The sequence below is a fragment of the Pseudomonas sp. Y5-11 genome (assembly GCF_022368695.1).
GTDB classification, from domain to species: Bacteria; Pseudomonadota; Gammaproteobacteria; order Pseudomonadales; family Pseudomonadaceae; genus Aquipseudomonas; species Aquipseudomonas parakoreensis.
Genome location: NZ_CP058974.1, coordinates 5,910,925 through 5,968,314 on the forward strand (window position 1 = coordinate 5,910,925; position 57,390 = coordinate 5,968,314).

Consider the following 57,390-nt stretch of genomic DNA (forward strand, 5'->3'; position numbering starts at 1 on the left):
TTGATCTTGATCCACGGGCGACATCGGAAGGCTGAGCGGAGGGATTGATCCGGGCGTGGGAGCGCAGCGACCGTTTGGCGCAGCCAAACACAGCGAGAGGAGGTGCAGCGAAGCAAACCGTAGGCGCTGCGCCCGGATCAATCCCGCAGCGAAGGGACCCCGAGCCCCAGCGAGCGGGCCGAACGCAGGAGCAAGCCTTTTCGGTTACCTTTTCGGCGTTTGGAAAAGGTGACTCGCCGTAAGGGCGAAACCGCCAGCCGCCACACCCCAAAAAACGGATATACCCCCAAAACCCCAAGAACCTGGTCGGCCCAAAGGCCGCCAAGCCCAAAGCGTGACGCCTGTCAAAACCCTGAACACACAAGCAGAAACACCGCCCCCCATTGAAACCACCCCAAGCCTGCCCCATCTAAGACCCATACCCCATTGCGCAGGTGCCCCATGAGCGACCAGCAAGAATTCCCGGACAACCCCGACGACTACACCGAAGCCGAACACATCGAACACACCTCCTCCGGCAAAGGCCTGGCCCTGCCCGGCCAGAACCTGCCGGACAAGGTCTACGTCATCCCGATCCACAACCGCCCGTTCTTCCCGGCCCAAGTGCTGCCGGTCATCGTCAACGAAGAACCCTGGGCCGAAACCCTCGATCTGGTCAGCAAATCCGAACACCATTCCCTGGCCCTGTTCTTCATGGACACGCCCCAGGAAGACCCGCGCCACTTCAACACCGGCGCACTCCCCGAATACGGCACGCTGGTCAAGGTCCATCACGCCAGCCGTGAAAACGGCAAGCTGCAATTCGTCGCCCAGGGCCTGAGCCGCGTGCGCATCAAGACCTGGCTCAAGCACCACCGCCCGCCGTATCTCGTTGAAGTTGAATACCCGCACCAGCCCACCGAGCCGACCGACGAGGTCAAGGCCTACGGCATGGCGCTGATCAACGCGATCAAGGAGCTGCTGCCGCTCAACCCGCTGTACAGCGAAGAGCTGAAGAACTACCTCAATCGCTTCAGCCCCAACGATCCGTCGCCGCTGACCGACTTCGCCGCCGCCCTCACGTCGGCGACAGGCAATGAGCTGCAGGAAGTGCTCGACTGCGTGCCGATGCTCAAGCGCATGGAAAAAGTCCTGCCGATGCTGCGCAAGGAAGTCGAAGTCGCGCGCCTGCAGAAAGAGATCTCGGCGGAAGTTAACCGCAAGATCGGCGAGCACCAGCGCGAGTTTTTCCTCAAAGAACAACTCAAGGTGATCCAGCAGGAACTCGGCCTGACCAAGGACGACCGCAGCGCCGACCTTGAACAGTTCGAACAACGCCTGGAAGGCAAAGTCCTGCCGGCGCAGGTGCAAAAGCGCCTTGAAGAAGAAATGAACAAACTGTCGATCCTCGAAACCGGATCGCCGGAATACGCGGTCACCCGCAACTACCTCGACTGGGCGACGTCGGTGCCGTGGGGCGTGTACGGCGAGGACAAACTCGACCTCAAACACGCGCGCAAGGTGCTCGATAAACACCACGCCGGCCTCGACGACATCAAGGACCGCATCCTCGAATTCCTCGCCGTCGGTGCGTACAAGGGCGAAATCAGTGGCTCGATCGTGCTGCTGGTCGGCCCGCCGGGCGTGGGTAAAACCAGCGTCGGCAAATCCATCGCCGAATCCCTCGGCCGACCGTTCTACCGCTTCAGCCTCGGCGGCATGCGTGACGAAGCCGAGATCAAGGGCCACCGCCGCACCTACATCGGCGCGCAGCCGGGCAAACTGGTGCAGGCGCTGAAAGACGTCGAAGTGATGAACCCGGTGATCATGCTCGACGAGATCGACAAGATGGGCCAGAGCTACCAGGGCGACCCGGCCTCGGCGCTGCTGGAAACCCTCGACCCGGAACAGAACGTCGAATTCCTCGACCACTACCTTGACCTGCGCATGGACCTGTCGAAAGTCCTGTTCGTGTGCACCGCCAACACCCTGGATTCGATCCCCGGCCCGTTGCTGGACCGCATGGAAGTGATTCGCCTGTCGGGCTACATCACCGAAGAAAAAGTCGCCATCGCCAAGCGCCACCTGTGGCCGAAGCTGCTGGAAAAGGCCGGCGTGTCCAAAGGCAGCCTGAGCATCAGCGACAGCGCGCTCAAAGCCTTGATCGACGGTTACGCCCGGGAGGCCGGGGTGCGCCAACTGGAAAAACAGATGGGCAAACTGGTACGCAAAGCGGTGATGAAGCTGATTGAGGACCCGAAAGCGGTGATCAAGCTCGGGCCGAAAGACCTCGAAGCCTCGCTGGGTCATCCCGTGTTCCGCAACGAACAAGTGCTGTCCGGCACCGGTGTGATCACCGGTCTGGCCTGGACCAGCATGGGCGGCGCCACCCTGCCGATCGAAGCCACACGCATTCACACGCTCAATCGCGGTTTCAAACTCACCGGGCAATTGGGCGATGTAATGAAAGAGTCGGCGGAGATCGCCTACAGCTACGTCAGCTCGCACCTGAAGTCGTTCGGCGGCGATCCGAAATTCTTCGACGAAGCCTTCGTCCACCTGCATGTGCCGGAAGGCGCCACACCCAAGGACGGCCCGAGCGCCGGCGTGACCATGGCCAGCGCCCTGCTCTCGCTCGCCCGCAATCAGCCGCCGAAAAAAGGCGTGGCGATGACCGGTGAACTGACGCTCACCGGGCACGTGCTGCCGATTGGCGGGGTGCGTGAAAAGGTCATCGCGGCGCGGCGGCAGAAGATCTTCGAACTGATCCTGCCGGAGCCGAACCGGGGCAACTTCGAGGAATTGCCGGATTACCTGAAGGAAGGGCTTACCGTGCACTTCGCCAAGCGCTTTGCAGATGTGGCGAAAGTGCTGTTCTGATCATCATGTAGTGCCCTGATATACCGCTTTCGCGAGCAAGCTCGCTCCCACAGGGTTTAGGGTGGACACAGGATTTGTGGACACTCCCGGCCACTGTGGGAGCGAGCTTGCTCGCGAAGGCATCCGTCCAGACACTCCACTCCTGACTGTCACACTTTGTCTCATCTTCAGTTATGCTCGCCGTTCGTCGTCAACGCCGGAGCCACTGAGCCTATGTCCCCCACTCGCCTGTTTGTCCCCCTCGCCCTCTCTTTACTGGCCGCCTGCGCCACGCAGCCAAAACAGAACGTGACCGTGGAAAAACAGAGCGAATGCCCCGTGCGCCTCACCAACGGACAACACCTGATTGTGATGCTGCCGAGCAATCCCACCACCGGTTACCGCTGGGCGATTCAGGACTCGGCCGGTGGTGTGCTGCGCGCGCTCAGCCCCGAGGTCTACAGCAGTCCGAAAGACTCGGGGATGGTCGGTGCGGGCGGATTCTCCACCTGGCGCTTTCAGGCCTTCGCCACCGGCACCGGACGCCTGCGCCTGACCTCGCAGCAACCTTGGGAACCAGAAGTTGAACCGGCAGAAACCTTCGACTGCGCGATTTCGGTGAACTGATCGTGGGCTGGCTGATTCTGGCGCTGATGGGCGCGGCGACATTTCTCTACGGCGTCAGCACCCATGCGGCGCTGCTGTGCCTGTTGGTCAAACCGTTGCCGGTGCTGGCGCTGCTCGGCTGGCTGCACGATGCGCCACCCAGCGACTATCGGCGCTGGATCAGTCTCGGGCTGATTCTTTCTGTGCTCGGTGACGTGTTGCTGGCGTGGCCGGGGGATCTGTTTGTGTTTGGCCTGGGTGCGTTTCTGGTGGCGCATCTGGCGTACCTCAAGGCTTACCTCAGCGATTGCAAACGGCTGGCGCTGCTGCCACTGGTGCTGGCGCTCGGCGTGGGCGCAGTGCTGCTGGGGATGCTGATTTCCAGCGGTCTTGGGCCATTGCTGGTGCCGGTGGTCGTCTATGGCACCGCGATCAGCACCATGCTCTGGCGCGCCCTTGCCCGCCTCGGCACCGACGTGCCCAAGCGCTCGGCGCTGCTGGCGGCGGCGGGTGCGCTGGCGTTCGTGTTTTCGGACAGTGTGATTGGTATTGATCGTTTCGTATCGCCATTCCACGCGGCGCCGTACGTGATCATCCTCAGTTACTGGCTGGGGCAGTGGGGGATCGCCGCTTCGGCGTTTTCCGTGAAACACCGCTAATTTTGTAGTGAGGGGATTTATCCCCGATGGGCTGCGCAGCGGCCCCGAAAGTGTCATTGAGTTATGTCAGACAGACCGCAGCCACAGGTTTTGGGGCTGCTTCGCAGCCCATCGGGGATAAATCCCCTCGCCACGTCGGACAACCCAAGCATCCCAGCGCCACTTTGGCTAAAATGCCGGCCTTTTCATCGACACCGCCGGAACCGCCGTGAGCAAAGAACCCGATCGCATTTTCGCCCAGCCGATGGCCCAGGTGCCTGACTTCGCCTTCAACGAGGACGTGGTGCGGGTGTTCCCGGACATGATCAAGCGCTCGGTACCAGGTTACCCGACCATCGTCGAAAACCTCGGCGTGCTCGCGGCGCAATTCGCCCAACCAAACAGCGTGCTGTATGACCTGGGAGCCTCGCTCGGCGCTGTCACTCAAGCGCTGCGCCGTCACGTGCGCACCGACGGTTGCCGGGTGATCGCGGTGGATAACTCGGCAGCGATGGTCGAGCGTTGCCGCGAATACCTCAATGGTCAGGATTCGATGTTCCAGGAATTGCTGCCGGTCGAGGTGATCGAAGGCGACATTCTCGCCCTCGAATTCAAACCGGCTTCGGTGGTGGCGCTGAACTTCACCCTTCAATTCATTGCGCCCGAGCAGCGTACCGCGTTGCTGTCGCGCATCCGTCAATCGCTGCTGCCCGGCGGCGCGTTGATTCTGTCGGAAAAACTGCGCTTCAACGATGCCGAAGAACACGCGCTGCTGACCGACCTGCACGTCGCGTTCAAACGCGCCAACGGCTACAGCGAACTGGAAATTGCCCAGAAGCGCAGCGCCATCGAAAACGTCATGAAGCCCGACAGCCTCGAAGAACACCGCGAACGCCTGCTGGCCGCCGGGTTCTCGAAAGTCGTGCCGTGGTTCCAGTGTCTTAACTTTGCCTCGTTGATTGCCTTGCCATGATTGATCTGTCCCCCCTCGCCCGCCGTTTGGCCGGCACACCGCTGGCCGACTGGGCCAACACCCTGCAAGTGCAACTCGACAAGAAAATGGAGAAAGGTCACGGCGATCTGGAGCGCTGGCAGAGTGCGCTGGACGCGTTGCCGAAACTGGAGCCGACTGAAGTCGATCTGCTCAACGGCCTGAAACTCGACACCGATTGCGACGCCGAAACCCGCGCCCGGATGCGCACCGCGCTGATGGGCCTGTCGCCGTGGCGCAAGGGGCCGTTCGACCTGTTCGGCGTGCACGTCGACACCGAATGGCGCTCGGACTGGAAGTGGTCGCGGGTCGCCCCGCATCTGGACCTGAAAGGCAAACGCATCCTCGACGTCGGTTGCGGCAACGGCTATTACATGTGGCGCATGCTCGGCGCCGGTGCCGACAGCGTGATCGGCGTCGACCCGAACTGGTTGTTCTTCTGCCAGTTCCAGGCCGTGCAACGCTACCTGTCGGAACCGAATGCCTGGCACCTGCCGTTTCCGTTCGAAGACCTGCCGGCGAACCTGGAAGGCTTCGACACGGTGTTCTCCATGGGCGTGTTCTACCATCGCCGTTCGCCGATCGAGCATTTGCTGGCGCTGAAGGATTGCCTGGTCAAGGGCGGTGAACTGGTGCTGGAAACCCTGGTGGTCGAAGGCGACAAGCATCAGGTGCTGGTGCCGGAAGATCGCTACGCACAGATGCGCAACGTGTGGTTCCTGCCGTCGGTGCCGGCGCTGGAATTGTGGTTGCGCCGGGCAGGCTTCACCGACATCCGCTGCGTGGACGTCAGCACCACGACGGTTGAAGAACAGCGCGGCACAGAGTGGATGAAGTACCAGTCGCTGAGCGACTTCCTCGATCCCGAAGATCACAGCAAGACCATCGAAGGCTTGCCGGCACCGATGCGGGCGGTGATTGTCGCTCGCAAATAAAGCAGAATCTAAAGATCGCAGCCTTCGGCAGCTCCTACATCAATCCCTGTAGGAGCTGCCGAAGGCTGCGATCTTTTGATCTTAATCCCGGTTTGCCCGCCGCGCCCTGAAGAATTCGGTCAACACCGCCCCACACTCCTCCGCCAGCACCCCGCCTTCATACAGCACCCGGTGATTCAAAAAGCCCTGGGTGAAGAACTGCCCCTGACTCTGCACAATCCCGGCCTTGGGCTCCAGTGCGCCATACACCACACGAGCAACCCGCGAATGCACGATCAACCCGGCGCACATGCTGCACGGTTCCAGCGTCACGTACAGCGTGCTGCCCGGCAGACGATAGTTATCCACTGCTTGCGCGGCGGCACGGATCGCGACCATTTCCGCGTGGGCACTCGGATCGCTGGTGGTGATCGGGCAGTTGTAGCCGCGACCGATGATTTCACCGTCCTGCACCAGCACCGCACCCACCGGCACTTCGCCGAGGGCGGCGCCTTGGGCGGCGAGTTCCAGGGCTTCGCGCATGAAATCGCGGTCACGGCTGCGGTCGATGATCGCGGCGGGGCGAATCTGACGCATCACTTCACCTCGATGGCGGCCATCAGGCCGGTTTCCATGTGGTCGATCACGTGGCAATGGAACATCCACACCCCCGGGTTATCCGCCACCAGCGCCACTTGCGCACGCTCGTTCTTGCCCAACAGATAGGTGTCGGTGAAGTACGGAGTGATTTTGTGCCGGTTCGACGCAATCACCTTGAAGCTCATGCCGTGCAGGTGAATCGGGTGCTGATACTGGGTCATGTTCTTCAATTCGAAGATGTAACTCTGGCCCAGCTTCAGGCTGGCAATCGGCCGATCGGCGCAGGTCTTGTCCGTGATGTCCCAGGCCTTGCCGTTGATCTGCCACAGGCTCGGCGGCTTGCCGTTGTCGACATTCACCGACACCGAACCGACCCATTCGAAATTGAAGTTGAGTTTCTCGGCATTCGCCAGATCCGGCTCGGCCACCGGGTTGGCGGGCAAGGCTTTCGGCCACGCGGTCGGCGCATCGTTATTGGCCACCGAGCGCAAGGTTCCCAGACGCACCGGGCCGTTGCGCAGCGACAACTCTTCACCGGCCGGCGGCGCCTTGATCGCCAGGCAGATACGCATGCCCGGCCCCAGCCAGTATTCCTTGCCCAACGGCCGCGGCTCGATCGGGTTGCCGTCCAGCGCATAAATCTGCGCTTCGACGCCGGGGATGTTGATGCGATACGTCAGGGTGTTGTCGAGGTTGAGCAAGCGCACCCGGGTGATCTGCCCGGCCGGCAACTCGATCACCGGCGTTGGCACGCCGTTGATGGTCGACAAGCGTCCCGCCGTACCGCCACGCGCCGCTTCCCGGGGGATGCTGAATTCGACGAAATTGCCTTGCTCGTCGATGTGCCAGTTCTTCAGGCTCAGGGTCTTTTCGTACTTGAAACCGGTCGGCTCGCGCTCTTCGACGATCAACGGCCCGACCAGCCCGCGCCCCAGCTCTTCGCTGCTGCTGACATGCGGGTGATACCAGTAGCTGCCGGCATCCGGCACGCGGAATTTGTAATCGAAGTATTCACCGGGCAGCACCGGCAATTGCGAGACGTACGGCACACCGTCCATCTCCAGCGGCAGGCGGATGCCGTGCCAGTGAATGGTGGTCGCCACCGGCAGGTGGTTGATGAACCGTACCCGCAGCCACTCGCCCTGACGCACGCGCAACTCGGTGCCCGGTGCCGACGGGCCGAACGCCCACGCCTCGGTCTTGTGCCCCGGCACCAGCTCAACGTCCAGCGGCGCCGCGATCAGCTCGTAGTCATGCCCCGCGTCGGCGTCGGCCCTCTTGCCCAACCAGTAACGCGACGCGCCTCCCGCTCCGACACCAACGACAACAAGACCGGCCAGGCCACCGAGGATTTGGCGACGGGTAAAGGACATGAACTCAACTACCTCACGTATCTGCGGCGGGCCCGCAGGCCCGTAAAGGGCGAATACGATACACCTGCAATTGAGAAAGATTAAGTGAAGTGTTGTCGCATTGAATCCGGTATTGACGACAAAAAGAAACTCACTTTGCTCTTGAGCCTCAAGCAGGGGCGGCGTTTACTCCAATGGTTGTATTGGCCCACTGTGCCATAAACGCGGCTACCCGCTCCTCGATGCGACTCTCGACGGTGCGTAGACGCAATAGAGCAACACCCGCCTTTTGCAAGATGCTGTCTTTCAAGGCATCCCGTTCGATTTGCATCGGTGTCGCGTGACTCCCCCCGTCGACCTCTATTACTCCGAGTGGTCTTTTGCCGACTTTGAAATAGATAACGAAATCACAACTGGCGCGGTTGTCCATGAACTCCCTCTCTCTCGGGGTAAGCCACTCGTTGGTCATCGAGACCAACTGGTTCAACTCGACCTGGCCGTGGGCTGCAATGCCCCGGTAGACCTCCTGATCAAGGGTCTCTCGCAGTATCTGCGCCATGATCTGCTCGGACTTGTAGTCGGAATCGCTCCTTCGCAACTTGCTATTGAGCCGCTCCAGAGACTTGTCGTATTCCTTGTAGAGCAGATCGAAAGCCGATATCACTGGGGCGCGATAAAGTTGCGCTTCATCAGCGTAGTACTCCATGTAGCGCACCAGCGCTGCGATGTGCCCATTGTTGGCCGTGAAAACGTCTTCACCGGTGACCAGGGTGAAGCGCTTCTTGGCCCGCGATACCGCCACATTGATCATCCGAGGGTCGTCCACGAACGACAGAAGTTTCGGTGTCGTGCTCTTTTTATCCAGCACAGTGGAAAAGACAATCTCGTCGCACTCCCGCCCCTGGAATTTGTGAACGGTGTCTTTGACGAAATACTTTGGCAAAAGCGTGCCAGATAACCTGGCTTGGTTCCTGAACGGGGCGATGAAGCCTCTGCCGTCTTCGTCCTCCCAAGCACTTTTGCCCTCACCATCAAGCACTGCCAACAGTGAATCCAGTTCCCGGAGATTGGTTTTGCGCCGCGTGTGATTACCCTTCGCGGTGATCAGCAATGACAACGGCTTTTCCCCATGATCTTCAGTCATCGGAACCAGTTGATTGTCGTAGAACTGCTGATTGCAGAACTTGATGATCTGCGGATGACAGCGATAGTGTTCCTTCAATAGGGTCATTGGGATGGCACCTTCGAACACGCTGATACACGAATCAAGCAAACTGTACTTCTCGCAGTCGTAATGAACCGCTGGCGCGGCCATGCACAGCGTCGCCGGAATGTGTGCCAACTGCTTTCTGTCACCGACAACGATCAGATTCTTCGCACAGCCCAGAGCCAATATTCCAGGAACGATGTCCTGCTGCGAAGCCTCGTCAATGATGACATAGTCGAGCACTGTGCCGGTTTTCAAGGAATTGACGATGGAATGCGTACCGCTTGAAATGATCGGATAGCGCATGATGAACTCATCGAATCTGGCTTTCCGATAACTATTGCCATCGAAGGGCTCAGTTTGCGGAACATGCCGGTGGAGATGCTGCTTCAAGTACTTCATAGAGGTACTCGTAAGTTCTTCAAGCAACACCTGATAATTACCCAGCCGCAGTTTTTCCTGAACCCCTGCCAGCGCCGCTTTTCTTTCCTGAAGCGCTTTGTCGTAGTAGTGAAGCTGCAGACCGTAGAAGACCGACTTACGCTTGGCCCAGTCATCGAATGGTTTCATGCGCAGGATCTTGAAGTTGAACAGCATTTCTATCCTGTCCTTGATCCGCACGCGGTTGCCAGCAAGGTGCGTCAGGAATGCCATCAGATCGGTGGCCTTTTGCGGGGTCAGGTTGTATTTGCCCAAGGGAATGGGATCCAGCACGCCACTTTCTTGCTGCCACTGCCGCAAATAACTGCGTTCAATCTCCAGTTCACTGACTTCAGTCTGCAGCCTGGCCATCGTGTTGCGGTCAGACAGGTAGCATTTTAGCTGCTGAAAGACACTTTGAATGGTCGCCATCTCAGGCGCCGCCTCAGGAGCCATTGAGGGTCGGGGACGAGGATTGGTAAAAAACGCTTCACGGTTTTCGTTGCTGCCCAGCTCGGCAACCAGATAATCGAGGCCTGACTTACCCAGCTTTTCACATACGTTGGAAACGGCCGCATTATTGTTCGATACCACCGCCACGGTTTCTCCACGCAACAGAATGTTGGCGATGATGTTCAGGATGGTTTGTGTCTTGCCGGTGCCGGGAGGGCCTTCTATCAAACTGATTTGAGAAGTGAAAGCCTGCTCTACCGCTTCAAGCTGACTCTCATTGAGACCAAATGGAAAAATAAGGTCTGCTACCAGCTTCTGATTTCCATTACGACCGGTGCAATAGGCGTGCAATGCTGTGCTCGAGCATGCAGGTATTAACTCGAGTTGGCGCCGCACATTCTCGGCGATAACTTTATCCTTCTCCGATTCTGCCTGAATGACTCTCGCATCAGCTACAGAGCGGAAATACCGGAAAACCGAATCATCTTTTATCTTCGTCGGTGTGGCGAATTCGATATCGGCGAGCTTGTAAGCGTACTTTTTACCACCTGCGAAATACTGAACGACGGCATATTTCTCGCCGTAAATCACTGCGCTCTCGATAGCACTTATCACTGAGCTGGATTTTTTCCTCATAAGCTGGTTTTTCAGATCTCGAGTCGGAACAACCTCGCAGTCGGCAAGCGGACTGGGCCAACTCTTGCCAGATGGATAGTGACAAGTCAGCGAAACTCCACCGCGCCCATCACCTTTTATCGTCCAGTCGCTAATCTGAGGGGTCTTGTCTATTCCGTTCACATAGATGGAAACCATATATCCCTTACGCAAGCTGCGCTCACAGCCCACTCACATCCCTGTCGTTGAAATCCGAAACCAGTGTTCCGGAGCAATTGACACTATTTTGCCACTATCGTTCTTCCGTATACCAGCTTCTCGCCGGCATACGCAGCAAACAGAAAAAAGCGTGTAGCGCCCCATCACTCATAAACATCCTAGTTTTTCCAGTGAAGCAGCTTGTTACTGTTGAAATGCGAGGCAGCCTGACAACCGGAGAAAACTTTCCGTAGAATGCCAACGTGGCTATGGAACACCTTCCTTCTAAACCCTATGAACTAGGGGTTCCGCTCTCCACACCGCGCCTGCTCCCAGCAGGCGTTTTCATTTTGGCTGTAGATACGATGCTGCAGCTCGCTCACAACGGCGACTCAGGGAGAAAATCAAGCATGAATCAGGAGCTGTTCCTGCGTCGCCGCAGTAAAGTTCACGTCCCGATGGGCACTGGGGGTGCCACGCACGCTCAGGTCGCGTCGGCTGTCCGGGAAATCGCGGCGTTCCGGTGCGTACTGTCAGAGCCTCTGATTGAACAAATCGGCCTGTTGTCGGCGACAGAACTCAAGTACTGGTTGCGTGACATTATCGAAGTTCTTCGGCGCAGGAGTGGCGCTCATGTGCACCACCGGCCGTTTTACCCTGACTTTCCTGAACAGGTTCTGACGGCCTCGGAGGCCGAGCTCTACCTCAACGCCGTCATGCATTACCTCACGCTTCGACGTTTACCCGCGACTGAAGAATCTCGACCGCCACTGCTTGAAGGCAACTTCACGCCCTGGGTGATCGAACCAGGAAGCATCCCTGAGTTCGAGTCACTGCTCGAGCCACTGGTTTCATCACGCACCTCGCTCTCCGAAGAGGAAGCGGCCGATGTCATGTGGTTTATCCGCGAGTACAAAAGTGATGTGTTCCGTCTGCTGCCTGAGGTCGTCCCGTTCCGGGAGATCCGGGCACAGGTTGGCGGCGCACTGATCCTGCATGTACCTGGCGATGCCCGAGTAGATGCATTCCTGGAGCAAAACGTCGAAACGGCGACTGACGTGCTACGACTGGCGATCGCGCTGAATGGAGGAGACGTGTCACTGGCGACCGCTACGACACGTTTCAAAGCGATGAAGCGCTCGATGCGCCGTCGGTTGTTGAGTCTACTCGATCAAATACCCAACGCTACAGAAGACGTGATGCGGCAAGCCGAGCGATGGAAACGCCTGGCTGAAGTACTCCATCCGGGCGATTACCCCGATAAATACCCACGAGCGTTGGCCGCCATCACCGCAGCGCGTCGCAACGAAGCGCCCGCCTCATTTGGTTCACGTGTCGAAACACTGTTCGCCCAGCGTGATATTGCCGAGCTTGTGTCCGTGCTACAGAGTCGTCCCGGTGAGTTCGCCCGACGGCTGGACGCGACACTGCGGCGGGCGACGGAACCTGAGCCGGTTCTCGATGCGTTCGAGGCTGTTGCACCACAAGTGTCCACGCCTGTCCTGCTGCAGCTACTGGCTCAGTCACGTGCGCCGCGCCCTTTGCCTCTTCGGGCATTCACACCCAAAGGTTCATTCGCCAAAGTGTATGGCATCAAGGATGACCGAGAGCTTCTCGCACCCGAGGTGTTGGCCCGCGCAGCCCGAATCTGCGAGGACGCTCTGGTAACTCGGTTTGCGACACTCTCGCCATTGGGTCGCTGTTACATCGATCCACAATTACGCGAATACAGGGTACCGCTAGCACAACGCGCTTCTTCGAAGTCGCTACGTACACTGGTGCGGGGCAGCCGATTGCCAATGCCTGACACACGTTTCATTCGTCTGTTCCTGTGGTGGAAAAACGGTCGCTCACGTACGGATATCGATTTGTCCGCCGCTTTTTTCGATGCCAACTTCGTGTTCAGAGAGACGGTTGCGTACTACAACCTGAGAGATTACGGCGGCTGCCACAGCGGCGACATCGTCGACGCACCCGAAGGGGCTTCGGAGTTCATCGACCTCGACCTTGACGTCCTCGTCGAGAAGGGAATCCGTTATGTCGTCACGTCCATCAACTCGTACACCCAACAGCCGTACTGCGATCTTCCAGAGTGCTTCGCTGGCTGGATGGCCCGCACCGATACGGCATCGGGAGAAATATTCGAGCCGCGAACCGTGTTCGATCGTATCGATATTGCATCCGACACACAGATCTGCCTGCCATTCGTGATGGACTTGCAGGAGCGGCGCGTGATCTGGGCCGACCTGGGACTGACCTCAGCTCCCCGGTGGAACAATGTCGGGAACAACCTCAGCGGAATATCCTTGATGCTGCGAGCCTTGGTACATACACCACGGCCTGATCTGGAGACATTGTTCGATTTGCATGTACGATCACGAGGCGAACGAGTGGCTTCGGCGCAGCATGCACAAGCGGTGTTCGCACCTGATCAAGGGGTAACGCCGTTCGATACGGACTTGATTCGGTCACTGTTCCTTTAGTATCTGCGCCTGCCCTCCGCACTTTCCGCCCAAAAACAAAAATGCCAGTCAGATTAACTGACTGGCATTTTCTATAACCCCTTTTGCGCCTCTGCGAATCCAATATTGAATTCTAGAGGGCGCGACGCAGGATCACTCCCACTCAATGGTCGCCGGCGGCTTGCTCGACACGTCGTAGGTAACGCGCGAAATGCCTTCGATTTCATTGATGATGCGGCCGGAGACGGTTTCCAGCAGTTCGTAAGGCAGGTGTGCCCAACGTGCGGTCATGAAGTCGATGGTTTCCACGGCACGAAGGGCCACGACCCAGGCGTAACGACGGCCATCGCCGACCACGCCAACCGATTTCACTGGCTGGAACACCACGAAAGCCTGGCTGACCTTGTGGTACCAGTCGGCCTTGCGCAGTTCTTCGATGAAGATGTGGTCGGCACGACGCAGCAGGTCGGCGTATTCCTTCTTCACTTCACCGAGGATGCGTACGCCCAGGCCCGGGCCCGGGAACGGGTGACGGTAGACCATGTCGTACGGCAGGCCCAGTTCCAGACCCAGACGACGGACTTCGTCCTTGAACAGTTCGCGCAGTGGCTCGACCAGTTTCAGGTTCATCTCTTCCGGCAGGCCGCCCACGTTGTGGTGCGACTTGATCACGTGGGCCTTGCCGCTTTTCGCGCCAGCCGACTCGATCACGTCCGGGTAGATGGTGCCCTGCGCCAGGTACTTGATGTTGTCCAGCTTGCAGGATTCGGCATCGAACACGTCGATGAAGGTACGGCCGATGATCTTGCGCTTCTTCTCCGGATCGGCTTCGCCGGCCAGGTTGTTCAGGAACTGGTCTTCAGCGTTGGCGCGGATCACCTTGACGCCCATGTTTTCGGCGAACATGGCCATAACCTGCTCACCTTCGTGCAGGCGCAGCAGGCCGTTGTCGACGAAGACGCAGGTCAACTGGTCGCCGATGGCTTTGTGCAGCAGCGCCGCAACCACCGAGGAGTCAACGCCGCCGGACAGACCCAGCAGCACGTTGTCGGTGCCGACTTGCGCGCGGATGTTGGCGATGGCGTCTTCAGCGATCTTCGACGGCGTCCACAGGGCTTCACAGCCGCAGATGTCCAGTACGAAGCGCGACAGGATGCGGCCGCCCTGCTTGGTGTGGGTCACTTCCGGATGGAACTGCACGCCGTAGTAAGCGCGCTCGTCGTTGAACATGCCAGCGATCGGGCAGCTCGGGGTGCTGGCCAGGATGTGGAAGTCTTCCGGCATCTTGGTGACCTTGTCACCGTGGCTCATCCATACGTCGAGGCCGAACAGGCCGTCGGCGTCGATGTGGTCTTCGATGCCGTCGAGCAGGCGGCTCTTGCCGACCACGTCAACGCGGGCGTAACCGAACTCACGCAGTTCGGAACCTTCAACCTTGCCGCCCAGTTGCTCGGCCATGGTCTGCATGCCGTAGCAGATACCGAAGACCGGCACGCCCAGGTCAAACACCGCCTGCGGGCAGCGCGGGCTGTTGGCTTCGTGTACGGACTCGGGGCCGCCGGCGAGGATGACGCCTTTAGGCGCGAATTCGCGGATCGCATCTTCGTCCATGTCGAACGGGTGCAGCTCGCAGTACACGCCGATCTCGCGCACGCGGCGGGCGATCAGTTGGGTGTATTGCGAACCGAAGTCGAGGATCAGGATGCGGTGAGCGTGAATGTCGAGGGCCATGATTCAGTCTCGTCTTAAGTAATTCAGAAACAGTCGTGATTCAGAAACAACTCGGGGCTGAATAAAACAGCCCCGGTTGCTTGATGATTTGCTTGAAGCCTCAACCTACGCGGTAGTTTGGCGCTTCTTTGGTGATCTGCACGTCGTGAACGTGGGATTCGGCCATGCCGGCACCGGTGATCCGCACAAACTCAGGCTTGGTGCGCATTTCTTCGATGTTGGCGCTGCCGGTGTAACCCATCGAGGAACGCAGACCGCCCATCAACTGGTGGATGATCGCCGTCAGAGTACCTTTGTACGGCACGCGGCCTTCGATCCCTTCTGGAACGAGCTTCTCGGCGCCTGCCGAGGAGTCCTGGAAGTAACGGTCGGAAGAACCTTGCGCCTGGGACATGGCGCCCAGCGAACCCATGCCGCGATAAGCCTTGTACGAACGGCCCTGGAACAGTTCGATCTCGCCCGGGGCTTCTTCAGTACCGGCAAACATCGAACCCATCATCACGCAGGACGCACCAGCGACGATGGCCTTGGACAGGTCACCGGAGAAACGGATGCCGCCGTCGGCGATCAACGGCACGCCAGTACCTTCAAGGGCAGCGGCGACATTGGCGATGGCACTGATTTGCGGCACGCCGACACCGGCGACGATACGGGTGGTGCAGATCGAGCCAGGGCCGATACCGACCTTGACCGCATCGGCGCCCGCTTCGGCCAAGGCCTTGGCAGCGGCGCCGGTGGCGATGTTGCCGCCGATCACCTGCACTTCAGGGAAATTCTCTTTGACCCAGCGTACGCGGTCGATCACGCCCTTGGAGTGACCGTGCGCGGTGTCGACTACCACCACGTCCACACCGGCGTTGACCAGCGCAGCAACGCGGTCACCGGTATCTTTACCGGTACCGACGGCAGCGCCCACGCGCAGACGACCTTGATCGTCCTTGCTGGCCAGCGGGTAAGCCTTGGCTTTTTCGATGTCTTTGACGGTCATCATGCCTTTGAGGGCAAACTTGTCGTCGACGATCAGGACTTTTTCCAGGCGGTGCTTGTGCAGCAGCTCGCGGACTTCGTTCTTGTCAGCGCCTTCACGCACGGTGACCAGACGCTCTTTAGGCGTCATCACTTCGCGGACGGTGGCTTCCAGACGGGTTTCGAAGCGTACGTCACGGGACGTGACGATGCCGACCAGGTCGCCATCGTGCAGCACCGGAACGCCGGAAATGTTGTGCAGACGGGTCAGTTCGAACAGGTCACGCACCGTGGCATCAGCCTCGATGGTGATCGGATCTTTCACGACGCCGGCTTCGAACTTCTTGACCTTGCGCACTTCGGCAGCTTGCTGCTCGATGGTCATGTTCTTGTGGATGATACCGATACCACCTTCCTGAGCCATGGCGATTGCCAGACGGGCTTCAGTGACGGTGTCCATGGCGGCAGAAACCAGAGGAATATTCAGCTCGATGCCACGGGTAAGGCGGGTCTTGAGACTGACTTCGTTAGGAAGCACCTCGGAATAACCGGGCACTAGGAGAATGTCGTCGAATGTCAGAGCTTCTTGGCTGATACGCAGCATCGCGGGGGCTCCCGAGCGGGAAAATGGAAGCGCGCCATTATAGTCAGACACCCCCTGCTGTTCAATGTAAAACTCAGCTTAATATCAATGTTGCTGATATACGGAGACCCCCGCCGCTACAGCTCCACCTTGACCCAAGAGACAGGTTGATCGAGCCAATCGGCGAACTCATCGATAAAGCTCTGCTTGAACCCCGCTTCCAGCCAGTTGTTGAAGATGAACCCCAGGTTGGAAAACGCGCATTCCTGCAAGTACAGAAAGCCGTTGATGTCGTCTTCATGCCCGCATTCCGGGCAGGTGAAGTTGTCGGTGCGGCCTGGAAACCAGTCTTCGAGGCTTTCGAACAGCGCTTCGCCGACTTCGCGGCGGCATTCGGCGCAACCGGCCTCCTCGAGAAAGCCTTTGGCCGGCGTGTAGATGCAGCGTTTGACGATGATCTCCAGACCATTGATCGGCTCGCCAAAAGGCAATGCCTCGGGGTGCAGCACCACCGCACGTGCGCCGTCGGCAATCGCGTACGCCATGCGGTTGCCGGTGCGACCGCAGGTGCTCAGCTCTTCCTTGACAATATTCTTGCGTACCAGCCAGCGCAGAATCGCCCGGGCCCGGGGTTCGTGAACCGGCAGGGTGGAGATTTTCGGGACGATGATGCTTTGCGAATTCATGGAAAGTCCTGCGGTATGGCTTCTGACGCCTTCGCGGGCAAGCCCGCTCCCACAGGGTTCTCTGTCGATCACAAATCCTCTGTGCGCTCGAGAAACCTGTGGGAGCGGGCTTGCCCGCGAAGGGGCCCTAAAGGCCGGCAGCTTAATCCCTGAAAAAATCCGGTCAAGTACCGAAATAGCGCCCGATCAACGCAATACCGCTGGCCAGCACCAGCCAGGTCACCAATCGTACAAACGCTTCACGCGACAAACGCATGGTCAAGCGCCGCCCGATCCACAGGCCCAGCGCCATGGCCGGCAACAGACAGACCGCCAACATCAACAAGGGTAGTTCGGCATACACCCCGGCGAGGGCAAACAGGCTCAAACGCACCACAGTGCTGCAACTGATCAGCGCACTTTGCGTGGCCCGCGCTGCGTCCTTGGGCAGGCGGCTGTTGAGATAGATCGCATATAGAAAGCCGCCACTGCCAAACAGCGCACCAAACAGGCCGCCTACCGTGCCCATCGGCAACGCCCATGCGGCGGACAACTGCGTCGGCCGGGTTTTCACCCACAGGCTGTAAACCGCATAAGTGCTGATGAACAACCCCATCAACAGCAACAACAGATCGGATTTGAGGTTGAGCAGGAAAATCACCCCCAACGTACACCCCACCGCCATGCACGGCAGCAGCCGCAACAATTCGGGCTTGGCCACGTCCCGGCGCGAGGGCAGCAGATTGCCGAACGCCGCGACAAAATCCAGCAGCACCAGCAGCGGCACGATTTTCGACAACGGCATGAACAGAATCAGAATCGGCCCCGCGACCAGCGCCGTACCGAACCCGGCAATCCCGAACACGATATAGGCCAGCGCGATCCCCAAACCGATCACCACCCAGCCGTCTGCGCCCCATGTCCATTCGCTCAACAACCCAACCACACTCATTGATCCACTTCCTTTATAAGCCTGAGATGACTTTAGCCAGCGCCAAGTCTTGCGACTAATATGATCAAAGTCGCTCACCCATCTCGAAAAGGCATACCTGGTGCTTTCAACCCGTCAACTGCGCTACTTCGTGGAAATCGCCGACTGTGGCAGCTTCAGTGCAGCGGCTGAACGCTTGTTCGTTGCGCAATCGGCGCTGAGCCGGCAAATCAAGGACATGGAAAGCCGCCTGCAAACGCCGCTGTTCGAACGCACCGCGCGTCAGCCAAGACTCACCGCGGCGGGCGAGGCGTTTCTGCCACGGGCGAGAAATCTGCTCAATGAGCTGAGCAAAGCCAGCGCAATGGCAACCGAAGTCGGCAACGGGCAAGTGGGCACTGTGCGCCTGAGTCATTCCAGCACGGTGTCGATCAGCGGACATTTATTACGTCGGATCAGCACTTATCTCGATCAGCAGAATGGCGTGTCGCTGGACATCGGCAAGCTGTCCTCCGAGGCGCAGCTTGAGGAACTCGCTGAAGGACGTCTGGACATTGGTTTGTTGCGCTTGCCGGTGTTGCGTCAGCGTGAGGGCATTCACATGCTGCCTTTATTCACCGAACGCCTGCTATTGGCGGTACCGAATGAACATCGATTGACTGACTCACCCGCTGTTGAACTGGCGCAACTGAAAGACGAGCCGTTTATCTCGATCCCGCATCCGCAACGTGGCGGACTCAGTTATCTATGCGCCGACCTGTGCATGCGTCAGGGCTTTTTTCCCAAAGCGGCGCGGGTGATGTCACGCAAGACGACGCAGTTGCAGTTGATTCAGGCTGGATTCGGCGTCGCCCTGCTGCCCGAATCGATGCAGGACATTGCTCCAGTTGGCGTACGATTTCTGCCGCTGAGCGATCCCGATTGCCAGACCACCGTCGCCCTCGCCTATCGCCAGAACCCTGCGCCGCTGGTCCAACACTTCATCCAGACCTTCACAAATCCCCTGTAGGAGCTGACGAGTGAAACGAGGCTGCGATCTTTTGATCTTGCCCTCCAAAAAAGATCAAAAGATCGTAGCCTTCGGCAGCTCCTACAGGGATTCGTGTATTGCGTCGGAAATTAGCTTTAAACTGCGGCCCATGATTAAAGATCCCTTTGCAAGACTTGGCCTGGACCGTGAAGTCCTGACCGTCAGCCAGCTCAACGGCCGCGCGCGGGTGTTGCTCGAAGACGTGTTCAGCAACATCTGGGTCGAAGGCGAAATCTCCAACCTCGCCCGCCCGGCGTCCGGCCACGTGTACTTCACCCTCAAGGACAGCGGTGCGCAGGTGCGTTGCGCGCTGTTTCGCAATAACGCGGCGCGGGTGCGTCAGGCGCTCAAGGACGGCCTGGCCGTGAAGGTGCGCGGCAAGGTCTCGCTGTTCGAAGGCCGTGGCGACTATCAACTGATTCTCGACACCGTGGAGCCGGCCGGTGACGGCGCGCTGCGCCTGGCCTTCGATGCACTCAAGGAAAAGCTCAGCGCCGAAGGCCTGTTCAGTGCCGAACGCAAAGTGCCGCTGCCGGCACATCCGCAACGCATCGGCATCATCAGTTCGCCGACCGGCGCGGTGATTCGCGACATCATCAGCGTATTCCGCCGCCGGGCGCCGCAGGTGCAACTGACGTTGATCCCGACTGCCGTGCAGGGCCGCGAAGCCACCGCGCAAATCGTCCGCGCGCTGAAAATGGCCGATGCCCGTGGTTTCGACGCGCTGATCCTCGCCCGTGGCGGCGGTTCGCTGGAAGACCTCTGGTGCTTCAACGAAGAAGCCGTGGCCCGCGCGGTCGATGCCTGCGTGACGCCGATTGTCAGCGCCGTCGGGCATGAAACCGACGTGTCGATCAGTGACTTCGTGGCCGATGTGCGCGCTCCAACGCCCTCCGCTGCCGCCGAGCTGCTGGCCCCGGATTCGAGTCACCTGATCCGTCAGGTCGAAAGCCTGCACCGGCGTCTGGTGATGCGCATGCGCGACCGTTTGATGCGCGATCGCCTGCGCCTGGAAGGCATGGCCCGTCGCTTGCGTCATCCCGGCGAACGTCTGCGTCAGCAAGCGCAACGCCTGGATGACCTGGACATGCGCATGCGCCGCGCCTTCGAGCGCCAGCTCAATACTCGCCGCGAACGCCTGATCCGTCTGGAAACCCGCCTCGCCGGGCAACATCCGGGACGCCAACTGGCAATGCTGCGCCAGCGCCTCGACAGCCTCGCCGAACGCCTGCCGCGAGCCATGCGCGAAGGTCTGAAAAACCGTCGCCTGCAACTGCACAGTCAGATGCAGACGCTGCACGTGGTCAGTCCGCTGGCGACTCTGGGCCGTGGCTACAGCATTCTGCTGGATGAACGCGGCCACGCGATTCGCAACGCCGCGCAAACCCACACCGGCCAGCGTCTGAAAGCCAGACTGGGCGAAGGCGAACTGCAAGTGCGCGTCGAGGACAATCACCTGACGCCTGTCACCCTCTCTTTACTGGACTGATCCATGCCGCGTTTTTTCGCTCCGTTATTGCTGCTGTGCCTGACCGCCTTCAACGCCCACGCTGACAGCTACATCACCCGCCTGCTGAACAAACCGGTGCCGGGCGGCGTGGCGGTGGTTGATCTGGGCAGCGCCGCGCAGGCGCCGAAAGCCACCTATCAAGGCAAACCGGTGCTGGTGGTGAAAGAACAGAACAACTGGCTGGCGATTGTCGGCGTGCCGCTGACGGTCAAACCCGGCAGCCAGCAGATCAGCAGTGGCGGGCGCAATCTGCCGTTTACGGTCGGCAACAAGAAATACCCGGAACAGCACATCACCCTGAAGAACACTCAGCAGGTCAATCCGAATCCGGCCAACCTCAAGCGCATCGAGGGTGAGCTGGCCGAGCAGATCAAGGCTTACCGCAGTTTCAGCCCGAACACCCCGAGCAACCTGCTGCTGGACAAACCGGTCAACGGGCCGCTCTCGAGCAAGTTCGGCGTGCGCCGCTTCTTCAATGGCGAAGAGCGCAACCCGCATGCGGGCCTCGACTTTGCGGTGCCGGCAGGCACGCCGATCAAGACTCCGGCGGCGGGCAAAGTGATCCTCACCGGCAACTACTTTTTCAACGGCAACACGGTGTTTGTCGATCACGGGCAGGGCTTTATCAGCATGTTCTGCCACATGTCGAAAATCGATGTGAAGGTCGGCGATCAACTGGCCCGTGGCGCCGTGGTTGGCAAGGTCGGCTCGACCGGGCGGGCGACCGGGCCGCACATGCACTGGAACATCAGCCTGAACGATGCGCGGGTGGATCCGGCGATTTTCATTGGTGCATTTCAACCCTGAATTATGTATTGAGGCCAATGGCCTCTTCGCGGGCAAGCCCGCTCCCACAGGTTTCTCGGGTGTACATAATATTCGTGTACGACACGGACACTGTGGGAGCGGGCTTGCCCGCGAATGCGGTCTATCCAATCCGAAAATATTGATGACACCCAACCAACATCAATTGCGCCCCAATCTAACCTCACGCAAACATCAACAAGAAACGCCGACTTACAAGCAATAAAATTCTGCAAAATCCAGTATTTCGAGTATTCCTCTCAATTTTTTTCGACTGCTTGCCATCCTCTCCCCTCGCGGTTAGGGTTGAAGGCATGAAAACCTCTCACACCCTTATTCAGCTTCGCCAGCACCGCAGTCTGTGCCTCGTCAGCGCACGACTGCCGGGCTGAATCGCTGCGCCTCGTCCCAAGCGTTTTCCCGAACATTCGTTCCACCGGCAGGCCGCCTCTTTTCGGCCCAGACAATAAGGAATTTCCCGATGAGCATGCTCAAAGACCCGTCTTCGAAATACCGCGCGTTTCCCGTCATCAATTTGCCGGATCGCACCTGGCCGTCGAAAACCATCGACGCCGCGCCGATCTGGTGCAGCTCCGACCTGCGTGACGGCAACCAGTCGTTGATCGAGCCAATGGACGCGGTGAAAAAGCTGCGCTTCTGGAAAACCCTCGTGCAGGTCGGCGTGAAGGAAATCGAAGCCTCGTTCCCGGCCGCTTCGCAGACCGACTTCGACTTCGTGCGTACCCTGATCGAAGAAGGCCACATCCCGGACGACACCACCATTCAGGTGCTGACCCAGGGCCGTGAAGACTTGATCGAGCGCACCTTCGAATCCCTGCGCGGGGCGAAGAAAGCCATCGTTCACCTGTACAACGCCACCTCGCCGTCTTTCCGTCGCATCGTCTTCAATCAGGACAAGGACGGCATCAAGGCCATCGCAGTGAACGCCGCCAAGCTGTTCGTCAAATACGCGGCGATGCAGCCGGACACCGAATGGACCTTCGAATACTCGCCGGAAACCTTTAGCGCCACCGAGCTGGAGTTTGCCAAGGAAGTCTGTGACGCGGTGATCGAGGTCTGGAACCCGACACCTGAGCACAAGATGATTCTCAACCTGCCAGCCACCGTTGAATGCGCGACGCCGAACGTCTACGCCGACCAGATCGAATGGTTCGGCCGCAACATCAACCGTCGTGACAGCGTGATCATCAGCCTGCACACCCACAACGACCGTGGCACCGGCGTCGCCGCCACCGAGCTGGGCCTGATGGCCGGCGCGGATCGCGTCGAAGGCTGCCTGTTCGGCAACGGCGAGCGCACCGGTAACGTCGACCTCGTTACTGTCGCACTGAACATGTACACCCAGGGCGTTGACCCTGAGCTGGACTTCTCCGACATCGACGGCGTGCGCAAAGTCGTCGAAGAGTGCAACCAGATTCAGGTGCACCCGCGTCACCCGTACGTCGGCGACCTGGTCCACACCGCATTCTCCGGCTCGCACCAGGACGCGATCCGCAAGGGCTTCGCCCAGCAGAAACCGGATACCCTGTGGGAAGTTCCGTACCTGCCGATCGACCCGGCCGACATCGGTCGCAGCTACGAAGCGGTGATCCGCGTCAACAGCCAGTCGGGCAAGGGCGGCATCGCCTACTTGCTGGAGCAGGAATACGGCATCAGCCTGCCACGTCGCATGCAGATCGAGTTCAGCCAGGTGGTGCAGCGTGAAACCGACCGCCTCGGCCTGGAGATGACCGCCAAGCAGATCCACTCGCTGTTGATCAGCGAATACCTGCAAGCCAACACGCCTTACGCGCTGGTCAGCCATCGCCTGCAGGAAGAAAACGGCAACAGCGCCGTCGAAGTGGAAGTGGCGAGCAAGGGTCAGGGCGAAACCAACCTGCACTGGCGCGGCAAGGGCAACGGTGCGCTGGAAGCTCTGGTGGCCGGTCTGCCAATCCCGGTGGAAATCATGGACTACAACGAACACGCGATCGGCGCGGGCACCAACGCCAAGGCAGCGGCTTACATCGAGCTGCGTGTGAACGGTGAACGTGCGGTGCACGGCGTGGGTATCGATGAAAACATCACCACCGCCAGCTTCAAGGCGCTGTTCAGTGCCCTGAACCGCTCGCTGAGCCAGCCTGAGGCGAAAGCAGCTTAAGCCTTTGCTGACATGCAAAAGGCCCCGGAGTGTGAACGCCGGGGCCTTTTTTTGCCTGAAGCTTTTTTACTGACTTTTATGGTCCCTTCGCGAGCAGGCTCGCTCCCACATTTGGAATGCATTTCCCTGTGGGAGCGAGCCTGCTCGCGAAGGCGTCCTGACAGGCGCTGCGAGTATCAAGTGAACTCGAAGGTATCCGCATCCAGATTCGCCGGAAAGCGCTCGCGATACGCCGCCAGTGGCGCCGCTTCCAGCACCGCTTTGAACACGCCGTCTGCCTCCCCCGCAGCCAGCAAGGTCTCGCCCTGGAAATCCAGCACCTGACTGTCGCCGGTATAGGCAAAGCCCTTGCCGTCGGTGCCGATCCGGTTCACCGCCGCCACGTAGCACAGGTTTTCAATCGCCCGCGCCGGCAGCAAGCGGTTCCAGTGCAGACGCCGTGCGCCCGGCCAATTGGCAGTGTACAGCAGCAGATCGGTGTCCTGCGCATCGCGACTCCACACCGGGAAACGCAGGTCGTAGCAAATCAGCGGCCGAATCCGCCAGCCCTTGAGTTCGAACTGCACCTGACGCTCGCCGGGCGTGTAGTGATTGTGCTCACCCGCCATACGGAACAGGTGGCGCTTGTCGTAATGCCAGACTTCACCGTCCGGGCGTGCCCACAGCAGGCGATTGCGATGGCTGCCGTCCGCCGCCTGAATGATCACGCTGCCGGTAATCACTGCATTGAGCTTCGCGGCCTGCGCCTTCATCCATTTGCGGGTCGGGCCATGCTCGGCTTCGGCGAGGGTTTCCGAAGCCATGGAGAAACCGGTGGTGAACATCTCCGGCAGGATGATCAAATCCGCGCCTCGGGCCTGCTCCAGCAGCACGTCGAAGTGCTCAAGGTTGGCCTGACGGTCATGCCAGGCGAGGCTGGTCTGGATCAGCGCCAGATTGAGATCGGGCAACGCACTCAGATCACGCATAGTTTTGCCGCTGCCTCGCGCAGCGTCTCCTCGCGTTTGGCAAAGCACAGGCGCACCAGACGCTGGCCCTGCGGTGGATTCTGATAGAACACCGACACCGGAATGCTCGCCACGCCATGTTCGCGGGTCATCCAGATCGCCATGTCGACGTCGTTCAAATCAGGGCGAATCTGCGAGTAGTCGACCAGCTGGAAATACGTGCCGGTAACGCGGGTGAAGGTGAAGCGCGACGGCGCCAGCAAATCGCAGAACAGGTCGCGTTTGGCCTGATAGAAACCCGGCAGCTCTTCGACGTGTTCCGGGTGCTCGGCCATGTAATCGGCCAAGGCGTATTGCAGCGGCGTCACGCCGCAGAAACTGACGTACTGGTGCACCTTGCGCAGCTCGGCGGTCAGCGCCGGGGGCGCAACCACGTGGCCGGTTTTCCAGCCGGTGACGTGGTAGGTCTTGCCGAACGAACTGACCACAAACGCACGCTGATACAGCTCTTCGTGGGCCAACACGCTGACATGCGGCACGCCGTCGAACACCAGGTGTTCGTAGACTTCATCGCTGATCAGGTAGATGTCGCGCCCACGGATCAACGCTGCCAGTTGATCCAGTTCGGCACGGCTGATCAGCGCTCCGCTCGGGTTGTGCGGGGTATTGATGACGATCATTTTCGTGCGCGGGCTGAGGGCCGCAGCGAGCTTGTCGAAATCGATGGAAAAGTCGGCCGGGTTCAGTTGCACATGCACGCAGCGACCACCCGCCAACTGCGTCGCCGGTTCGTAGCTGTCGTAGCACGGGTCGAACACGATGACTTCGTCGCCGCTGTGGATAACCGCCTGAATCGCACAGAAGATCGCCTGGGTTGCGCCCGGCGTGACGGTCACTTCGCTGTCGGCATCGACTTTCACGCCGTAACTGCGCGCGATCTTCGCCGCGATCTGCTCGCGCAGCGCCGGCAGGCCGGTCATCGGTGAATACTGGTTGTGGCCGCTGGCGATATGCCGACCGACCGCGTCACGCAGGGATTGCGGGCCGTCGAAGTCAGGGAAACCCTGGGACAGGTTGATCGCTCCGGTCTGCGCCGCGAGCTGAGACATCTGCGTGAAAATAGTGATGCCGACGTTCGGCAACTTACTGGTGATCATCGAGGGGTTCCCTGCTCTACACCCGGCTCTGACGGCGGCGCGGGAGAGCCCGAGAATAGCCCATCCGGCGCCCATAAAAAAAGGGCGCTCAACTGAGCACCCTCTTTATCGCCGGACCTGTAGGAGCAGCCGCAGGCTGCGATCTTTTGATCTTGCCTTCAAAGCAAAGCCAAAAGATCGCAGGCTTCGCCAGCGCCTACAGAAGCGGTTGAGCATTCCCACGAAATTGTGGGAACAATCAAATTGATCACTTCTTGTCGCGACGTTTCTTGCTGGCTTTCTTGTTGTGCGACATCAAGCGGCGCTTCTTGTTGACCTGGCGGTCGGTCAGCGTGTTCTTGTTGCCTTCGTACGGGTTCTCGCCGCCCTTGAACTCGATGCGGATCGGCGTACCGACCAGCTTCAGCACTCGGCGGTAAGTGTTTTCCAGATAGCGCACATACGACTTCGGCACTTTCTCGATCTGGTTACCGTGGATCACGATGATCGGCGGGTTCGCACCACCCAGGTGAGCGTAACGCAGCTTGATCCGGCGGCTGTTGACCATCGGCGGCTGATGCTCGCTGACCGCGTCTTCGAGAATCTGCGTGAGGCGGCTGGTCGGCCAGCGGGTCACCGCGGACTTGAACGAGTTCTGCACCGAGGCGTAGAGGTTGCCCACGCCTGTACCGTGCAATGCCGAAATGAAGTGGATGTCGGCGAAGTCGACGAAGAACAGACGACGTTGCAGCTCGACCTTGACGAAGTCGCGCTCGCTCGGGGTCATGCCGTCCCATTTGTTGATCGCGATCACCAGCGCACGACCGGCTTCAAGGGCAAAGCCCAGCAGGTTGAGGTCGTGATCGACCACACCTTCGCGGGCGTCCATCACGAAGATCACCACGTTGGCGTCTTTGATCGCCTGCAGGGTTTTGACCACGGAGAATTTTTCGACTTCTTCGTGGATCTTGCCGCGCTTGCGCACACCGGCGGTGTCGATCAGCGTGTACTTCTCGTCGTTACGCTCGAACGGGATGTAGATACTGTCGCGGGTAGTGCCGGGCTGGTCGTAGACGATGACCCGGTCTTCACCGAGCATGCGGTTGACCAGCGTCGACTTGCCGACGTTCGGACGGCCGATGATGGCGATCTTGATCCCGTCTTTTTCGCTCGGGCCAGGAATGCGCTTGGCTTCCTCGCCTTCGGCGACGATCTCTTCTTCTTCGCCTTCCTGCGGCTCGTCTTCATCACGCGGGAAATCGCTCAGTGCCGCTTCCAGCAGTTGAGTGATACCACGGCCATGAGCACCGGCGATCGGGATCGCGTGGCCCATGCCCAGTGGGGCGAATTCAGCGCGGGCCATTTCCGGGTCGATGTTGTCGACCTTGTTGGCGACCACGTGGGAACGCTTGTTACGCTTGCGCAAGTGTTCGGCGATCATCTGGTCGGCGGCGGTAAAACCGGCCTTGGCATCTACCAGGAACAGCACAACATCCGCTTCTTCAATGGCCAGCAGCGACTGCTCGGCCATTTTTTCGTCCATACCATGTTCGTCACCGGAGATACCGCCGGTGTCGATCAGAATGTAGGAACGCCCTTGCCACTTGGCCTCACCGTACTGGCGATCACGGGTCAGACCGGACAAGTCGCCGACGATGGCGTCGCGAGTCCTGGTCAGGCGGTTGAACAAGGTGGATTTGCCGACGTTCGGTCGGCCCACCAGGGCGATTACGGGAACCATGCGGCTCTCCACTTCGTTATTTCAGAAAATACAAAAGCCGCTGCGAGGCAGCGGCTGGTGCTCGGGGCAACGCCGGTTAGCGCTGCAAGCCCCGGAAATCCGGGGCCGCTTGGGGGTTAACCCCAAGCATAGTTGTTACTTGATGGTCAGGGCTTCCAGTTTGCCGCTGTTGCCATACACATAGATCGTGTTGCCCACCACCAGCGGACGGGCACGCAGGCCGTCACTGTCGATACGCTCACGACCCACAAAACGACCGTCCACCTGGCTCAACAGGTGCAGGTAACCTTCCAGGTCACCGACGGCTACGTAACTGGAGAACACTTCCGGCGCCGACAGCTGGCGGCGAGCCAGCGAGTCGTTGCTCCACAGCGCAGTGGTCGAACGCTCGTCAACGCCTTCAACGGTGCCCGAAGACAGGCTCACGTAAACGTTGCCGAAACCCTGGGCAACACCGGCATAGCTCGATGCATCGCGCTGCCAGAGTTGACGGCCGCTTTGCAGATCGAGTGCTGCGACGCGGCCCTGATAGCTGGCGACGTAAAGGGTTTCACCGGACAGCAGCAGACCGCCGTCGATGTCGACCACGCGCTCCAGTTCGGAACGACCGGTTGGAATCGCAACGCGCTGCTCCCAGACCGGCACGCCGTTGGAAATGTCCAGGGCAACCACTTTACCAGTCGACAGGCCAGCCACCGCGAGGCGGTTGGTCACGACGGGTGCGCTGGTGCCACGCAGGGTCAGGACCGCAGGGGTACTGTCGTAAGTCCAGCGACGGTCGCCAGTGGCAGCGTCCAGACCGATCAGACGATCGTCCTGAGTCTGCACCACGACAACGTCACCGTTGTTGGCCGGCGGCGCGAGGACTTCGCTGGAAACCCGGGCGCGCCACTTCTCTTCGCCGTTGATGGCGTCGAGAGCAACGATTTCACCCTTGAGGGTACCGATCGTGACCAGACCGTAACCCACGCCAACGGCGCCGGAAACAGGCAGTTCAAGATCCTTTTTCCACTTCACGTCGCCATTGCCGCGATCCATGGCCATAACAATGCCGGTCACATCGGCCGCGTAGATGGTGTCACCATCAATCGCCGGAACCAGCATGTTGTAGGTTTCACCCTGACCGTCACCGATCGAACGGCTCCACTGCTTTTGCAGAACCACTTCTTCCTTGAAGTCGGTCAGCTCGGCCGGTGGCAGTTCTTTTTTGCTGTTGCTGCTGCAACCCGCGGCCAGAATGGCCAGAGCCAGCAATGCTGCATGCTTCCAACGGATCACGTCACGCATCCCCTTTGGCCAGGTCGTCGAGCTTGATTTGAAGGCCACCGACTGCCGCTTCATCCGACAGTGCCGCCTTGGCTTTTTGATACGCGGTGTTCGCCTCGTCGGTACGACCCAACTGAACCAGCAAGTCACCCTTGAGTTCTTCGCGAGTGGCCAGGAACGCCTTGTCGGCATCGCCGTCGAGCAGTTTCAGGGCTTCATCAGCCTTGTTCTGCGCACCCAGCACCTGCGCCAGACGCTGACGGGCGATTTCGCCCAGCGCCGGGTTGGCCGGTTTGGCAACGATGGCCTTGAGTTCGGTGGCGGCGTCGTCCAGCTTGCCGCTGTCGACCGCTACCTTGGCCACGAACAAGCTGCCGTACTGCGCGTACGCGGTGCCGCCGAATTCGCTGTTGAGCTTGCCGGCCAGGTCTGCAACGCGTGCAGCGTCAGGCTTGCCATCCGGAGTCAGCGTGGTTTCCAGCAGTTGCTGATAGAGCACCGAGGCGCCTTGCGCCTGGTTGCTCTGATACTTGTGAAAAGCCTGCCAGCCGAACACGATGACCAGCGCCAACAGGCCGCCGGTGACCAGAGGTTTGCCGTTGCGTGTCCACCAGTCCTTCAAATCCGCCAACTGTTCGTCTTCGGTACTCGACACCCCAATACTCCTTAATCGCTAAATCGGCTGTTTGGACAGCTTCAACCCTGCACGACGCAGGTGGCCAGGTGAGCGGCAAGCGCATCCCAGGCAATGCTTTGTTGTTCGCCCTGGCCACGCAGGGGTTTGAAACCTACCACTTGCTGGGCCATTTCGTCGTCACCCAGGATCAGTGCATACAGCGCACCGCTCTTGTCGGCTTTCTTGAACTGGCTTTTGAAGCTGCCGGCGCCGGCATTGACTTGCAGACGCAGGTTTGGAAGCTGGTCACGTACTCGCTCGGCCAGGGCCAGGCCGGCCAGTTCGGCCTGCTCGCCAAAGGCGCAGAGGTAGACGTCGACCTGACGGGAGATTTCTTCCGGGATCTGCTCCAGGGTTTCGAGCATCAACACCAGACGCTCGATGCCCATGGCGAAACCGACGCCTGCGGTCGGCTTGCCGCCCATCTGCTCGACCAGACCGTCGTAACGACCGCCCGCGCAAACAGTGCCTTGGGCGCCGAGCTTGTCGGTGACCCATTCGAATACGGTTTTGCTGTAGTAATCGAGGCCGCGTACCAGTTTCGGGTTGAGCACGTACGGGATGCCAACCGCGTCCAGACGCGCCTTCAGACCTTCGAAGTGCGCACGGGATTCGTCGTCCAGGTAGTCCGCCATTTTCGGCGCATCGACCAATACCGCCTGAGTGTCGGCATTTTTGGTGTCGAGCACGCGCAGCGGGTTGGTTTTCAGGCGACGTTGGCTGTCTTCGTCGAGCTTATCGTGGTGCGCCGAGAGGTACTCGACCAGCGCTTCACGATAGCGACCACGGGACTCGCTGGTCCCCAGGCTGTTGAGTTCGAGCTTGACCGCATCACGGATACCCAGCTCGCCCCACAGGCGCCAGGTCATGATGATCAGCTCGGCATCGATGTCCGGGCCGTCGAGGTTGAACACTTCCAGACCGATCTGGTGGAACTGGCGATAACGGCCTTTCTGCGGACGCTCGTGACGGAACATCGGGCCGATGTACCAAAGCTTCTGCACCTGGCCACCACCGGTGATGCCGTGCTCGAGCACCGCACGCACACACGCTGCAGTGCCTTCCGGACGCAGGGTCAGGGAGTCGCCGTTGCGATCTTCGAAGGTGTACATCTCTTTTTCGACGATGTCGGTCACTTCACCGATCGAGCGCTTGAACAGCTCAGTGAATTCGACAATCGGCATGCGGATCTGCTTGTAACCGTAGTTATCCAGCAGACGCGCGACTGTACCCTCGAAATAACGCCACAGCGGGGTCTGTTCGGGCAGGATGTCGTTCATGCCACGAATGGCTTGCAGAGACTTGCTCACTTTAAATCCTTAAATTCGTTCGGCGCTTCAGTCAGGTCAGCCGCGCGCGATGACCGCTGCGTCAGCTTCGACCTTCTCGGCCGCTTTCTCGCGGATCAGCTTTTCCAGCTCGTCCACCAGATTGTCATTCGTCAGTTTCTGCGACGGCTTGCCGTCGATGTAAATCAGGTTTGGCGTACCGCCGGTCAAGCCGATATGGGCTTCCTTGGCTTCGCCGGGGCCGTTGACCACGCAACCGATCACCGCGACATCCAGCGGCACCAGCAGGTCTTCAAGGCGCCCTTCCAGCTCGTTCATGGTCTTGACCACATCGAAGTTCTGCCGCGAGCAACTCGGGCAGGCGATGAAGTTGATGCCACGGGAACGCAGATGCAAAGACTTGAGAATGTCGTAACCGACCTTCACTTCCTCGACCGGATCGGCCGCCAGCGAGATGCGGATAGTATCGCCAATCCCCTCGGCGAGCAGCATACCTAGGCCCACGGCGGATTTCACTGTGCCCGAACGCAAACCACCGGCTTCGGTGATGCCCAGGTGCAGCGGCTGGACGATTTCCTTGGCCAGCAGACGGTAGGCTTCAACGGCCATGAACACATCGGAGGCTTTCACACTGACCTTGAAGTCCTGGAAATTCAGGCGTTCGAGGTGCTCGACGTGACGCAGCGCGGACTCGACCAGTGCAGCCGGAGTCGGTTCGCCGTATTTCTTCTGCAGGTCTTTTTCCAGGGAGCCGGCGTTGACGCCGATACGGATCGGAATCCCGCGGTCACGGGCGGCATCGACCACCGCGCGCACCCGGTCTTCACGACCGATGTTGCCCGGGTTGATGCGCAGGCAGTCCACACCGAGTTCGGCGACGCGCAGCGCGATCTTGTAGTCGAAGTGGATGTCGGCAACCAGCGGCACCTTGACCAGTTGCTTGATCTTGCCAAACGCCTCGGCGGCGTCCATGTCCGGCACCGAAACGCGGACGATGTCGACGCCGGCCGCTTCCAGACGATTGATCTGGGCAACGGTGGCCGCCACATCATTGGTGTCGCTGTTGGTCATGCTCTGCACAGCGATGGGCGCATCGCCGCCGACAGGCACGTTACCGACCCAGATCTTGCGCGAAACGCGACGTTTGATTGGAGATTCGCCGTGCATGACTTATTGACCCAACTTCAGGCGAGCAGTCTCGCCACTGGTGAACGGAGCGATATCGACCGGTTGGCCGTTGTAGCTGACCTGTGCGGCACGGGCCACACCCAGGCGTACCGCCAGTGGCGGCTTGCCGGAAACCGAGACGCTGTCGCCTTTGTGTTTCAGACCGCTGAACAATACCTTGCCGCGACCGTCGGTGACCTGTGCCCAGCAATCGGCGCTGAACTGCAATTGTACCTGGCCATCGCCTGCCGCCGGAGCAGCCGCTTCTGCGGTTGGCGCTGGAGTGGCCGCCACCACTGGCGCAGTCACGGTCGGTGCCGGAGCAGCCGGAACGTTCGGTGCAGGTGTAGCCGGAGTGGCAACCACCGGAGCCGGAGTATGAGCCGGGGCGGCCGGCGTTACGGCCGGTGCTGCTGGCGTTACGGCCGGAGCGGCAGGCTCGGCACCGGTCGATTCAGCGGTGGTTTCCGACTGTGGCAGCGCCAGAGCGGTCGCGCCCTCGGACTGACCTTCGGCCACGGCCTGGTCTTCCGGCTCGTCGATCGGGTGAATCTGCGTGGTGCCGTCGGCGCCTTCGACTTCAACGTGCTCCGGGGCGAGGCTGGTCAAATCCTTGGTGCGCAGCGAGGTCTGATCCTGCCACCAGACGAAACCGCCGCCGATGACCGCAATCAGCAACAGCAGGCTGACGATCCGCAAAATGGTGTGGGACACCCGCACCGGCTCTTCAATACGACCCAATGCATGCACATTGCTGCCTTGTGAGTCGGTGCCAGTGGACTGGTCGAACTGCTGGACCAGAACGGTCTGGTCCATGCCGAGCAATTTGGCATAAGCGCGAATGTAACCGCGAGCGAAAGTATGCCCCGGCAGCTTGTCGAAAGCGCCAGCCTCAAGATTGCTCAGGGAAGTCACGGTGAGGTTGAGCTTGAGGGCCACTTCGGCCAGCGACCAGCCATTGCTTTCGCGTGCCTGGCGCAAGGTCTCACCGGGATTAACGCGAGTCGCTGCTACAACTTCGGGATGCGCCGCTTTCATCATTGCTCCGACAGGTATTGCTGATATTCCGGCGTACCGGGATAGAGTCGTTTTAATTGCAGGCCGTAACTGGCGGCCTTGTCGCGATCTTCAAACACTTTTGCCAGCCGAACGCCGAGCAATAGACTACGTGCATTTTGCTCGGTTAGCAGGCTGAAACGGTCGTAATAGTCACGCGCGGGCACATAATGCCTGTCTTCGAAGGACAACTCAGCCATTTCCAGCAAAGCGCGCGGTTGTTGACGGTTCAGCCGCAGGGCTTTTTCCAGTTGCTGTTGTGCCAGATCCCGCTGCCCGAGCTTCGAGGCGGTCATGCCGAGGTTCTCGAACACCCGCGAACGCTCAGGATACAGGGTATCGGCGGCGGCCTGCTCAAAACGCTCGTAGGCTTCCTTGTAACGCTGTTCTTCGTAGAGAAAACTGCCGTAGTTATTGAGGATTCGTGCATCGGCGGGACGCGAGGACAGGGCTTTGCGGAAATGCTCATCGGCCAGTTTCGGCTCCATTTCGGCCTGGAACACCAGCCCGAGGGCAGCATTGGCATCAGCATCGGAGCCGTCCAGCTCCAGCGCCTTCTTCAGCGGCACCTTGGCGCGCTCGGTCATCCCTTGCTGCAAGTATCCCAGTCCCAGCTGCACGTAGGCGGCACGCGCTTCGTCGCGGCCCTTGCTGGTCTTCATCGGGTTGTAGTCACCCGACAGGACACAACCAGCACACAGGCTGGCCATCAGCAACAGCAGCGCAAAGCGCAGGGACATAGAGATCCTCTCTTAGTTAGTGTTCGCGGCGTTCTGTGCCAGATCGCTGTCGGCGCTCAACTCGCGCACGGCGATGTAACGTTCGCTGCGACGGGTGCGATCCAGCACCTGCCCTACCAATTGACCACATGCGGCGTCGATGTCTTCACCACGGGTGGTGCGGACAGTGACGTTAAAGCCGGCCTGATGCAACTGATCCTGGAACCGACGAATGGCATTGTTGCTCGGCCGCTCGTAACCGGAGTGCGGGAACGGGTTGAACGGAATCAGGTTGATCTTGCACGGAATGTCTTTGAGCAACTCGATCATTTCCACCGCGTGCTCAAGCTTGTCGTTGACGTCCTTGAGCAAGGTGTACTCGATGGTCAGCACACGTTTCTCGCCCAGGGCGGACATGTAGCGCTGGCACGACTCGAGCAGCATCTTAAGCGGATATTTCTTGTTGATCGGCACCAATTGGTTACGCAATGCGTCATTCGGTGCGTGCAGGGACAACGCCAGGGAGACGTCGATGTGCTTGGCCAGCTCATCGATCATCGGCACCACGCCCGAGGTGGACAGGGTTACGCGGCGCTTGGAGATCCCGTAGCCCAGGTCATCCATCATCAGATGCATGGCGGCCACGACGTTGTCGAAGTTCAGCAGCGGTTCGCCCATGCCCATCATCACCACGTTGGTGATGGCGCGGTCGATGGTAGCCGGAACACTGCCGAAGGATTTGTTGGCAATCCACACCTGACCGATGACTTCGGCGGCGGTGAGGTTGCTGTTGAAGCCTTGCTTGCCGGTGGAGCAGAAACTGCAGTCCAGGGCACAGCCTGCCTGGGACGAAACGCACAGAGTGCCGCGTTTGCCCTGTGGAATGTACACGGTCTCGACACAGCTGCCGGACGCCACGCGCACCACCCACTTGCGGGTGCCGTCGCTGGAAATGTCCTCGCTGACCACTTCGGGACCACGGACCTCAGCAACAGCCTTGAGCTTTTCGCGCAAGGCCTTGCTGACGTTCGTCATGGCGTCGAAATCATCGACACCAAAGTGGTGAATCCATTTCATTACCTGACCGGCACGGAAACGCTTCTCCCCGATTGAGTCGAAGAATTTTTCCATTTCCGGCTGGGTCAGACCCAGCAGGTTTGTTTTCACAGTCGATGTCGTCATGGATTCACCTTCACTCTTTAAGCAATGCTTAGCGAGTGGTTACTTCAGTAGCTGCGAAGAAGTACGAGATTTCGCGAGCAGCAGCGGCTTCGGAGTCCGAACCGTGAACGGCGTTGGCGTCGATCGACTCGGCGAAGTCAGCACGGATGGTGCCGGCAGCAGCTTCTTTAGGGTTGGTAGCGCCCATCAGCTCACGGTTGCGAGCGATAGCGTTTTCGCCTTCCAGAACCTGAACAACCACTGGACCGGAGATCATGAAAGCAACCAGGTCACCGAAGAAACCGCGCTCTTTGTGCTCAGCGTAGAAGCCTTCAGCTTCGGCTTTGGACAGCTGCTTCATTTTCGAAGCAACCACTTTCAGACCAGCCTTTTCGAAACGGGTAACGATTTCGCCGGCAGCGCCTTTAGCAACGGCGTCAGGCTTGATGATGGAGAAAGTACGTTGAACAGCCATGGTGTAACTCCAGAAACAGTAATTTGCGAAAAATTAAACCCGCGAATTATACGCGGGTTCTTGGGTATTGCCTAACCTGCGGGGAGGATCAGTCCAATTCTGCGGCCCAGAGCTCCTGAACCGCCTCGAGCACCTTCTCGCCGACCCGGCCAGAAGTGCTGTCGAAATCCGGCAGCTCAAGAATCATCTGCTGCAGACGGACAAAACCTACAGAGTACGGATCGAGCCCCTCGTGGGCCTCGGCCAGCTCTTCTGCAATACGTTGAACATCATTCCAACCGTAGCTCATGACAGTCTTACCAGTCAGTGCGGCGCTTCGGCCGCATGGTTAAGCGAATATTTCGGGATCTCGACGGTGAGATCTTCTTCACCGACGATCGCCTGACAGGCCAGGCGCGATTGCGCTTCCAGACCCCAGGCACGATCAAGGAAGTCTTCTTCCAGTTCGTCGGCCTCTTCCAGCGAGTCGAAACCCTCGCGAATGATGCAGTGGCAAGTGGTGCAGGCGCAAACGCCGCCGCAGGCACTTTCCATCTCGATATGGTGTTCGTGGGCCAGCTCGAGAATCGAAGTGCCAGGCTCAGCCTCGACGACCATCCCTTCAGGGCAGAACTTCTCGTGGGGCAGAAAAATGACCTGCGGCATCAGATATCCTCGATTTCATTCAGATTGCGCCCCGACAGAGCGGCTTTCACCGTCAGATCCATGCGGCGGGCAGCAAAAGCATCGGTCACTTGCGACAGACGCTTGGTCTGCTGCTCGATGGCGTAACCATCGGTGCCTTTCATCAGTTCGGCCAGTTCCTGCATTTGCAACTCGATGACCATGCGCTCTTCGGCGTCGAGCAAGCGCTCGCCATCGGCCTCCAGAGCGCCCTGCACCGCCTCGATCAGACGCTGGGCATCAACTTGCTGCTCGCGCAGGACGCGGGCGACCTTGTCGTCGTTGGCGTGCTGGAACGAGTCCTTGAGCATCTTGGCGATTTCACCGTCGGTCAGGCCGTAGGACGGCTTGACCTGAATGCTCGCCTCAACGCCCGAACCCAGTTCACGGGCAGACACGCTGAGCAGACCGTCGGCATCGACCTGGAAGGTCACGCGAATCTTCGCCGCGCCAGCCACCATCGCCGGAATGCCGCGCAGTTCGAAGCGCGCCAGGGAGCGGCAGTCGCTGATCAGCTCGCGCTCACCCTGCAGCACATGGATCGCCATGGCCGACTGACCATCTTTATACGTGGTGAAATCCTGCGCGCGGGCCACCGGAATGGTGGTGTTGCGCGGAATCACCTTCTCCATCAGCCCGCCCATGGTTTCCAGCCCCAGGGACAGTGGGATCACGTCGAGCAGCAGCAGTTCGCCGCCATCGCGCTTGTTGCCAGCCAGCGTATCCGCCTGGATCGCGGCCCCGATGGCCACCACTTGATCCGGGTCGATTTCGGTCAATGGCTGACGACCGAAGGCTTCGGCAACCGCCTCGCGAACACGCGGCACACGGGTCGAACCGCCGACCATGACCACGGCATGCACGTCTTCCAGTTCGACACCGGAATCACGCACGGCGCGGCGGCAGGCTTTCAGACTGCGGGCAACCATTGGCTCGATCAGCGCATCGAAGGCTTCGCGGGTCAGCTGCGCTTTCCAGTCACCGTAGGCGACTTCGACGTTGGGCGCATCGGTCAGGGCCTCTTTGGCCGCGCAGGCGGTTTGCAGCAGATTGCGTTGCGCACCCGGGTCGAGATCGGCGGACAAGCCGGCGCTCTCGATGATCCAGCCAGCAATCGCGTGATCGAAGTCATCGCCGCCCAGCGCGCTGTCGCCGCCGGTGGCCAGCACTTCGAATACGCCGCCAGTCAGACGCAGAATCGAAATATCGAAGGTGCCGCCGCCCAGGTCATAGATTGCGACCAGACCTTCGGCGTGTTGATCCAGACCATACGCCACTGCCGCAGCAGTCGGCTCGTTGAGCAGGCGCAGCACGTTCAGACCGGCGAGTTTCGCCGCATCCTTGGTGGCCTGACGCTGAGCATCATCGAAATACGCCGGAACAGTAATCACCGCACCGACCAGTTCGCCACCCAGGGTCGCTTCAGCACGCTGACGCAGCACCTTGAGGATGTCAGCGGAGACTTCGACCGGGCTTTTCGGGCCTTGCACGGTGTCGATGAACGGCATGTGCGATTCGCCACCGACAAAGCGGTACGGCAGTTGCTCGCCCAATTGCTTGACGTCGGACAGACCACGGCCCATCAGGCGCTTGACCGACAGTACAGTGTTCAAGGGATCGGAGGACGCGGCCAGCTTGGCCGACTCGCCAACCTCGACGCGGTCGGCGTGATAACGCACGGCGGACGGCAGGATGACCTGCCCGTCAGCGTCGGCCAGTGGTTCGGAAAGACCACTGCGCAACGCAGCGACCAGCGAATTGGTAGTGCCCAAGTCGATCCCCACAGCCAGACGACGCTGGTGCGGTTGAGGACTTTGGCCGGGTTCGGCGATCTGCAGTAGGGCCATCGTGATCAGGACTTATCTGTATATCAGGCGTGCGACCGGAGCGGCACTGGGTTAATCGTCGAGGCGCTCTTCTAACTGGCGCACTTCGTAGGTGAGCTTGTCGAGGAACTGCATGCGCCGCATCAGGCGTTCGGCCTGCTCGCGCTGCGCTGCATCGTCCCAACAAGCTGCGAAGCTTTCGTTCAACTGTTCCTGAGCGACTTTCAAGCGACGCTTGAATACCGCGACACCGTCGAGGTCGGCGCTGTCCTGGAGGTCTTCGAGCTCTTCGCGCCACTGCATCTGCTGCAAGAGAAACTCGGGATCATGCACCGTGACTTCCATCGGCACTTCATGCCCGCTGATGGTCAGCAGGTAGCGTGCGCGCTGGGCAGGACTCTTGAGCGTCTGGTAGGCATCGTTGAGCCGCGCAGACTGCTCGAGCGCCGACCGCTGCTCGCGCTCGGAAGCGTCGGCAAAGCGGTCAGGATGAACACCGCGCGCCAACTCACGATAGCGCGTGGCCAACTGCTCGAGATCCAGGCGGAAGCTCGGTTGCAGCTCGAATAAAGCGAAATGACAAGGAATACCCACGACAAGCCTCAGATGTTGAAGCTTTCGCCGCAGCCACATTCACCGCGGACGTTGGGATTGTTGAACTTGAAGCCTTCGTTCAACCCTTCCTTGACGAAATCGAGCTCGGTGCCGTCCAGATAAGCCAGGCTTTTCGGGTCGATGATCACTTTCTCGCCGTGACTTTCGAACACCTGATCCTCGGCAACCACCTCGTCGACAAACTCCAGCACGTAGGCAAGGCCGGAACAGCCTGTGGTGCGAACACCCAGACGAATCCCTTCACCTTTGCCGCGCCCGTCGAGGGAGCGTCGCACGTGTCGAGCAGCCGCTTCTGTCATGCTGATAGCCATCGTTGACTCCTTACTCGTCGCGCAATGCTTAGATCAAGCCTTTCTTCTGCTTGTAGTCGCGAACAGCCGCTTTGATAGCGTCTTCAGCGAGAACCGAGCAGTGGATTTTCACTGGCGGCAGGGCCAGTTCTTCGGCCAGCTGAGTGTTCTTGATGGTCTCGGCTTCGTCCAGCGTCTTGCCCTTCATCCACTCGGTGGCCAGGGAGCTGGAGGCGATTGCCGAACCGCAGCCGTAGGTCTTGAACTTGGCGTCTTCGATAACGCCCTGATCGTTGACCTTGATCTGCAGACGCATCACGTCGCCGCACGCCGGAGCGCCGACCATGCCGGTGCCGACATCCGGATCTTCCGCGTTCATCTTGCCGACGTTGCGCGGGTTTTCGTAGTGGTCGATGACCTTTTCACTGTAAGCCATGGTGCTTAATCCTCACTCATCAGAGAGTCGCTCTTTAAACCCTGCAACCTTGGGTCGCAGGGTCGGTTCGCGGCGACTTGAAATCAGTGTGCCGCCCACTCGATTTTCGAAATGTCGACACCGTCTTTGTACATATCCCACAGCGGCGACAGGGCGCGCAGCTTGGTAACGGCCTCGCAGACCTTCTGCGCGGCGTAGTCGATTTCTTCTTCGGTGGTGAAACGGCCGAAGGTGAAACGGATCGAGCTGTGTGCCAGTTCGTCGTTGCGGCCCAGGGCGCGCAGTACGTACGAAGGCTCCAGGGACGCCGAGGTGCAGGCCGAACCGGACGATACCGCCAGATCCTTGAGCGCCATGATCAGCGACTCGCCTTCAACGTAGTTGAAGCTCAGGTTCAGGTTGTGCGGAACGCGGGCGGTCAGGCTGCCGTTGACGTACAGCTCTTCCAGATGTTCGACCTGCTTGTAGAAGCGGTCGCTCAGGGCTTTGATGCGCACGTTTTCGGCAGCCATGTCTTCCTTGGCTACACGGAACGCTTCGCCCATGCCGACGATCTGGTGCGTCGCCAGGGTACCGGAACGCATGCCACGCTCGTGACCACCGCCGTGCATGGTCGCTTCGATGCGCACACGCGGCTTGCGGCTGACGTACAGCGCGCCGATGCCCTTAGGGCCGTAGGTTTTGTGGGCGGAGAACGACATCATGTCGACTTTCAGCTTCTGCAGGTCGATCTCGACCTTGCCGGTGGACTGAGCCGCATCGACGTGGAACAGGACGCCCTTCGAACGAAGCAGCTCGCCAATGGCAGCGATGTCGTTGATGGTGCCGATTTCGTTGTTCACATGCATCACCGACACCAGAATGGTGTCCTCGCGCAGTGCCGCTTCGATCATCGCCGGAGTGATCAGGCCGTCTTCGGTCGGCTCGAGGTAGGTCACTTCGAAACCTTCACGCTCCAGTTGGCGCATGGTGTCGAGGACAGCCTTGTGCTCGATCTTGCTGGTGATCAGGTGCTTGCCTTTGGAAGCATAGAAATGTGCCGCACCCTTGATAGCCAGGTTGTCGGACTCGGTAGCGCCCGAGGTCCAGACGATTTCACGCGGGTCGGCATTGACCAGATCGGCCACCTGACGACGAGCGTTTTCGACGGACTCTTCAGCTTTCCAGCCGAACACGTGGGAACGGGACGCCGGGTTACCGAAGTTTCCGTCGACCAGCAGGCATTCACTCATCTTTTGCGCAACGCGCGGGTCGACCGGGGTGGTCGCAGAGTAATCAAGGTAAATCGGCAATTTCATGGACTATCTCCTAAATCAGGGCTGGCGTTCCGCTAGCTCTTCGGCTGTCATTCGACGGCGGACGCTTCAATCTTGTCCAGGCGTGGCGCCTTGCTGTTGCAACGGCGCTGGTCCTGACGCTGGGCTACTTCTTGCACCTCACGGCGAGTTACAAGATCAGCCAAGCTGATACCACTTAGAAATTCGTGAATCTGCAGGCTCAGGTCGCACCACAGGTGATGGGTCAGGCAGGTGTCGCCGGAATGGCAATCGCCCTGGCCCTGGCACTTGGTAGCATCAACCGATTCGTTGACCGCATCGATCACCTGCGCCACCTGGATACCCTGCATGTCGCGCGACAGCTGGTAACCACCGCCAGGACCGCGAACACTGGAAACCAGGTTACTGCGGCGCAGCTTGGCGAAAAGCTGTTCGAGATAGGACAGGGAGATGCCTTGGCGCTCGGAGATATCGGCCAGGGACACCGGCCCGTGCTGCGCGTGCAACGCCAGGTCAAGCATGGCGGTCACGGCGTATCGGCCTTTTGTAGTCAGTCGCATGGACAATTACCACGGAGTTCGGAATGGGCGGGAGTATGCAATTCCCGAGCATTTAAGTCAACTATAAGACCTAGTGCTTTAGTCGGGTTTACCCGCAAAAGAGCGCGCGCATGATAGCAGGGTCTGCGGCTTAATGGCACACCGGTTGCCGCATGCCTGTGCAGGAGCTGTCGAAGGCTGCGATCTTTTGATTTTGCTGTTAATCAGATCAAAAGATCGCAGCTTTCGGCAGCTCCTGCATAGACGTGTCAGCCCGCTTTGGATTCGTCTTTGCCTTTGACGCAGGCAAAATCTTCTTCGCGCAGCTCGGGCAGATCTTTCGCACAGTAATTACTGCCCAGATCCTTCAGCGCGCCGCACATCCCCTCCAGCCGCCCGTCCACCGCCTGCAGGTGATCGAGCAACTGACCGATGGCACGCGCCACCGGGTCAGGCATGTCTTCGCTGACGCCATAGGCATCGAAACCGATCTTCTCGGCCATGGCTTTGCGCTTAGCGTCCTGTTCTTCATCAGACTTGACGATGATCCGGCCCGGAATCCCCACCACCGTGGCACCGGGTGGCACCTCTTTGGTCACGACGGCGTTGGAGCCGACTTTGGCACCCGCCCCCACCGTGAACGGCCCGAGCACTTTGGCGCCGGCACCTACGACAACGCCATCACCCAGCGTCGGGTGGCGCTTGCCCTTGTTCCAACTGGTGCCACCGAGGGTCACGCCCTGATAAATGGTCACGTCATCGCCGATCTCGGCGGTTTCACCGATAACGATGCCCATGCCGTGATCAATAAAGAAGCGCCGACCGACCTTGGCCCCCGGGTGAATTTCGATTCCGGTCAACCAGCGCCCGAAGTTCGACACCAGTCGCGCCAGCCATTTCAGCTCGTGGCGCCACAGCATCCCGGCCAGCCGATGAATCCAGATCGCATGCATGCCGGGGTAGCAGGTCAGGACTTCAAAAGCGTTACGCGCCGCCGGGTCTCGATGGAATACGCTCTGGATATCTTCACGCAAACGCTCAAACATCATTCAGTCCTTCCGCTTAAGAAGCTCACCACGGGCCGCTTTCTGGGTTTCCGTGAGGATGCCACGCAAAATATTCATTTCCGCCCGGCTGACCGAGCTGCGTCCGTACAACCGGCGCAGGCGCGCCATCAAGTGCCGCGGCTTTTCCGGATCAAGAAACTCGATGGCGACCAGCGTCTGCTCCAGATGCTCATAAAAGCGCTCCAGCTCATCCATCGTCGCAAGCTCGGCACTTTTCACCGAGGCCACTTCTTCTTTCTCGATCTTGGTCGGCTGCCCTTGAGCGGCCAGCCAGGCCATGCGCACTTCATAGCTCAACACCTGCACCGCCGCCCCGAGGTTCAACGAACTGAACTCAGGATCGGAGGGGATGTGCACGTGAAAGTGACATCGCTGCAACTCTTCGTTGGTCAGGCCGGAGTCCTCACGACCGAACACCAGCGCGATCTCCGCGCCCTGCCCGGCCTCCTCGACCACTTTGCTCCCGCATTCGCGGGGATCGAGCAGCGGCCAGGGAATGCGCCGGTCACGGGCGCTGGTGCCGAGCACCAGATTGCAGCCGACCAGAGCATCTTCCAAGGTGGCGACGACCTGTGCGTTTTCAAGAATGTCACCGGCACCGGAAGCACGGGCATCGGCTTCGTGGTGCGGAAACAGGCGCGGCTCGACCAGCACCAAGCGCGACAGACCCATGTTTTTCATGGCGCGCGCGGCCCCGCCGATGTTGCCGGGGTGGCTGGTATTGACCAGGACGACACGAATGTTCTGCAGCAAGGGAGGCGCTCTCGGACACAGGAAAGGGGTGCAAATCTTACAGAACAGCCTACCGTTAAGCTATGAAAGCGAACAGCGACCTTCACCTGAAGAAAAGTTCTGATAGAATGCGCGGCTTTCTTTAACAACCTTAGGTGACACATCCATGCAGCCCATGCTGAATATCGCGCTGCGCGCCGCCCGCAGCGCCAGTGAACTGATCTTCCGCTCCATCGAGCGCCTGGATACCATCAAGGTCGACGAAAAAGACGCCAAGGATTATGTATCCGAGGTCGATCGCGCCGCCGAACAGAAAATCATCGATGCGCTGCGCAAGGCTTACCCGAATCACTCGATCCAGGGTGAAGAGACCGGCATGCACGTCGGTAACGGCATCGAAGGCGAAGAGTACCTGTGGATCATCGATCCGCTGGACGGCACCACCAACTTCCTGCGCGGCATTCCTCACTTTGCGGTCAGCATTGCCTGCAAATACCGTGGCCGCCTGGAACACGCAGTGGTTCTGGATCCGGTACGCCAGGAAGAATTCACCGCCAGCCGTGGTCGCGGCGCTCAGCTGAATGGTCGCCGCCTGCGCGTCAGCGGTCGCACCAGCCTCGAAGGCGCCCTGCTGGGTACCGGCTTCCCGTTCCGTGACGACCAGATGGACAACCTCGACAACTACCTGGGCATGTTCCGCGCCCTGGTTGGCCAGACTGCCGGCATCCGCCGCGCCGGTTCCGCCAGCCTGGACCTGGCCTATGTGGCTGCCGGTCGCTTCGACGCGTTCTGGGAATCGGGCCTGTCCGAGTGGGACATGGCGGCTGGCGCCCTGTTGATCCAGGAAGCAGGCGGCTTGGTGAGCGACTTCACCGGCGGTCACGACTTCCTTGAAAAAGGCCATATCGTTGCCGGCAACACCAAATGCTTCAAGGCCGTGCTGACGGCCATCCAGCCGCACCTGCCGGCTTCGCTGAAGCGCTAAGCTTCCCGCGAAACGAAAAAGCACCCTTCGGGGTGCTTTTTTTGTGCCTGCGACTTCAGCCTCCACTCGAATCCACTGTGGGAGCGAGCTTGCTCGCGAAGGCGGCGGGTCAGCCAACATCAATTCTGGATGGCAGATCGCATTCGCGAGCAGGCTCACTCCCACAAGGGGCACGGCGAGGCCAAAAATTGCGAGCACAAAAAAGCACCCCGCAGGGTGCTTCTTGTTAAACAGTCAGTGCTTACTGACCCGGCTGATTCTGCGACAGAATCAACTTGCCTTCCTTGTCGACCGGAATCTGGTTGCCCGGATCACGATCCATCCGCACTTTGCCTTCCTTGCCATCCAGCGAATAACGCACGTCGTAACCGACAACCTTGTCGCTGATGTCATTCACCGTATTACAGCGAGTCTGGGTGGTGGTGTAGGTGTCACGGTTCTGCATGCCTTCCTGCACCTTGTTACCGGCATAACCACCACCGACCGCGCCAGCAACCGTCGCAATCTTCTTGCCGGTACCGCCGCCGATCTGGTTACCCAGCAAACCACCCGCTACCGCACCAATCGCGGTACCGAGGATCTGGTGTTGATCCTTGACCGGCGCCTGGCGGGTTACAGCAACATCCTTGCACACTTCACGTGGAGTCTTGATCTGTGTTTTGACCGGTTCTACGGCCAGCACTTGCGCATACTCAGGGCCGCTTTTAACCAGGCTGTAGGTGGCAACAGCACCCCCGGCAGTCACACCGACAGCACCCAATACCGCACCAACCAGCAACGACTTGTTCACATGAACCTCCTGACCATCACATGCGGGACGCGCCCGCGCTTCTCCCAGCCTTGGAGCATAAAAAAAGGCGCGAGTTCAACTCGCGCCTTTTCTGGGCTGACAGCCGGAGAAAGGATGGCCGTTATGGACGGTCGTCGACTTCCTTCTCGGTGTTGGCCGGAGGAATCAGATCCTCGGTGCTCAGGTTCAGCCAGATCAGCACCACGTTCGCGATGTAGATCGACGAGTAGGTACCCGCCAGCACACCGATGAACAGGGCGATGGAGAAGCCGAACAGGTTGTCGCCGCCGAAGAACAGCAGCGCAGCGATCGCCAGCAAGGTAGAGATCGACGTTGCCATGGTCCGCAGCAGGGTCTGAGTGGTCGAGATGTTGATGTTCTCGATCAGCGAAGCCTTGCGCAGCACACGGAAGTTCTCGCGAACCCGGTCGAATACCACAATGGTGTCGTTCAGCGAGTAACCGATGATCGCCAGTACCGCCGCCAGCACCGTCAGGTCGAAGGTGATCTGGAAAAACGACAGGATACCGATGGTCACGATCACGTCGTGGATCAGCGAAACGATGGCGCCGACCGCGAATTTCCACTGAAAGCGGAAAGCCAGGTAGATCAGGATGCCGCCGAGCGCCAGCAGCATGCCGAGGCCGCCCTGGTCGCGCAGCTCTTCACCGACCTGCGGGCCGACGAACTCGACGCGCTTGACCGTCGCCGGGTTGTCGCCGCCGACTTTCTGCAACGCGTCTGCTACCTGATGACCCAGCTGCGGGTCTTCACCCGGCATGCGCACCAGCAAATCGGTGGTCGCACCGAAGTTCTGCACGATGGCTTCGTGGTAACCCGAAGTCGCCAACTGCTCACGCACTTTGGTGACGTCAGCCGGACGCTCGTAGGTCAGCTCGATGAGCGTACCGCCGGTGAAGTCCAGGCCCCAGTTCATGCCCTTGTGGAAGACGCTGAAAATAGCCAGCAACGTGAGAAACACTGTGACGCCGAACGCGAAGTTGCGAACGCCCATGAAGTTGATTGTACGTAACATGGCAGCCCCTTAAATCCACAACTTCTTGAAGTCACGTCCGCCGAAGATCAGGTTGACCATTGCGCGGGTCACCATGATGGCCGTGAACATCGAGGTAAAGATCCCGAGGGACATGGTCACTGCGAAGCCCTTCACCGGGCCGGTGCCCATGGCGAAGAGGATGCCGCCGACCAGCAGAGTGGTCAGGTTGGCGTCGAGAATCGCAGTGAATGCCCGGCCGAAGCCTTCGTTGATTGCACGCTGCACGGTCATGCCGGCGGCGATCTCTTCACGGATCCGCGAGAAGATCAGCACGTTGGCGTCGACCGCCATACCCATGGTCAAGACGATACCGGCGATACCCGGCAGGGTCAGCGTTGCCCCCAGCAGCGACATCAGCGCCAGCAGCAGCACCATGTTCACCGCCAGCGCAACGGTGGCGATCAGGCCGAAGAAGCGGTAGATGGCGATGATGAACAGCGAGACGAACAGCATGCCCCACAGCGACGCATCGATACCTTTGGTGATGTTGTCAGCACCCAGGCTCGGGCCGATTGTGCGCTCTTCAGCGAAGTACATCGGAGCGGCCAGACCACCGGCACGCAGCAGCAGCGCCAGTTCGGACGATTCGCCCTGGCCGTTCAGGCCAGTGATACGGAACTGCGCACCCAGCGGCGACTGAATGGTCGCCAGACTGATGATCTTCTTCTCTTCCTTGAAGGTCTGAACCGGCACGTCTTTCTCGACGCCGTCCACAACCTGCTTGGTGTAAGTGGTCACCGGACGCTGCTCGATGAAGATCACCGCCATGCTGCGGCCGACGTTCGAACGGGTCGCGCGGCTCATCAGCTCGCCACCGTGACCGTCCAGACGAATGTTCACTTCAGGCGTGCCGTGCTCGCCGAAACCAGCCTTGGCGTCGGTCACCTGGTCACCGGTGATGATCAGGCCACGCTCGATCTGCGCAGGAGGACGCTTGCCTTCACGGAACTCGAAGGTCTCGGAGGTGGCTTTCGAAGCACCCGGCTCTGCAGCCAGACGGAACTCGAGGTTGGCCGTCTTGCCGAGAATACGCTTGGCTTCGGCAGTGTCCTGCACGCCCGGCAGCTCAACCACGATGCGGTTGGCGCCCTGACGCTGAACGATCGGTTCGGCAACACCCAGCTCGTTGACGCGGTTACGTACCGTGGTCAAGTTCTGCTTGATGGAGTATTCACGGATTTCCGCCAGCTTGGCCGGGGTCATCGCCAGACGCAGCACCGGTTGACCGTTGAGGTCGGCCGGAACAATGTCGAAATCGTTGAAGTTCTTGCGGATCAGCGCACGGGCCTGTTCGCGGGAGTCAGCATCGCTGAAGCCCAACTGAATGGCGCCGCCCAGTTGCGGCAGGCTGCGATAGCGCAGTTTTTCTTTGCGCAGCAGGCTCTTGACGTCGCCTTCGTAGACTTTCAGGCGGGCGTCGAGGGCTTTGTCCATGTCCACTTCCAGCAGGAAGTGCACACCACCGGACAGGTCCAGACCCAGCTTCATCGGGTGCGCGCCGAGGTTGCGCAGCCATTGCGGGGTGGTTTGTGCCAGGTTCAATGCGACGACGTAGTCATCACCCAATGCCTTGCGCACAACGTCCTTGGCCGGCAGCTGGTCTTCAGCCTTGGTCAGACGGATCAGACCGCCCTTGCCGTTGGCCGCCAGCGAGGCTGCCTTGACGTTGATCCCGGATTCACGCAGCGCGGTGCTGACGCGATCCAGATCGGCCTGATTGACCTGCAGAGCCGTGCTGGCGCCGCTGATCTGAATGGCCGGGTCATCGGGGTATAGATTGGGAGCGGAATAAATCAGACCGATCGCCAGCACCGCCAGGATCAGAATGTATTTCCACAGAGGATATTTGTTCAGCATCACGCCGCCCGTTATGAACGCGGGGCGCCTTGCGCGCCCCGTCGATTGAGTAGAAGTTGGAACCTTAGATCGCTTTCAGCGTGCCTTTTGGCAGCGTGGCGGCGATGGCGCCTTTCTGGAACTTCATTTCCACGGTGTCGGAAACTTCCAGAACCACGAAGTCATCGGCCACTTTGGTGATCTTGCCGGCGATGCCGCCGGTGGTGACCACTTCGTCGCCCTTCGCAAGGCTGCTCAGCAGGTTCTTCTGCTCTTTGGCGCGCTTGGCCTGTGGACGCCAGATCATCAGGTAGAAGATGACCAGGAAACCGACCAGGAAAATCCACTCGAAGCCGCCGCCCATAGGCGCAGCAGCCGGTGCAGCCGCGTCAGCCATGGCATTAGAGATAAAAAAGCTCATTTAGCACTCCAGTTGCAAATGTTGAATCTTGGGGTCAGAAAACTCAGTCCAAAGGCGGAACGGGGAGCCCGCGTTTGGCGTAGAAGGCATCGACAAAGGCGGCCAATGTACCCTGTTGAATAGCCTCGCGCAAACCAGCCATCAGCACCTGATAATGGCGCAAGTTATGGATGGTATTGAGCATGCTGCCGAGCATTTCGCCGCACTTGTCCAGGTGATGCAGATAAGCGCGGGAGAAGTTCTGGCAGGTATAGCAATCGCAGGTCGGATCCAGCGGCGAATCATCATGGCGATGGAACGCGTTACGGATCTTCAGCACGCCTGTATCAATGAACAGATGCCCATTGCGGGCATTACGGGTTGGCATCACGCAATCGAACATGTCCACACCGCGGCGCACACCCTCAACCAGATCTTCCGGTTTGCCAACGCCCATAAGGTAACGAGGTTTGTCAGCGGGCATCATGCCCGGCAGATAATCCAGCACCTTGATCATCTCGTGCTTGGGCTCGCCCACCGACAGACCGCCGATGGCCAGGCCATCGAAGCCGATCTTGTCCAGACCTTCCAGCGAGCGCATGCGCAGATCCTGGTGCATGCCGCCCTGAACGATACCGAACAGCGCCGCGGTGTTGTCGCCATGCGCGTTTTTCGAGCGCTGGGCCCAACGCAGCGACAGCTCCATCGAAACGCGAGCAACGTCTTCGTCAGCCGGGTACGGCGTGCATTCGTCGAAGATCATCACGATGTCGGAACCGAGATCGCGCTGCACCTGCATCGATTCCTCCGGACCCATGAACACTTTCGAGCCGTCGACCGGGGAAGCGAAGGTCACGCCCTCCTCCTTGATCTTGCGCATCGCGCCCAGGCTGAACACCTGGAAACCGCCGGAGTCGGTGAGGATCGGGCCTTTCCACTGCATGAAGTCGTGCAGGTCGCCGTGCTCCTTGATCACCTCGGTGCCCGGGCGCAGCCACAGGTGGAAGGTGTTGCCCAGAATGATTTCCGCGCCAGTGGCCACGATGTCACGCGGCAACATGCCCTTGACCGTGCCGTAGGTGCCCACCGGCATGAAGGCCGGGGTCTCGACGGTGCCACGCGGGAAGGTCAGCCGACCACGACGAGCCTTGCCATCGGTGGCAAGCAGTTCAAAGGACATGCGACATTCGCGACTCATTCTGTTTCCTCTGGGCCTGTGTGTTCAGGGGCAGTCGGGGCGGGATTACGGGTGATGAACATCGCATCACCGTAGCTGAAAAAACGGTACCCGTTGTCGACGGCGGCTTTATAGGCGGCCATGGTTTCGGGATAACCGGCGAACGCCGAAACCAGCATCAACAGCGTCGATTCCGGCAAATGGAAGTTGGTGACCAGGGCATCGACCACATGGAACGGCCGGCCCGGGTAGATAAAGATGTCGGTGTCACCACTGAACGGCTTGAGCACGCCATCGCGCGCGGCACTTTCCAGTGAACGCACGCTGGTGGTGCCCACGGCAATCACCCGTCCGCCACGCGCGCGGCATGCGGCAACGGCGTCGACCACGTCCTGGCCGACTTCCAGCCACTCGCTGTGCATGTGGTGATCTTCGATCTTGTCGACGCGTACCGGCTGGAACGTCCCCGCACCGACGTGCAGCGTGACGAACGCGGTCTCGACGCCTTTGGCGGCAATCGCCTCCATCAGCGGCTGATCGAAATGCAGCCCCGCCGTCGGCGCCGCCACCGCACCCAGACGCTGGGCGTACACGGTCTGATAGCGCTCGCGATCCGAACCTTCGTCCGGGCGGTCTATATAAGGAGGCAACGGCATGTGCCCGACGCGATCGAGCAGCGGCAGCACTTCTTCAGCGAAGCCCAACTCGAACAGCGCATCATGACGCGCGAGCATCTCGGCTTCGCCACCGCCGTCGATGAGGATCTTCGACCCCGGCTTCGGCGACTTGCTGGAACGCACATGAGCCAGCACGCGATGCGTATCGAGCACGCGCTCAATGAGGATTTCCAGCTTGCCGCCCGAAGCTTTCTGCCCGAACAAACGCGCCGGAATCACCCGGGTATTGTTGAATACCATCAAATCGCCCGGGCGCAAATGCTCAAGCAAATCAGTGAATTGACGGTGTGCAAGGGCGCCGCTCGGCCCATCAAGGGTCAGCAGGCGACTACCGCGACGCTCGGCCAAAGGGTGGCGGGCGATCAGCGAATCAGGAAGCTCGAAAGTAAAGTCAGCAACGCGCATGATGGGGTTCGTCTAGCAGGGCCGGAAAGTCTAGCGGAATTATCAAAAATTGACCATGAAACGTGATTGACCAACGGTAATCACCTCTCTATACTTCGCCGCCATTGAGCCCTGATGGCGGAATTGGTAGACGCGGCGGATTCAAAATCCGTTTTCGAAAGGAGTGGGAGTTCGAGTCTCCCTCGGGGCACCAAAATTAAGAAAGGTCTTGCTTAGCAAGGCCTTTTTTTTCGTCTGGAGAAAAGTGAACGCTTGGCGCTGGCCTCGCGCGCCCCGCACCTCCCCGCGATTTGTTTTTGATCAGAAATCCGGCACGTGAACGCTCACAACCTGCGGGCAATTTCCTTCCAGATGTAGCCATAGTTGTATTTGAGCCAGAGAACCAGCGCTTTATCGAATTGCCTGCGAAACCAACTGCGCTCTCTCTCCGCCAGCCTTACGTTGATCATGCTATTGAGCGACTCGGGGTCGAAACCCGTCCAGACAGAGGGCACGGCAGCCGCGATATTGGTGAAACACACCGGTGCGACTTCTGAATAAAGGATCTCGTACAACACACCGGGATCGATGTTCTTAACCTGACTGGCTATGTAGTCGTAATCCACAGGGAAATCGTTGAACGGATCAGAGAGTGCGACCCTTACATTCTTCAGTTCCGGCTCACTCAGAAAATGTCCCAATGCGAAAACTCCTCCAGTTCTTCATCCAGTGAGTCAGCGACCACTCCACCTGCGACGCCACCGGCAACCGATCCAACCAAAACAACAGCTATTGCACAAATGGGAGCCCCTGGGCCACAGAGTGCGCTAACGCCCATACCCGCAAGAATACCGCCTACGGCACCACCGCCAACGATGATGCCTTGACGTGCCGCTTCTTTCGGTTTGTTTTCGGCATTGAGGATTTGATAAGTCGCGAGGGCCGCAGTCACCAGGACTCCGAGCTTCCCCATGATCAACATTTTCTGAGTGCCCTTCGTGAACTTCACATCGTCCCGACCGGCAGCTTCCAAAATGGTGTAGTGAACCTTTGACTGCTCTGCTGCAGTAAGACTGTTGTAAGGTTTTTTGAAAAGTCGCTCTGAGTAGCGGTCAAAAAGAGACTGCAAAGTCCTGCCATCAGCTTTTTTCTTTTGTGAAGTGTTTCAGGGACAGACCACATTTTGAAAATGCGGTCTGTCTCTGAGGGATCCAAGATGAATGAATGCCTGGGTTTGGCGATGGACGCCTTCGGCGGTGACGAGAAACCGCTGGGCGTGAGTTGCGAAAGTTTTCCGCCGAGTTCAGCGAGGCGCGTTCGCAGGAGCAGCTGGATCAGCCGCCCCTCGCGCTCAAGGGTTATTTGAAAGATATTCTTTAACGTCAGCCAGTACGATCAACCGCTTTTTTTGAGTCCCCCACCGACATTGAAATCGACTGGTTGACAAAAAAACGGAAAAGATCGCGTTACCGCCGAGCCATTTAGTTCAACGTATTTTACTTGCAGAAAACAGTTCTCCTTCATATGAAATCTGGTCCTGAGAACTTCGTTGATTTCAGGTGGAATAACGGATGGTATTACACTTCCGTTAAAAGCTTTCACCACATAGGCTTTTCCCGGATCTATCAACTTACCCTTCAAGTCGTCATCCAGAATATGCCATTCGCTCAACCCTTCCTCGCTTGTGGTTTTTATTTCGACTCCCGCAAGGCCTGCGGGTTTGGTTCCAACATTGGCGAGCATGAAAGTAGTGCTAAAGGAATCACCCTTTAGAAACGACACTTTGATTTCCGCGACCTGAGATTCGAACAAACGCTTCACAGGTTCCGCTGCCCAAATTGAAATCACTGTTAACAAGAGGCTTGAAATGACCACGGGGCCAGCAACCCAGCGTCGCCAGCCCTGGAACGCACCACAATGGTGACACTTGGTTGCATCCTTATTTACAGTTTCTCTACACGCCACACACCGCTGTTTATCTGGGTTCACAAAACACCTTTAATTCATTCCTTTGTCCAACATGCTCGTCGCTGCCTGTCGATATATATGCCATCGTCACAGCGACCAACGGTTTCAGGGACAGACCTCATTTTGAAAACGTGGTCAGCCCCTTATTGACGCCCGGCGGCTTTCTGGCGACTGATTGCTTTCTGCAATTCTGCGGCTAACCTCCATCACTGCTAGCCATCGCGATTTCCGCCAGTGCGGCACACATGGTTAGAACTCTTCAGTCATTACCGATCCGACACACGGAAGCGAGGACTAGCAAATGGCATCATTTATCGTGAATAGAAACGTTCAAGCAAATGGCGACTACGAAGTGCACAACACGACGACTGGCTGTCAGTTCATGCCGCTGCCTGCCAATCAGGCATCACTGGGAAATCACCTATCGTGCACTGGTGCTGTAAGCGCCGCTCGAGTGGCAAACCCGACCCTACGGATTAATGGTTGTTACTATTGCTGCAATCCTTGCCACACCAGCTAGGTTTTCGACTACCTAAAGGCGATTTATTCCTATATCTGGGACTGTGCAATCATAGGGCCAAGCATGCTGTATCCCTACGTGTACCCCGAACCGTGAAATCTGGCTGTAGTCCACGGATTACATGGAAGACTCCAGTCTCCCTCGGGCACCTAAAATCAAGAGAGGTCTTGCTTAGCAAGGCCTTTTTTTTCGTCTGTCGGAAAGTGGACGCGCAATGCAGAACGCTCACCACCGCGCGGGTAGCACGTGACATGGCACGGACTCAAGTATCGGAGTCGGTTGCAGACTCAATCTGACCATCTCCCCCAAACAACCGCGCTGCTATCGCCCGCCCCCGCTCCAGCCCCTCCTCCGTCAACCAGACGGACTTGTTCCTGTTCACCGGATTACTAATGAAACCCTGTTCATGCAATCGGTTCATGATCTCGAAGTCGAACCCTTTCCAGGCATTTCCTTTATCGGAACTGAGTGCTGCCAACAGGGCAAGCACAGCGTCTTCCATCAGTTTGTCGTCGTATTCCATGGTCGTCACTCCATTCGTATCCAACAGTTAACGTCGAGTGTCTGAAGGTTCACCATAATACTCGCCGACCTCCGATCGAAATACCGCTCAACCCCGTGAAGGTTATTGATCGGCTTGCGAGTGCCCGGCCTCGCCTTTGGGCTGCACTTGTTGGTCTCACTCCGTATAATCACGCCCCTCTGAAAGTAGTCCACCGCATCAGTGGTTGCATCTACGCATTAACACTCATATTGACGGACATCGCTAAGGTCCCCCATGGAAACGTCACTGGAAACAGTCGCCCTTTTCTCCCTCAAGCTCGCTTACGAGGAAGAAGGCCTGAGCCCGATCCTGCGAGACGACATGGTCATGGGTGACTATCAGAAAGACGTATTCGAACTACTGGTGCGACGCGGGGATGTCGAGACCATTCAGTTCAAGATGAATGAATGCCTGGGCTTGGCGATGAATGCCTTGGGCGGCGTCGAGAAACCGCTGGGACGTGAGTTGCACAAGTTGTCCGCTGAGTTCAGCGAAGCGCGTTCGTTAGAGCAGCTGGATCAGCCGCTCCTCGCGCTCAAGGGTTACTTGAAAGACATCTTGTAATGGGCTTTGTCGTTACAGCAGATGCTTCGAGATGTACTTGGAAATCTCCACCATCGACGTCTTCCCGGTGAACTCGAACTTCACTTTCCCCAGTGACGAGAAGTAAATCTCCAGCTCCGAATCCAGATCGAAGGTGCCCGAGGTTTCCACGGAGTAGGCGACGATGTTCTTGTATGGCAAGGAGGTGAAATCCTTCTTGCTGCCGGTAATGCCCTGAACGTTGACCGCGATGATGCGTTTGTTGGTAAACACCACGCCATCACGCATCGCCTTGTAGGAGTCGATCACTTCCTCACCGTCCAGCAACAGCGCGCTTACGCGCTCGGCGTACTCATCGTTTTGCTTGAGTTTGAAGAAGCCTTTGTTGTTGAAGTCGATCATCTGTCCATCCTCATATTCAAGAAAACATCCCGGTATTTTTTTGGTTCAACGACGGGCTTTCAGCACGCGGATATCGGTTGGGAACCCATCAGCGCCGACAAGCTTCTTCCAACCCAGATACTGAAACTCGCCCTTCTCATCAATGTAATCGCCCTTCTCCACGGATCGACCGCCAACCACCGCGATGCGTTTCACTTCGCCGCATCCGCCATCCGAAGGCCTGACGGTATAGATCACATACGGCTTCACATATTGCGTGGCGCGGAAGAATTGGCCGCAGATTTCGTCGACGGTGATCAGCATGGTTTTCAGGCGGGCTTCGCCGTCCATGTCTTCGTGGAGTTTGAGGAAGGAGATCTCGCCGACGTCGCTGTAGCCGAGTGAACGGGCGCGTTTGTATTCAGGGGAGTTCTGGTGGGCGATGCGGCCTTGCTCGGCGGCCTGGTTCATTCTGGCGGCGAACTCGGCATTGCCTTGCGCAATGGTTGCCTCGGCCTGGGCGGCGACGTTTTCGCATTGCGCGTATTCGCGGGAGCCGAGGTATTGGGGCGTCAGGTTCGAGCGGCGCTGGTTCATGCTCCGCAGGCTGTTGTCGAGGTCGCCGATCACCTCATAGGCGCTGGGTACGCGACCGCTTTGGACGTCGGCGATTTTTTCCTGCATTCGCTGGCAGTTGGCGAGGTAATACTGCCAGCTGCTTTCCGGGGGCTCCTTCCACTCGGCGAATGCCGGGGTAATGACAGCGGCGCACGTGATTGCACAGAGCAAGCGCAGAACAGAAGCGGCTTTTTGCATGAGTAGTCCATTACAGGAATCAAGAAAGTGGCGCGACGCTACTATTTTGCTATCGTGCCGTCCACTGTCGGCGAGGTGCCGAGCGTTTGTACCGCGACTGGTTCGAAGGATGGATACGATGGATGTAGCGTTTTTCTTTATCGCCTGGATAGGCATGTGGGTCTGGGTCGTCAGGCAGCGTGGGGCGTGGAATCTGCTACTCGCCAATGTGTTGGGGGCGGCCAGCGGCATGATTGTCGGCCTGGTGGTTTCGCAGCTTTGTGTCGGTCTGTTCGGCTCCAGCCGGCCACCGGTCCCGGGGGTCATGGGATCGCTTCTGGAAATGCTCGCGACTGCTGCGGCGCTGACCGGCGTATGGATGCTGGTGGCCCGTCGCTCGCAAGTCGAACATCCCGTTGCGCGTCAGCTGCTGGCCGGCCTTTGCGGCGTTGTGGCCGGCATCACGGCGATCATGTTTTTTGTTCAGATCAATCCGCCCAATCTCGGCATGTGAATGTCTTCGTGGCGTCAGACCTCTATTTTGATATCTTGCCGCCCAATCTCAGCATTCACCGCCAGTGAGTGCTGTTTGGCAGGCTATTGAAGGGTTAAGGAAAGGATCGCATGGAGTTTCTGAGTTTTCTGGCATTTGTTGCGGCCTGGGGTTTGATGTGGCGCTGGGTGGTGAAAAACCGCGGCAGCTGGAATCTGTTTTACGGCAACATCGTTGGCGCGGCGGGTGGTTTTATCGTCGGCATGGTGGTGCTGTCGATCTTCCTGTCGTTGTTCCCGTCGGCGCATAAGCCCAAACGGGCGCCCACCGAAGAGGTGATTACCCAGAACGAAGTGACCACCAGCCTGCTGCCGGAAGCCGAGTCGGATTCGACGCCCGTGGCACTGGAAAACGCTCCGGGGTTCGCCGCTATCGAGCCAGACAATCAGCCTTCGCCCCGCGACTCTGCACTGCTGCCGAACTACGCCAACCGGGCACCGAAATCGATGTCCGAAAAAACCGTTCTGGATCAGAGCGACGCGCAGGGCCGCAAAGCGTTCAGCGCGCTGCGCGACAAGCTTGCTCAGCATGCCGACAGCGACAAATCGATGCTCGCGTATGTCATGTGCAGCCCTTACGTGACCGGTGCCTTGCGCTTCCCGGCGTCGGCGCGCTTCGCTGACAGCACCGCCGTGGTCACCCAACGCTTCAAGGGCCAGGTCTACACCCTCAGCAACAAGGTCACTGCACGCAACATGAATGGCGATGACGTCACTTATCGCTTCGAATGCTCGGTGCAGGAGCAACCCGCTTCCAGCGAATGGCGACTGCTGGCGCTGAAGCTGCAGAAGGCTGACGCTTAAGCCTCGTTTAAGGGTTCAAGGCGCCGGCTGCGCTATCATCGCCAGCCTGTGCGCCTTGAGCCTTGCCTGCGAATGTCCTCGATACCTGCTGACCTGAATCCGTTGCCTCCTGTCTTGGCCGGCCCGCTGCTGCGCCGGTTGGAACCGACGCGAATCGTCCTGTGGCTGGTCGGCACCCGCACACTGGCGCTGACCCTGCGCCTGCAAGGTGTAGGAGACATCCCTCTCGATGCCGGGAAATGCACGGTCATCCCCGTCGGTCGTCATGCGTTCGTCCATTTGATTGACGTTGTGCTCGACAGCGCCCTGCCCTGCGACACGTGCATCGACTACGACCTGTTGATCGACGGCCACTCGCCCATCGCCGAATGGGCGCCGCACCTGCTGTACGCTAACGCTGGTTGTCCGAACCTTGTCGTGCGTTCGCGGATCGATCAGTTGCTGCACGGCTCCTGTCGCAAGCCGCATCATCCGGCGGCAGACGGTCTGCTGTGCGTTGACCAACTGCTTTCTGGCGAAACCGATCCGCAACAACGTCCGGCCCTGCTGATGATGAGCGGCGACCAAATCTACGCCGATGACGTCTCCGGGCCGATGCTGCGGGCGATTCACTGTCTGATCGAACGTCTTGGCTTGTTCGACGAACACCTCGAAGGTGCCGTGGTCAGCGACAGCGCCAGACTTTACGAACACCCGGCCAGCTACTACCACCGCGCGGATCTGTTACCGGCGCTGGAGAGTAACGAGACCTTGCGCGAGCGTTTTTTCGGCGGTGCGCGCAAACCGATTTTTACCAGCAGCAGCGCCGACAATCACCTGGTGACCTTCGCCGAAGTGATGGCGATGTACTTGCTGGTGTGGTCACCGATTGCCTGGGCGTTGATCAATCCTGCTGCTCCAGCGCTGACGCCTGAACGCTTGCAGCGCTACACCCTGGAGCAAACCCGTATCGATGGCTTCAAGGCCGGTTTGGGCAACGTTGCCCGAGCCTTGGCGCATCTGCCGAGCCTGATGATTTTCGACGATCACGACATCACCGATGACTGGAATCTTTCCGCGCAATGGGAGGAAACCGCCTACGGCCATCCGTTCTCCAAACGCATCATCGGCAACGCCTTGATCGCGTACATGTTATGCCAGGGCTGGGGTAACAATCCGGATGCGTTCAAGGATGTGCTGGAGAACACTCGACGCCTGAGCGCCAGCGGTGACGATCGCTACCTC

The 57,390-nt window shown here is 59.2% G+C and carries 55 protein-coding genes and 1 tRNA gene (1 of these 56 only partly in view); 16 read left to right on the forward strand and 40 right to left on the reverse strand.

Features of this window, described 5'->3' with window-relative positions; all coding sequences use genetic code 11:
* Window positions 1-441 precede the first annotated feature (441 nt).
* From lon to cmoB, 5 genes are all read left to right on the forward strand, one after another.
* Window positions 442-2,859, forward strand: coding sequence for an endopeptidase La (gene lon, locus HXW87_RS26525; RefSeq protein WP_095668384.1), 2,418 nt, complete (start codon window positions 442-444; stop codon window positions 2,857-2,859).
* A 213-nt stretch (window positions 2,860-3,072) separates the two neighbouring features.
* Window positions 3,073-3,465: a protease inhibitor I42 family protein gene (locus tag HXW87_RS26530; RefSeq protein WP_086791731.1), complete on the forward strand. Its 393-nt coding sequence runs from the start codon at window positions 3,073-3,075 to the stop codon at window positions 3,463-3,465.
* Window positions 3,466-3,467: 2 nt separating this feature from the next.
* Window positions 3,468-4,103 (forward strand): lysoplasmalogenase, encoded by a 636-nt coding sequence (locus HXW87_RS26535; RefSeq protein ID WP_239778044.1) that lies wholly within the window; start codon window positions 3,468-3,470, stop codon window positions 4,101-4,103.
* A 244-nt stretch (window positions 4,104-4,347) separates the two neighbouring features.
* Window positions 4,348-5,055, forward strand: a complete 708-nt coding sequence (gene cmoA, locus HXW87_RS26540; RefSeq protein ID WP_219737930.1) for a carboxy-S-adenosyl-L-methionine synthase CmoA — start codon at window positions 4,348-4,350, stop codon at window positions 5,053-5,055.
* Window positions 5,052-6,008, forward strand: coding sequence for a tRNA 5-methoxyuridine(34)/uridine 5-oxyacetic acid(34) synthase CmoB (gene cmoB, locus HXW87_RS26545; RefSeq protein WP_239778046.1), 957 nt, complete (start codon window positions 5,052-5,054; stop codon window positions 6,006-6,008). Before cmoA ends, cmoB begins: the two co-directional genes overlap by 4 nt.
* An 81-nt stretch (window positions 6,009-6,089) precedes the next feature.
* Here the strand turns inward: cmoB and tadA are convergent, their stop codons facing one another.
* From tadA to HXW87_RS26560, 3 genes are all read right to left on the reverse strand, one after another.
* Complete coding sequence (tadA, locus tag HXW87_RS26550; RefSeq protein WP_239778047.1) at window positions 6,090-6,584, reverse strand: tRNA adenosine(34) deaminase TadA; 495 nt, start codon at window positions 6,582-6,584, stop codon at window positions 6,090-6,092.
* Entirely contained in the window at window positions 6,584-7,960 is a 1,377-nt protein-coding gene (locus HXW87_RS26555) for a multicopper oxidase family protein (RefSeq protein ID WP_182402314.1), read from the reverse strand. The genes tadA and HXW87_RS26555 overlap by 1 nt, the downstream gene beginning before the upstream one ends.
* A 148-nt stretch (window positions 7,961-8,108) precedes the next feature.
* The gene (locus tag HXW87_RS26560) at window positions 8,109-10,832 is read right to left on the reverse strand and encodes an AAA domain-containing protein (RefSeq protein ID WP_182402318.1); all 2,724 of its coding nucleotides are present in this window, start codon (window positions 10,830-10,832) and stop codon (window positions 8,109-8,111) included.
* A gap of 410 nt (window positions 10,833-11,242) precedes the next feature.
* On the opposite strand from HXW87_RS26560, the gene HXW87_RS26565 reads away from it, so the two are divergent.
* Window positions 11,243-13,315: a TerD family protein gene (locus HXW87_RS26565; protein WP_239778049.1), complete on the forward strand. Its 2,073-nt coding sequence runs from the start codon at window positions 11,243-11,245 to the stop codon at window positions 13,313-13,315.
* A gap of 132 nt (window positions 13,316-13,447) precedes the next feature.
* On the opposite strand, the gene guaA is transcribed toward HXW87_RS26565, so the two are convergent.
* The 4 genes from guaA to HXW87_RS26585 all read right to left on the reverse strand — a co-directional run bounded on the left by guaA (window position 13,448) and on the right by HXW87_RS26585 (window position 18,191).
* Window positions 13,448-15,025, reverse strand: a complete 1,578-nt coding sequence (guaA, locus tag HXW87_RS26570) for a glutamine-hydrolyzing GMP synthase (RefSeq protein WP_108590389.1) — start codon at window positions 15,023-15,025, stop codon at window positions 13,448-13,450.
* 100 nt (window positions 15,026-15,125) lie between these two features.
* Complete coding sequence (gene guaB, locus HXW87_RS26575; protein ID WP_041071849.1) at window positions 15,126-16,595, reverse strand: IMP dehydrogenase; 1,470 nt, start codon at window positions 16,593-16,595, stop codon at window positions 15,126-15,128.
* Between the two features lie 116 nt (window positions 16,596-16,711).
* On the reverse strand, window positions 16,712-17,260 hold the full coding sequence (locus HXW87_RS26580) for a hypothetical protein (protein WP_041071848.1): 549 nt from the start codon (window positions 17,258-17,260) through the stop codon (window positions 16,712-16,714).
* A 163-nt stretch (window positions 17,261-17,423) separates the two neighbouring features.
* On the reverse strand, window positions 17,424-18,191 hold the full coding sequence (locus HXW87_RS26585; protein WP_239778050.1) for a sulfite exporter TauE/SafE family protein: 768 nt from the start codon (window positions 18,189-18,191) through the stop codon (window positions 17,424-17,426).
* A gap of 100 nt (window positions 18,192-18,291) precedes the next feature.
* Between HXW87_RS26585 and HXW87_RS26590 the strand changes: the two genes are divergently transcribed.
* From HXW87_RS26590 to leuA, 4 genes are all read left to right on the forward strand, one after another.
* Window positions 18,292-19,179, forward strand: a complete 888-nt coding sequence (locus HXW87_RS26590) for a LysR family transcriptional regulator (protein ID WP_239778052.1) — start codon at window positions 18,292-18,294, stop codon at window positions 19,177-19,179.
* Window positions 19,180-19,309: 130 nt separating this feature from the next.
* Complete coding sequence (xseA, locus tag HXW87_RS26595; RefSeq protein ID WP_041071842.1) at window positions 19,310-20,689, forward strand: exodeoxyribonuclease VII large subunit; 1,380 nt, start codon at window positions 19,310-19,312, stop codon at window positions 20,687-20,689.
* Window positions 20,690-20,692: 3 nt separating this feature from the next.
* Window positions 20,693-21,517, forward strand: coding sequence for a peptidoglycan DD-metalloendopeptidase family protein (locus HXW87_RS26600; RefSeq protein ID WP_121187051.1), 825 nt, complete (start codon window positions 20,693-20,695; stop codon window positions 21,515-21,517).
* Between the two features lie 478 nt (window positions 21,518-21,995).
* A complete protein-coding gene (gene leuA, locus HXW87_RS26605; RefSeq protein ID WP_027612129.1) occupies window positions 21,996-23,675 on the forward strand; it encodes a 2-isopropylmalate synthase in 1,680 nt (559 codons plus the stop codon).
* Window positions 23,676-23,851: 176 nt separating this feature from the next.
* On the opposite strand, the gene HXW87_RS26610 is transcribed toward leuA, so the two are convergent.
* The 21 genes from HXW87_RS26610 to trmJ form a co-directional block, all read right to left on the reverse strand.
* Window positions 23,852-24,643, reverse strand: a complete 792-nt coding sequence (locus HXW87_RS26610) for an amidohydrolase (protein ID WP_047296332.1) — start codon at window positions 24,641-24,643, stop codon at window positions 23,852-23,854.
* Window positions 24,631-25,779 (reverse strand): pyridoxal phosphate-dependent aminotransferase, encoded by a 1,149-nt coding sequence (locus tag HXW87_RS26615; protein ID WP_239778053.1) that lies wholly within the window; start codon window positions 25,777-25,779, stop codon window positions 24,631-24,633. The genes HXW87_RS26610 and HXW87_RS26615 overlap by 13 nt, the downstream gene beginning before the upstream one ends.
* Before the next feature lie 247 nt (window positions 25,780-26,026).
* The gene (gene der / locus HXW87_RS26620; RefSeq protein WP_041071834.1) at window positions 26,027-27,499 is read right to left on the reverse strand and encodes a ribosome biogenesis GTPase Der; all 1,473 of its coding nucleotides are present in this window, start codon (window positions 27,497-27,499) and stop codon (window positions 26,027-26,029) included.
* A gap of 135 nt (window positions 27,500-27,634) precedes the next feature.
* Window positions 27,635-28,786: an outer membrane protein assembly factor BamB gene (gene bamB / locus HXW87_RS26625; protein ID WP_047296334.1), complete on the reverse strand. Its 1,152-nt coding sequence runs from the start codon at window positions 28,784-28,786 to the stop codon at window positions 27,635-27,637.
* A complete protein-coding gene (locus HXW87_RS26630) occupies window positions 28,779-29,420 on the reverse strand; it encodes a tetratricopeptide repeat protein (protein WP_041071830.1) in 642 nt (213 codons plus the stop codon). The genes bamB and HXW87_RS26630 overlap by 8 nt, the downstream gene beginning before the upstream one ends.
* 41 nt (window positions 29,421-29,461) lie before the next feature.
* A complete protein-coding gene (hisS, locus tag HXW87_RS26635; RefSeq protein ID WP_003227887.1) occupies window positions 29,462-30,751 on the reverse strand; it encodes a histidine--tRNA ligase in 1,290 nt (429 codons plus the stop codon).
* 36 nt (window positions 30,752-30,787) lie between these two features.
* Complete coding sequence (ispG, locus tag HXW87_RS26640) at window positions 30,788-31,897, reverse strand: flavodoxin-dependent (E)-4-hydroxy-3-methylbut-2-enyl-diphosphate synthase (protein WP_025109215.1); 1,110 nt, start codon at window positions 31,895-31,897, stop codon at window positions 30,788-30,790.
* Window positions 31,898-31,900: 3 nt separating this feature from the next.
* Window positions 31,901-32,935, reverse strand: a complete 1,035-nt coding sequence (locus HXW87_RS26645; protein ID WP_121187062.1) for a RodZ family helix-turn-helix domain-containing protein — start codon at window positions 32,933-32,935, stop codon at window positions 31,901-31,903.
* Window positions 32,935-33,693, reverse strand: coding sequence for a type IV pilus biogenesis/stability protein PilW (pilW, locus tag HXW87_RS26650; RefSeq protein WP_047296336.1), 759 nt, complete (start codon window positions 33,691-33,693; stop codon window positions 32,935-32,937). The genes HXW87_RS26645 and pilW overlap by 1 nt, the downstream gene beginning before the upstream one ends.
* A gap of 12 nt (window positions 33,694-33,705) precedes the next feature.
* Entirely contained in the window at window positions 33,706-34,854 is a 1,149-nt protein-coding gene (gene rlmN / locus HXW87_RS26655; RefSeq protein WP_007964428.1) for a 23S rRNA (adenine(2503)-C(2))-methyltransferase RlmN, read from the reverse strand.
* A 28-nt stretch (window positions 34,855-34,882) separates the two neighbouring features.
* The gene (gene ndk, locus HXW87_RS26660) at window positions 34,883-35,308 is read right to left on the reverse strand and encodes a nucleoside-diphosphate kinase (protein WP_003227894.1); all 426 of its coding nucleotides are present in this window, start codon (window positions 35,306-35,308) and stop codon (window positions 34,883-34,885) included.
* Between the two features lie 88 nt (window positions 35,309-35,396).
* Window positions 35,397-35,597, reverse strand: a complete 201-nt coding sequence (gene iscX / locus HXW87_RS26665) for a Fe-S cluster assembly protein IscX (protein ID WP_047296339.1) — start codon at window positions 35,595-35,597, stop codon at window positions 35,397-35,399.
* A 14-nt stretch (window positions 35,598-35,611) separates the two neighbouring features.
* Window positions 35,612-35,953, reverse strand: coding sequence for an ISC system 2Fe-2S type ferredoxin (gene fdx / locus HXW87_RS26670; protein ID WP_041071821.1), 342 nt, complete (start codon window positions 35,951-35,953; stop codon window positions 35,612-35,614).
* Window positions 35,953-37,818 carry a Fe-S protein assembly chaperone HscA gene (gene hscA, locus HXW87_RS26675; protein WP_239778054.1) on the reverse strand — a complete coding sequence of 622 codons (1,866 nt, stop codon included), beginning with the start codon at window positions 37,816-37,818 and terminating at the stop codon, window positions 35,953-35,955. The genes fdx and hscA overlap by 1 nt, the downstream gene beginning before the upstream one ends.
* Before the next feature lie 51 nt (window positions 37,819-37,869).
* Window positions 37,870-38,391, reverse strand: coding sequence for a co-chaperone HscB (gene hscB / locus HXW87_RS26680; RefSeq protein WP_003227901.1), 522 nt, complete (start codon window positions 38,389-38,391; stop codon window positions 37,870-37,872).
* A gap of 8 nt (window positions 38,392-38,399) precedes the next feature.
* Entirely contained in the window at window positions 38,400-38,723 is a 324-nt protein-coding gene (iscA, locus tag HXW87_RS26685; RefSeq protein WP_003227904.1) for an iron-sulfur cluster assembly protein IscA, read from the reverse strand.
* Window positions 38,724-38,751: 28 nt separating this feature from the next.
* Window positions 38,752-39,138, reverse strand: coding sequence for a Fe-S cluster assembly scaffold IscU (iscU, locus tag HXW87_RS26690; RefSeq protein WP_003227907.1), 387 nt, complete (start codon window positions 39,136-39,138; stop codon window positions 38,752-38,754).
* An 83-nt stretch (window positions 39,139-39,221) separates the two neighbouring features.
* Entirely contained in the window at window positions 39,222-40,436 is a 1,215-nt protein-coding gene (locus HXW87_RS26695) for an IscS subfamily cysteine desulfurase (protein ID WP_041071812.1), read from the reverse strand.
* Between the two features lie 47 nt (window positions 40,437-40,483).
* Window positions 40,484-40,975: a Fe-S cluster assembly transcriptional regulator IscR gene (gene iscR / locus HXW87_RS26700; RefSeq protein ID WP_003227911.1), complete on the reverse strand. Its 492-nt coding sequence runs from the start codon at window positions 40,973-40,975 to the stop codon at window positions 40,484-40,486.
* A 248-nt stretch (window positions 40,976-41,223) separates the two neighbouring features.
* Window positions 41,224-42,000 carry a serine O-acetyltransferase gene (gene cysE / locus HXW87_RS26705; RefSeq protein ID WP_041071871.1) on the reverse strand — a complete coding sequence of 259 codons (777 nt, stop codon included), beginning with the start codon at window positions 41,998-42,000 and terminating at the stop codon, window positions 41,224-41,226.
* 3 nt (window positions 42,001-42,003) lie between these two features.
* Window positions 42,004-42,774: a tRNA (cytosine(32)/uridine(32)-2'-O)-methyltransferase TrmJ gene (gene trmJ, locus HXW87_RS26710; protein ID WP_041071810.1), complete on the reverse strand. Its 771-nt coding sequence runs from the start codon at window positions 42,772-42,774 to the stop codon at window positions 42,004-42,006.
* A gap of 145 nt (window positions 42,775-42,919) precedes the next feature.
* Between trmJ and suhB the strand changes: the two genes are divergently transcribed.
* A complete protein-coding gene (gene suhB, locus HXW87_RS26715; protein WP_007964419.1) occupies window positions 42,920-43,738 on the forward strand; it encodes an inositol-phosphate phosphatase in 819 nt (272 codons plus the stop codon).
* A gap of 241 nt (window positions 43,739-43,979) precedes the next feature.
* On the opposite strand, the gene HXW87_RS26720 is transcribed toward suhB, so the two are convergent.
* The 6 genes from HXW87_RS26720 to queA all read right to left on the reverse strand — a co-directional run bounded on the left by HXW87_RS26720 (window position 43,980) and on the right by queA (window position 50,080).
* On the reverse strand, window positions 43,980-44,528 hold the full coding sequence (locus tag HXW87_RS26720) for a glycine zipper 2TM domain-containing protein (RefSeq protein ID WP_041071808.1): 549 nt from the start codon (window positions 44,526-44,528) through the stop codon (window positions 43,980-43,982).
* A gap of 121 nt (window positions 44,529-44,649) precedes the next feature.
* Window positions 44,650-45,564: a protein translocase subunit SecF gene (gene secF, locus HXW87_RS26725; RefSeq protein ID WP_041071806.1), complete on the reverse strand. Its 915-nt coding sequence runs from the start codon at window positions 45,562-45,564 to the stop codon at window positions 44,650-44,652.
* A gap of 9 nt (window positions 45,565-45,573) precedes the next feature.
* Window positions 45,574-47,442, reverse strand: coding sequence for a protein translocase subunit SecD (secD, locus tag HXW87_RS26730; protein WP_041071804.1), 1,869 nt, complete (start codon window positions 47,440-47,442; stop codon window positions 45,574-45,576).
* 64 nt (window positions 47,443-47,506) lie between these two features.
* Complete coding sequence (yajC, locus tag HXW87_RS26735; RefSeq protein WP_041071802.1) at window positions 47,507-47,842, reverse strand: preprotein translocase subunit YajC; 336 nt, start codon at window positions 47,840-47,842, stop codon at window positions 47,507-47,509.
* A gap of 43 nt (window positions 47,843-47,885) precedes the next feature.
* Complete coding sequence (gene tgt, locus HXW87_RS26740; RefSeq protein WP_161794909.1) at window positions 47,886-49,001, reverse strand: tRNA guanosine(34) transglycosylase Tgt; 1,116 nt, start codon at window positions 48,999-49,001, stop codon at window positions 47,886-47,888.
* Between the two features lie 14 nt (window positions 49,002-49,015).
* Window positions 49,016-50,080 (reverse strand): tRNA preQ1(34) S-adenosylmethionine ribosyltransferase-isomerase QueA, encoded by a 1,065-nt coding sequence (gene queA, locus HXW87_RS26745; RefSeq protein WP_135296505.1) that lies wholly within the window; start codon window positions 50,078-50,080, stop codon window positions 49,016-49,018.
* A gap of 108 nt (window positions 50,081-50,188) precedes the next feature.
* Here queA and HXW87_RS26750 point away from each other — a divergent pair.
* Window positions 50,189-50,273: transfer RNA gene (locus HXW87_RS26750), tRNA-Leu, on the forward strand.
* Between the two features lie 130 nt (window positions 50,274-50,403).
* On the opposite strand, the gene HXW87_RS26755 is transcribed toward HXW87_RS26750, so the two are convergent.
* The 4 genes from HXW87_RS26755 to HXW87_RS26770 all read right to left on the reverse strand — a co-directional run bounded on the left by HXW87_RS26755 (window position 50,404) and on the right by HXW87_RS26770 (window position 53,070).
* Window positions 50,404-50,760: a hypothetical protein gene (locus HXW87_RS26755; protein WP_239778055.1), complete on the reverse strand. Its 357-nt coding sequence runs from the start codon at window positions 50,758-50,760 to the stop codon at window positions 50,404-50,406.
* Entirely contained in the window at window positions 50,745-51,188 is a 444-nt protein-coding gene (locus HXW87_RS26760; protein ID WP_239778056.1) for a hypothetical protein, read from the reverse strand. The genes HXW87_RS26755 and HXW87_RS26760 overlap by 16 nt, the downstream gene beginning before the upstream one ends.
* 266 nt (window positions 51,189-51,454) lie before the next feature.
* Window positions 51,455-52,048 (reverse strand): hypothetical protein, encoded by a 594-nt coding sequence (locus tag HXW87_RS26765; RefSeq protein ID WP_239778058.1) that lies wholly within the window; start codon window positions 52,046-52,048, stop codon window positions 51,455-51,457.
* A 761-nt stretch (window positions 52,049-52,809) separates the two neighbouring features.
* The gene (locus HXW87_RS26770) at window positions 52,810-53,070 is read right to left on the reverse strand and encodes a DUF6429 family protein (RefSeq protein WP_239778059.1); all 261 of its coding nucleotides are present in this window, start codon (window positions 53,068-53,070) and stop codon (window positions 52,810-52,812) included.
* A 255-nt stretch (window positions 53,071-53,325) separates the two neighbouring features.
* Between HXW87_RS26770 and HXW87_RS26775 the strand changes: the two genes are divergently transcribed.
* Window positions 53,326-53,655: a hypothetical protein gene (locus HXW87_RS26775; protein WP_115984401.1), complete on the forward strand. Its 330-nt coding sequence runs from the start codon at window positions 53,326-53,328 to the stop codon at window positions 53,653-53,655.
* Window positions 53,656-53,667: 12 nt separating this feature from the next.
* Here the strand turns inward: HXW87_RS26775 and HXW87_RS26780 are convergent, their stop codons facing one another.
* A complete protein-coding gene (locus tag HXW87_RS26780; protein WP_034156100.1) occupies window positions 53,668-54,036 on the reverse strand; it encodes a PH domain-containing protein in 369 nt (122 codons plus the stop codon).
* Between the two features lie 45 nt (window positions 54,037-54,081).
* Window positions 54,082-54,831 (reverse strand): hypothetical protein, encoded by a 750-nt coding sequence (locus HXW87_RS26785; RefSeq protein WP_239778061.1) that lies wholly within the window; start codon window positions 54,829-54,831, stop codon window positions 54,082-54,084.
* Between the two features lie 118 nt (window positions 54,832-54,949).
* Between HXW87_RS26785 and HXW87_RS26790 the strand changes: the two genes are divergently transcribed.
* The 3 genes from HXW87_RS26790 to HXW87_RS26800 all read left to right on the forward strand — a co-directional run.
* Window positions 54,950-55,324 carry a hypothetical protein gene (locus HXW87_RS26790; protein WP_047296361.1) on the forward strand — a complete coding sequence of 125 codons (375 nt, stop codon included), beginning with the start codon at window positions 54,950-54,952 and terminating at the stop codon, window positions 55,322-55,324.
* 110 nt (window positions 55,325-55,434) lie between these two features.
* On the forward strand, window positions 55,435-56,166 hold the full coding sequence (locus HXW87_RS26795; RefSeq protein WP_239778062.1) for a hypothetical protein: 732 nt from the start codon (window positions 55,435-55,437) through the stop codon (window positions 56,164-56,166).
* Window positions 56,167-56,238: 72 nt separating this feature from the next.
* Window positions 56,239-57,390: the 5' portion of an alkaline phosphatase D family protein gene (locus HXW87_RS26800; protein ID WP_239778063.1), read on the forward strand. The gene runs 768 nt beyond the window's last position; the window shows 1,152 of its 1,920 coding nt (coding positions 1-1,152); it begins with the start codon at window positions 56,239-56,241; its stop codon lies off the right edge, out of view.

Bases quoted from the DNA above. Each gene is read 5' to 3' on its own strand.
- lon (WP_095668384.1), top strand. From the start codon at position 442: ATGAGCGACCAGCAAGAATTCCCGGACAACCCCGACGACTACACCGAA.
- HXW87_RS26530 (WP_086791731.1), top strand. From the start codon at position 3,073: ATGTCCCCCACTCGCCTGTTTGTCCCCCTCGCCCTCTCTTTACTGGCC.
- cmoA (WP_219737930.1), top strand. From the start codon at position 4,348: ATGGCCCAGGTGCCTGACTTCGCCTTCAACGAGGACGTGGTGCGGGTG.
- cmoB (WP_239778046.1), top strand. From the start codon at position 5,052: ATGATTGATCTGTCCCCCCTCGCCCGCCGTTTGGCCGGCACACCGCTG.
- tadA (WP_239778047.1), bottom strand. From the start codon at position 6,584: ATGCGTCAGATTCGCCCCGCCGCGATCATCGACCGCAGCCGTGACCGC.
- HXW87_RS26555 (WP_182402314.1), bottom strand. From the start codon at position 7,960: ATGTCCTTTACCCGTCGCCAAATCCTCGGTGGCCTGGCCGGTCTTGTT.
- HXW87_RS26560 (WP_182402318.1), bottom strand. From the start codon at position 10,832: ATGGTTTCCATCTATGTGAACGGAATAGACAAGACCCCTCAGATTAGC.
- HXW87_RS26565 (WP_239778049.1), top strand. From the start codon at position 11,243: ATGAATCAGGAGCTGTTCCTGCGTCGCCGCAGTAAAGTTCACGTCCCG.
- guaA (WP_108590389.1), bottom strand. From the start codon at position 15,025: ATGGCCCTCGACATTCACGCTCACCGCATCCTGATCCTCGACTTCGGT.
- guaB (WP_041071849.1), bottom strand. From the start codon at position 16,595: ATGCTGCGTATCAGCCAAGAAGCTCTGACATTCGACGACATTCTCCTA.
- HXW87_RS26580 (WP_041071848.1), bottom strand. From the start codon at position 17,260: ATGAATTCGCAAAGCATCATCGTCCCGAAAATCTCCACCCTGCCGGTT.
- HXW87_RS26585 (WP_239778050.1), bottom strand. From the start codon at position 18,191: ATGAGTGTGGTTGGGTTGTTGAGCGAATGGACATGGGGCGCAGACGGC.
- xseA (WP_041071842.1), top strand. From the start codon at position 19,310: ATGATTAAAGATCCCTTTGCAAGACTTGGCCTGGACCGTGAAGTCCTG.
- HXW87_RS26600 (WP_121187051.1), top strand. From the start codon at position 20,693: ATGCCGCGTTTTTTCGCTCCGTTATTGCTGCTGTGCCTGACCGCCTTC.
- leuA (WP_027612129.1), top strand. From the start codon at position 21,996: ATGAGCATGCTCAAAGACCCGTCTTCGAAATACCGCGCGTTTCCCGTC.
- HXW87_RS26610 (WP_047296332.1), bottom strand. From the start codon at position 24,643: ATGCGTGATCTGAGTGCGTTGCCCGATCTCAATCTGGCGCTGATCCAG.
- HXW87_RS26615 (WP_239778053.1), bottom strand. From the start codon at position 25,779: ATGATCACCAGTAAGTTGCCGAACGTCGGCATCACTATTTTCACGCAG.
- der (WP_041071834.1), bottom strand. From the start codon at position 27,499: ATGGTTCCCGTAATCGCCCTGGTGGGCCGACCGAACGTCGGCAAATCC.
- bamB (WP_047296334.1), bottom strand. From the start codon at position 28,786: ATGCGTGACGTGATCCGTTGGAAGCATGCAGCATTGCTGGCTCTGGCC.
- ispG (WP_025109215.1), bottom strand. From the start codon at position 31,897: ATGCACGGCGAATCTCCAATCAAACGTCGCGTTTCGCGCAAGATCTGG.
- HXW87_RS26645 (WP_121187062.1), bottom strand. From the start codon at position 32,935: ATGAAAGCGGCGCATCCCGAAGTTGTAGCAGCGACTCGCGTTAATCCC.
- pilW (WP_047296336.1), bottom strand. From the start codon at position 33,693: ATGTCCCTGCGCTTTGCGCTGCTGTTGCTGATGGCCAGCCTGTGTGCT.
- rlmN (WP_007964428.1), bottom strand. From the start codon at position 34,854: ATGACGACATCGACTGTGAAAACAAACCTGCTGGGTCTGACCCAGCCG.
- ndk (WP_003227894.1), bottom strand. From the start codon at position 35,308: ATGGCTGTTCAACGTACTTTCTCCATCATCAAGCCTGACGCCGTTGCT.
- iscX (WP_047296339.1), bottom strand. From the start codon at position 35,597: ATGAGCTACGGTTGGAATGATGTTCAACGTATTGCAGAAGAGCTGGCC.
- fdx (WP_041071821.1), bottom strand. From the start codon at position 35,953: ATGCCGCAGGTCATTTTTCTGCCCCACGAGAAGTTCTGCCCTGAAGGG.
- hscA (WP_239778054.1), bottom strand. From the start codon at position 37,818: ATGGCCCTACTGCAGATCGCCGAACCCGGCCAAAGTCCTCAACCGCAC.
- iscA (WP_003227904.1), bottom strand. From the start codon at position 38,723: ATGGCTATCAGCATGACAGAAGCGGCTGCTCGACACGTGCGACGCTCC.
- iscU (WP_003227907.1), bottom strand. From the start codon at position 39,138: ATGGCTTACAGTGAAAAGGTCATCGACCACTACGAAAACCCGCGCAAC.
- HXW87_RS26695 (WP_041071812.1), bottom strand. From the start codon at position 40,436: ATGAAATTGCCGATTTACCTTGATTACTCTGCGACCACCCCGGTCGAC.
- iscR (WP_003227911.1), bottom strand. From the start codon at position 40,975: ATGCGACTGACTACAAAAGGCCGATACGCCGTGACCGCCATGCTTGAC.
- cysE (WP_041071871.1), bottom strand. From the start codon at position 42,000: ATGTTTGAGCGTTTGCGTGAAGATATCCAGAGCGTATTCCATCGAGAC.
- suhB (WP_007964419.1), top strand. From the start codon at position 42,920: ATGCAGCCCATGCTGAATATCGCGCTGCGCGCCGCCCGCAGCGCCAGT.
- secF (WP_041071806.1), bottom strand. From the start codon at position 45,564: ATGTTACGTACAATCAACTTCATGGGCGTTCGCAACTTCGCGTTCGGC.
- secD (WP_041071804.1), bottom strand. From the start codon at position 47,442: ATGCTGAACAAATATCCTCTGTGGAAATACATTCTGATCCTGGCGGTG.
- yajC (WP_041071802.1), bottom strand. From the start codon at position 47,842: ATGAGCTTTTTTATCTCTAATGCCATGGCTGACGCGGCTGCACCGGCT.
- tgt (WP_161794909.1), bottom strand. From the start codon at position 49,001: ATGTCCTTTGAACTGCTTGCCACCGATGGCAAGGCTCGTCGTGGTCGG.
- queA (WP_135296505.1), bottom strand. From the start codon at position 50,080: ATGCGCGTTGCTGACTTTACTTTCGAGCTTCCTGATTCGCTGATCGCC.
- HXW87_RS26770 (WP_239778059.1), bottom strand. From the start codon at position 53,070: ATGGAATACGACGACAAACTGATGGAAGACGCTGTGCTTGCCCTGTTG.
- HXW87_RS26775 (WP_115984401.1), top strand. From the start codon at position 53,326: ATGGAAACGTCACTGGAAACAGTCGCCCTTTTCTCCCTCAAGCTCGCT.
- HXW87_RS26780 (WP_034156100.1), bottom strand. From the start codon at position 54,036: ATGATCGACTTCAACAACAAAGGCTTCTTCAAACTCAAGCAAAACGAT.
- HXW87_RS26785 (WP_239778061.1), bottom strand. From the start codon at position 54,831: ATGCAAAAAGCCGCTTCTGTTCTGCGCTTGCTCTGTGCAATCACGTGC.
- HXW87_RS26790 (WP_047296361.1), top strand. From the start codon at position 54,950: ATGGATGTAGCGTTTTTCTTTATCGCCTGGATAGGCATGTGGGTCTGG.
- HXW87_RS26795 (WP_239778062.1), top strand. From the start codon at position 55,435: ATGGAGTTTCTGAGTTTTCTGGCATTTGTTGCGGCCTGGGGTTTGATG.